Raw genomic sequence first — 55,382 nt, 5'->3', positions numbered from 1 at the left:
GACTGGCCCGGCTGCAAGCCTTCTTCGCCCCCAAGCCCGAAAACGGAACCGCCGCATGAACGCCCGCCTCCTCGCGCCGCTCGCGATCGCGGCTAGCCTCGCCGGGGCCGCAGTCGAGGCCCAGAGCCTGCCCAACCTCCGCATCGGCCTGCGCGAGGACCCCGACATCATGGACCCGACGCTGGCGCGCAGCTTCGTCGGCCGCATCGTCTTCGCCAGTCTCTGCGACAAGCTCTTCGATATCAACGACAAGCTGGAGATCGTTCCCCAGCTCGCCGCCGGATATCGCTGGGAGAACCCGAAGACCCTGCTGATCACGTTGCGCGACGGCGTGACCTTCCATGACGGGGAGAAAATGGACGCGGAAGCCGTCCGCTACTCCTTGATGCGCCACTTGACCATGCAGGGCAGCTTCCGCCGCGGCGAGATCACAGACCTCGATTCCGCGGAGGTGGTGGACCCATTGACGGTACGCCTGCGGCTGAAGCAGCCCTCCTCGCCCTTTCTCAGCCAGCTGACGGACCGTGCGGGAATGGTCGTCAGCCCCAAGGCGGCCGAGGCGGCGGGGCGCGATTTCGGCGCGAAGCCTGTCTGCGCCGGCCCCTTCCGCTTCGTGGAGCGGGTGGCGCAGGACCGCATCGTGCTAGAGCGCTTCGCGAACTACTGGAACGCGGCCAACATCCACTTCAGCCGCGTCACCTTCCAGCCCATCACGGACAGCACGGCGCGGCTCGCCAACCTGCAATCCGGCACGCTGGAACTGATCGAGGTCACCAGCCCGAGCGACGTTCCCTCCATCCGGCGCGACCGGCGCCTGGCTCTCTCCACCGTGGACGGGCTGGGCTACTGGAGCGTCATCTTCAACATCGGCAACGGCGTCCGCGCGCAGACCCCCATCGGGCAGGACCGGCGCGTGCGCGAGGCCTTCGATCTCTCGATCGACCGCGAGGCGCTGATCCAGGTGGCCTACGAGGGGCTTCACACCCCCTCCTCCCAACCCATCCCGCCCGCATCGCCGATGCATGTGCGCGACCTCCGGGTGACGGCGCGCAACCTGGACCGCGCCAAGGCCCTGCTGCGCGAGGCCGGGGTCCGCACGCCCGTGCCGGTTGACCTCATGGTCGCCAACTCCCCCGAGCTGCGCCAAGTGGCTGAAGTCATGCAGTCCATGGTGGCCGAGGCCGGGTTCGAGCTGCGGATCGTGGCCACGGAGTTCGCCTCCGCCCTCCAGGCCGGCGTGCGCGGCGACTTCCAGGCCTATCTCAGCGGTTGGTCCGGCCGCCCCGACCCGGACGGCAATGTCTGGACCTTCATGCACAGCCGCGGCGCACAGAACGACGGGAAGTATTCCAACCCCGAGGTGGACGGGCTGCTGGACGGGACGCGGGCGGAGAGTGGCCCCGCCGAGCGGACCGCCCTCTACGCCCAGGCCTTCCGCATCGCGCTCACACAGGACCGCGCGCGCGCGTTCCTGTGGCACCCGAAGATACTCGTCGCCCACACCACGCGCCTGCAGGGCTTCAGCCTGTTGCCAGACGGGCTGATCCGCCTTCAGGGCATGCGGCTGCGCTGATCGGATGTGGGGCTGGCTGTTGCGCAGGCTGGGGCAGATCATCCCTACCCTGCTGATCCTCTCCATCCTGATATTCGCCTTGCAGCAACTCATGCCAGGCGATCCCGCCATCATCATGGCCGGGGAGGAGCGGGGAGACCCGCAGGTGCTGGCGGAGATCCGGGCGGAGCTGATGCTCGACCGGCCGATCTGGGAGCAATACCTCGCTTGGCTCTGGCGCCTGCTGCACGGAGACCTCGGCTTCTCCTGGCGCATCCGCCAGCCCGTGGGATCGCTCATCCTGGAGAAGCTGCCTGTGACCCTCCAGCTCGGCCTCATGGCCTTCGCCATCGCGGTCGCGATCGGCGTGCCCGCGGGGATCGTCTCCGCTGCTTATCGCGATCGCCCAGCGGACTGGGCGGCGAACGCGATCGCGCTGGCCGGGATCTCCACCCCGAACTTCTGGATGGGGATCATGTTCATCCTGCTGTTCAGCGTTCAGCTCGGCTGGCTTCCGCCCTCCGGCTACGTGCCGCTGACGGAGGACTGGAGGCAGTCCCTCGCCACCACCATCATGCCGGCTTTCGTGCTGGGCGGTTCGATCGCCGGCGTCTTCATGCGGCACACCCGCGCCGCGATGATCGGGGCGCTGGAGCAGGACTATGTCCGCACCGCCCGCGCCAAGGGCCTGCCGGAGCGCGTCGTGGTGACCCGGCACGCTCTGCGCAACGCGCTCGTCCCCGTCGTCACCCTCGGTACCATCGAGCTGGGCCGGCTACTGGCGGGCGCGGTGCTGACGGAGCAGATCTTCTCCATCCCAGGCTTCGGCAAGCTTATCGTGGATGCCGTCTTCAACCGCGACTATCCCGTGGTACAGGGCGTGGTGGTGGTGACGGCGCTGATCTTCGTCACCCTCTCCCTTATCGGGGATATCCTCTACATGGCTATCAACCCGCGGCTGCGCGCGGCATGAGCGCGACCACGGCCTCCGCCGTCCCGCGCGCGGGCAGCCCGGGGCGGCGCGCGTTGCAGCGCTTCCTGAAGCACCGTTTGGCGGTTCTGGGACTGGCCGTCGTGCTGCTTTTTGTCCTGGCGGCCGTGCTGGCGCCGCTGATCGCGCCATATGACCCGATCGCCACCTCCTGGTCCCGCATTCGCCGCCCGCCCTCCGAACTCTACTGGTTCGGCACGGACGAGAATGGCCGGGATGTCTTCTCCCGCGTGATCTGGGGCGCACGGGCCTCGCTGATGGCTGGTGCCCTCTCCGTCACCGCCGCGCTCCTGCTTGGCGTGCCCTTCGGCCTGCTCGCAGGCCTCGCGGGCGGATGGGTGGACACGATCATCTCCCGCATCACGGACGCGATGCTCTCCGTGCCCTTTCTCATCCTTGCCATCGCCCTGGCCGCTTTCCTGGGGCCCGCGCTGGAGAACGCGATGCTCGCCATCGCCATCTCGGCCAGTCCGATCTTCGTGCGGCTCGCGCGCGGCATGGCGATGGAGGCGAAGACGACCGAATGGGTGGAGGCTGCGCGCTCCCTCGGCAACCCACCCTGGCGCATCGCCCTGCTGCACGTCTTGCCCAACATCGTCCCGCCATTGCTGGTGCAGGCCACGCTCTCCATTGCCGAGGCCATTATCGCTGAGGCTTCGCTCTCCTTTCTGGGCCTCGGCCAGCAGCCGCCTAATCCCTCCTGGGGCTCCATGCTGAACGCGGCGCAGCGCTTCCTCACTCAAGCGCCGTGGATGGCGATCTATCCCGGCCTCGCGATATTCCTCGTCGTCCTCGCCTTCAACCTGTTGGGCGATGGTCTGCGCGATGCGCTGGATCCCCGTGCGCGGGGGCGGTGAAAAGAAAGCTGAGCCGCTTTTTATCCCGCCACGAAAAAGGGCGAGGAGCGGTCCGAGCAGTGCCGTTTCACCAGCGCCAGGGCTTCTAGAGTTCTGCTTCGGCTTCTGCACCTCATGATGATCGGGGCCATTGTTCGGCATGGCGGGACGACGGTGACCTCGAACTCATGTTGCAGGACCGCGATGCCGCCGTGGACCACACGGCAGTCTCTCTGCGGATTGAGGCTTGCGCGCCGGAGATGTGGAGGCGGATCTGGCCGTACCTGCGCGCCAGCAACAGCTTGTCACGCGTGGACGAGACCTACATCCAGGCGGTCGGACGGCCAACCTCCCCATCCCTGTCCGACGTGACACGGCGGTCGGGCGGCGAGTTTCGCGTGATGTTGCGTCACGCGCACGCGGACGGCCCGCGCATGATCACTGTGGATAACGCCCTGCCCTGCCGCGCGCCGTGGCCGAGATGGAGAGAGGTGGCCAACCGTAGCTCTTCTCACGACTTCGGCAGGCGAGATACCCAAATCACATCGCGGAGCAGGACCATCGGCGCATGAGGTGGCTGGCCTGACCACGGACCGGCTTTGGGGAGATTCCGGACGGCACATCGAACACTGGCGGACTACGATGTGATGGCGACGATCAGGAAGGGGCAGGTCCGGAAGGTCGGCGGGCGTGTCATGCAGTTCCAGGCCGCCTTCGTCGCTGAGTCGCCCCAGGACGCTGCCTGAGGCGTGCCCCGCGCCTGTCCCTTCCTGACTACCGCGCCCGGCTCACACCGCTGCAACAGATCCAAGCCGCGCGTGCCGGACCTTGTCGTGGGAGGAGCCTTGTCCCCCGGATCGGGCCTGCCCGAGCAGGCTCCGGGGCGGTCAGTCGGCGAACGCGAATCCCATGGTCCGCGCGTGATAGTGCAGCCCGCCATCCTGCACGATAAGGAAGCGCGCCTGGGTGCTGCCGCCGTTATGGTGGGAGTGCACATCGCCCGGCGGGGTGACCAGGGTGGTCCCGAGCGCCCAGGGGCAGCGTCGGTTGCCCACCATGGAGTGACAGTTCTCCCCCTGCAGGAAGAGGGTGATGGCGGCGGAGTTGTGCCGGTGCGGCGGCTGCGCCATGCCGGGCGGAAGGGTGTTCAGGGACAGGGTGAGGACCGGGGTAATATTCCGAGCCGCTTCCAGCGCGTCCGACGAGAAGATCACGGCTAGGCCCGACGTATCCGGGTTGGTGGTAGCGCCAGCGATGATGGCGATCTGCCGCTCGATCTCGGCGGAGGGGTAATGGACCGCCTCGAGCGGTGCGGGGCCGGGGAGGGCGGCACCCAGGGCGAGGAGCGGCTCGTCGCTGACCATCCAGATGAGCGTGTCCTCCGTCGCGCGCAGCGGTGTGGGCTGGCCGCCGGGCAGGAGAAAGATGTCGCCAGGGCTCCAAGATAGGTCTGGTGCCTCTCCCCGGCCGCGCAGGGCGTGGATGATGAGGCCAGTGGCCGCCAGGTTCAGGGTCAACGTCTCCCCGGCGCGGAGGCGGATGTAGCGGGCCAGCATCAGCGGCGTGGTGGCGGGGAAGGGGCAGCCCAGGGCTTCCGACTGGTCGCAGACGTAGAGGCCGGTCGGCGAGTCCGGCGCCCCGGCCGCGGCCAGCACCTCCGCGAAATCCGCGGCCGGGACGGGCGGCAGCTTGATGTTGAAGGCATTGCCCGAGTTGAAGAAGCGCGCCCGCGCCGCGGCGGCGCTCCGCGGCGCCTCCGGCAATTCCACGGGCAGGTCGGCCATGTCGGTCATTCGGCGTGCTCCAGGACGAGCCCGGCGGCCACCTCCGCCAGCACGGCCGCGCCGGCGGCGACATGGGCGGGCTCGGCCCACTCATGCTCGGCGTGGCTCACGCCGTCGCGGCAGGGAATGAAGATCATGGCAGCGGGGCAGAGAGGGGCCATGTGGCGGGCGTCGTGGCCGGCCGCGGAAAGGATAGGGGTGGCAGCATGGCCCAGGGCTTCCGCGGCGACCGCGATGCGGGCCCGGAGATCAGCATCGAAGTCGTTGGAGGGGGCGTCCACCAACCGCTTCAGCCTCACCGTGCAGGGTGGGGCATGAGCTTGCGCCAGGGCCTCCAGCCGGTCGCCCGCAGCGTGCAGCACGGCATTGTTGGGGTGGCGCAGATCGATGCGGAAGGTCAGGCGCGCGGGCACGACGGAGGGAGCGTTCGGCTCCATCCGCACCATGCCGATGGTGAACTTGATCGCGGGATCGATGGTGCCGACCTCCCGGAACATCGCGTCCGCCATGCGGGCGAACGCCGCCAGAGCGTCGCGACGGTCCGCCATGTCCAGCGTTCCGGCATGGCCCTCCTCGCCCCCCACCACCATCTCCCAGGTCTTCTTGCCCTGGATGCCGGTGACGATGCCGATGGGCGTCCCGCGCTGCTCCAGGACCGGGCCCTGCTCGATATGCGGCTCGAGGTAGAAGGCGATCGGGAAGCCCAGCGGCCGGCGCGGCATGTCCGGGAAGGCGGCGTGCAGGGCGGCGAGGGCCTCGGCGACGCTGGTGCCTCCCGCGTCCCGCGCGCCGAGGATCTCGTCCAGCGATCGCACGCCGGCGAAGGCTTCCGAACCCATCATGCCCGGGGCGAAGCGACTGCCCTCCTCGTTCATCCAACCCACCACCGTCACGTCCCGCGCCGGCGTGGCGCCCAGGGATTGAGCGGCCTCCAGCCCGGCGAGCACGCCGAAGGCACCGTCGAACTTGCCGCCGGTGGGCTGGGTGTCGAGGTGGCTGCCCATGACGAGCGGCGGCAGGGTGCGATCCCGGCCGGGCAGGGTGAGGAAGAGGTTGCCGGCAGGATCGGTGGAGGGCTCCATCCCCGCTTCCGCGCCCCAGGCGATGACGAGGCGCCAGGCCTCGATCTCGGCGGGAGAAAGGGCTTGACGGTTCACGCCGCCGGCCAGCAGGGCGCCGATCTCCGCCAGCGCCATGAGGCGCCGCCAGAGACGGTCCGCATCGATCCGCGGCGTCACGCCGTCTTCATCACCTGGCCGGGCAGGGCGCGGGGATCGCGAACCTTCCAGGCGCCGTGCTCGACCTGGGCGAAGAACTCGGCGAGCAGCGCGTTGAAAGCTGCAGGCTCCTCCAGGTTGAGCGTGTGGCCGGTCTTGGGGATGATGGAGAGGCCGCAGGCCGGGATCGTTTTCTTGAGGAAGATGCCGGGCTGCAGGCAGTGGTCGTCCTCGTCGCCCACCACCACAAGGCTGGGCACCATCATCCTCCTGAGGTCGTCCTCCAGGTCCCAGAAGGAGGGGCGGCGGGCCTGCACGCCGCGCATCGTCATCGCGGCGCCGACGCGGTCATGCGTGGCGAGGCGCTCCACGAACTCCTTCCAGCCCAGAGGGTCCTTGTTCTGGAACTGCACGCGGGAGGCACCAGAGCCGTAGATCGGAGCGAAGGCCTCCGCGCCCATTGTCTCGAACCTGTCCGCCACTTCGCGCGAAACGCCGCGGAAATACTCCTCGAACTCCTTCTCGCAACCGTAGCCGGCGCCGGCGATGGTCAGGGACAGCGCGCGCTCCGGCGTGCGGAGGCCGAAATGGACGGTGCAGAAGCCGCCCATGGAGAGGCCGACGATGTGCGCCTTCTCGATGCCGAGGGCATCCAGCACGGCGACGGCATCATCCGCCGCGATGGCCTGACTATACTGGTCCAGGCTCGTGGGCACGTCGGAGGGCGGGTAGCCACGCGCGGCATAGGTGATGCAGCGGTAGCGGCGGGAGAAATAGCGGAGCTGCGGCTCCCAACTCTCATGGTTGCCGCCGAACTCGTGGATGAAGAGGATGGGCGTGCCCTCGCCCACCTCCTCGTAATGCAGGCCGATCCCGTCCCTTGTGGCGATGCGCGGCATGGTGCGGTCCCCCTTCAGAACTGCGGCGCGACGTCGTTGAGCGTGCGCGCCTCCGCCGCGATGGCGGGAAAGGCGTCGCGCAGGCGCTCCGCCCATTCGGTGGGCACGGAGGTGCTGACCTTGATGAAACGGTCGCCGAAGCGCTCGGTGTGATAGGTGCCCTGGCGGATCATGATGCCGCGCCGGCGGGCAGCCTCCACCAGCGCTTCCGGGCGCAGGCCGGCGGCGCCGGTCTCCAGCACCAGGAAGTTGCCATGGCTGGGCCAGACAGGGCAGATAAGGCCGATGGCGGCGGCCGTATCGCGGATCATCGCCTTATTGGCGGTGTCGATCCGGCGGACCTCCTCCATCCACTCCTTCTTGACGGAAAGGCCGGCAAGCGCCGCGCGCTGCGCGATGACGCTGGCGCCGAGCACGCTGGTGGCCTGGGCCGCGAACTCGCCGAACAGGGCCCGCGGCGTGACAAGGGCGCCGATGCGCATCCCGGCGAGGCCGAGCCACTTGGAGAAGGAGAGGGAGACGACGGAATGCTCCGGCGCGACCTTCAGGGCGGGGTGATGGCCCTCCGCGAAGTCCCGGTAGGTGCAGTCATGCACGAGCAGTGCGCCGCAATCCCTGGCGGTCCTCGCGAAGGCCGTGATCTCCTCGGCGGTGTAGCGGATGCCGAGCGGGTTGTTGGGGTCCACCAGGTAAATGACCGTGGTGGTCTCGTCCACGGCGGCGGCCAGCGCCTCCGGCGTCAGCTTGTAGTCCGTGCTGGCGTCGTAGATCGGGATCTCCACCACCTCGGCCCCGGCCTGGCGGGCGAACATCAGCGGCCACTTCCAGCTGGGGTCGGTGGTGACGAAGCGGGTGCCGGGCCTGCATCGGGCGCGGCAGACGAGGGAGAGGGCGTTCACCCCGCCCTCGGTCACCAGCGCCTCGGCGCCCTCGACGCCGAGATCGGCGACGATGGCGGCGCGCAGGGCCTCGAAGCCAAGAGGGGGCGCATAGGCGTTGAACTCGCCACCCTCGATCGCGGCCACCATCGCCGCCCGCACGGCGGGGTGGGCGGGGATGTGATTGGTGTTCTGGCCCATCCAGGCCAGGTCCGGGGTTGCCGTCAACTCGTCGAAGTAGCGGTTGCGGACCAGGGCCTTCTCGGTCGCGTCGAGCGGCATGGTCAGATCACCGAGCCGCGGGCGGCGATGCCGCCATCGATCGTGACGACCGTGCCGGTGATGTAGCCGGCGCGGGGAGAGGCCATGAAGGCGACGAGGTCGGCGCATTCGCGCGCCGTGGCGGGGCGCTTGCCCGGATACCTGTCGAACAGTTCCTCCCAGCGCTCGCCATCGCCCAGCATGTCGATGGCCTTGGTGCGCATGATCTTCAGCATGCGGTCTGTCGCGACGGGGCCGGGGTTGATGCCGATGATGCGGATGCCGTCATCGAGGCTGCGGCCGCCGATGGCCTTGGAGAAGGACATGAGGGCGGCGTTGCCGGTGGAGCCGGCGAAGTAGGAGGCATCCCAGTTCTCGCCGGAATTGCCGATGACGTTGATCACCACGCCGCCGCCCTGTGCCTTCATGCGCGGGTAGAAGAGGCGGGTGAGGGTGATGTAGCCGAAGACCTTCAGGTCGAAGCCGCGGCGGATCGCCTCGTCCGTGACGGAGGCGAGACCGCCGGAGGGGATGTCGCCAGCATTGTTCACGAGGATGTCCACCTTGCCCGCTGCCTCGGCCAGGGCTTCCATCGCGGGTGTGCTGCCGAGATCGGCGGCATGGACCGTGACATTCACGCCGTACTCGGCGCGCAGGCGGACGGCGGCCTCCTCCATGGCCGCGCCATTGCGGGCGGCGAGATGAAGGTGGCAGCCCTCCTCCGCCAGCACCTCGGCGCAGGCGAGGCCAATGCCCTTGGAGGCGCCGGTGATGAGGGCGGTCTTGCCGGTGAGATCGAGCTTCAAGGATTGGCTCCGCAGTTCGGTATGCAAAGCGCAGCAAGTTGCATACCAAGCCGTCACTCGAAGGCGGCGATGAAGTCCAGGAGATTGTCTCCGAGCAGGGCAAGATGGGCCCGCATGGCGGCATGGGCCCGCTCGGGCTCCCGTTTTCCGATGGCGTCCATGATCTCGGCATGCTCGCGGATCGTGTCCCCGATGCGTCCCGGCATGCGGGTGACGCGGCGACGATAGGCGGCCACGCGGTTCCGCAGCCGGCGCGTCTCCTCCGCCAGGAAGGCGTTGCAGGACGCCTCGTAGATGGCCTCGTGGAACTCCTGGTTCACGTCGTAGAAGCGGTCGGGACCGTCGCCCGCAGCGGCTTCCAGCCGGGCCTGAATCCCGGCGAGCCGCTCCAGCTGGCGTGGCGAGGCGCGACGGGCGGCGAGCCGGGCGCATAGGCCTTCCAGCTCGCCCATGACCTGAAACATCTCGATAAGCGCGTGGACGCCGATGCTGCGGACCATGGCGCCTTGCCGGCCGCGCAACTCCACCAGCCGGTCGGAGGCCAGGAGGCGGAAGGCCTCCCGGACGGGGGTGCGGGAAACGCCGAAGCGCTGGGCCACCTCCTGCTCGTCCAGCCGTGCGCCAGGGTCCAGCCGGCCGTCGGCGATCTCGGCCTCGAGATGGCGGTGCAGGGCGCTGGCGAGGGTCTCGCCCTCCGCCATGACCAGGACATCCTGCCTGCTTCCCGGGCGGTTTGCCTTCTGATCTGCCTCGGCTTCGCTCATATGTGTGCAAAATCCCCGCTCTTGTATGCGGAACAGCATATCCCATGCCGCTCAGCGTTCACCACCGGGCGATTGCTGGCCCAAATTGGCACGGGCATTGCTGAGCTGAGGGGCGGATCGGGCGAGCCTGCATGCGGTGTCTCTCGATCATTATACAAGGATCAGCAGCGCTTGCCCGAGCCCCTGCCCGAGCCCCTGCCCGAGCCATCGAGCCAGATCGGCCCCCTGCTGGAACTGAGCGGGATCGACAAGACCTTCGGACCGGTCCAAGCGGTCCGGGGATTGTCGCTCAGCGTGCCCGCGGGCGAGTTCGTCACGGTGGTCGGACCAAGCGGCTGCGGTAAGAGCACGCTGTTCAACATGGTGGCGGGGCTGGACGAGCCGGATCCGGGCGGCGTGCTGCGCTTCAAGGGGCGTGGGTGCCACGCGCAGGAACTGCTCGGCCGCGTCTCCTTCATGCCGCAGCGAGACCTTCTGCTGCCCTGGCGCAACGTGATCGACAACGCGATCCTGGCGAACGAGATCGAGGGGGCCGACCGCAAGGCGGCACGCGCCAAGGCGCTGCGCATGCTGCCGGAATTCGGCCTGGCCGGCTTCGAAGCGCAGTACCCTCACCAGCTCTCCGGCGGCATGCGCCAGCGCGTGGCGCTGATGCGCACCTTCCTGTTCGAGCGCGAGCTGATGCTGCTTGACGAGCCCTTCGGTGCGCTCGATGCCCTGACGCGAAGCATGATGCAGCGATGGCTGCTGGATGTGTGGGAGCGTCACAGGCGCACCGTGCTCTTCATCACCCATGACGTGGACGAGGCCATCTTCCTCGGTGACCGGGTGCTGGTGATGACCGCGCGCCCCGGCGCCGTGAAGCTGGCCCTGCCGGTGAATTTGCCCCGGCCGCGCTCCGCGGAGCTGGTGACCTCGCCCGAGTTCATCGCGATCAAGCGCGAGATCTTGGCAGCCATCGAGGAGGAGAGCATGAAGTCCTTCATGTCCTCGGGCCAAGCCGCGGGGAAGGCGGCGTGACCATGGATGCCGCCGAGCGCGAGGCCCGCACCTCGCTCGCCGCCTGCTACCGCCTGGTTGCGCGGCTGGGCCTGGACGACATGATCTACAACCATATCTCGCTGCGCGTGCCGGGGCAGGACGGCCAGTTCCTCATCAACCCCTATGGCATGCTCTTCGAGGAAATCACCGGCTCCGATCTTGTGAAGATCGACACGCAGGGCCGCAAGATCGACAGCTCCCCGCATGAGGTGAACGTCGCGGCCTTCGTCATCCATGCGGCCATCCACAAGTCCAGCCACGATGCGGCCTGCGTGCTGCACACGCATTCGGATGCCAGCCTCGCCGTCTCCGGTCAGGAGGAGGGACTGCTGCCGCTCAGCCAGTTCGCCATGCGCTTCTACCGCCGCCAGTCCTTCCACGACTACGAGGGCGTGGCGATCGACCTGGACGAGCAGGAGCGGCTGGTACGCGACCTCGGCGGCAACAAGGTGATGCTGATGCGCAACCACGGCATCCTCACCACCGGTCGCACACCGGGCGAGGCTTTCATGCTGCTCTACTACTTCGAGCGCGCCGCGCGGATCCAGCTGGACATGCAGGCCGCGGCGACCTCGGGCGCCAGGCTGGTAATCCCGCCGCATGAGGTGTGCGAGAGGGCGGCGCGCCAGTTCTGGGAGAGGCAGGGCGACATCCTGGTGCCCGGCGAGCGGGAATGGCCGGCGCTGCTGCGCCAGCTGGACCGCACCGATCCTTCCTTCCGCAACTGAACCAAGCCAAGGAGACCGTTCCCATGCAGAGGCGCACCCTTCTCGCCGCCGCCGCCGTGGCGCCCGCTATCCTTCCTGCCATCGCCCGCGCCCAGGGCACGCAGAAGGCGACGCTGCGCCTGAAGTGGCTGGCGCAGACCCAGTTCGCCGGCTTCTACCTTGCCAAGGCACGCGGCTACTACGAGGCCGAGGGGATCGACCTGACCATCAACCCCGGCGGGCCGAACCTGCTGACCGAGAACCTGGTCGCCACGGGGGCGGACACCTTCGGCCTTTCCGGCGGCACCGACAGCGTCTTCGCGGCACGGGAGAAGAACCTGCCGGTGGTCTGCATCGGCGTGTCACACCAGCAAACGCCCTTCTTCTTCGTCACCCGCGCCGACGGCCCGATCAGGACGCTCCAGGACTTCAGGGGCAAGACCATCACCACGTGGTACACCGGCGCGAACTACGTGCTGCTGGGCATGCTGGCCAAGGCCGGGCTGAAGCCGGGCGACTTCACCATGCAACCGCAGCAGGTCTCGGTAACGCCCTTCGTGGAAGGGCAGATCGATGTGGTGACGGCCACCAAGTACAACGAGTTCTACACGCTGATGACGCGCATGGGCCGCGATAAGCTGCGCACCTTCGTGGCCGAGGAGCAGGGCATCACCTTTCCGCGCGACACGCTGATCGTGAACGAGACCACGGCGCGGCAGAAGCCGGAGATGGTGCGCGGCTTCCTTCGCGCCTCCATCAAGGGTTGGCGGGATGCACTGCGCGACCAGAAGGCGGGCGTGGATGCCGTGATGGCCGCCGCCCCCTCCCTCAACCGCGACCACCAGGAGTTCATGCTCGTCGAGGCCGGCAAGCTGATGACGGCCGGCGCGGCCGCCCAGCAGGGTCTGTTCTGGATCGACGAGGCTGCCATCCGCTCCGCCCACGACTTCCTGCGCGAGCACGAGGTCATCAAGCAGCCGATCGACCTGGCCAAGACCTATGACGGGAGCTTCCTGGCCGCCATTCCCGCCGCGGACCGGATGGCTTGAGCGCCAGCCTCTCCGCGCCGGCCATGCGCGCCACGGGCGTGTGGCGCCACACGGCACCCGTCCTGCTCGGCCTCGGGCGGCTGGTGCTCGGTCTGGCGATCGCGGCCGCGGTCTGGGAAGGGGCGGTGCTGGCCTTCGGCATCCGCCCGGAATACCTGCCTCGGCTGAGCGCCATTCTCTCCACCATCGCCGCCACGCCCGAGGCCTATGCCGCCGGCTTCCTGCGGACCCTGTTGGAGACGCTGCTCGGCTTCGCGGCCGGCGTGCTGGTGGGGGTGCTGAACGGCGTCCTGTTCCTCCGCGCGCCGGTGCTGCGGGATATGCTCTTCCCCATCTTCGTCGTGTCCCAGACCATTCCCGTCATCGCCTTCGGCGCGCTGGTCGTGCTGTGGTTCGGAAACACGCTGCTCGCGAAGGCGGTGATCGCCTTCTATCTCACCTTCTTCCCGGTCACGGTGAACACGCTGCTCGGCCTGCAATCGGTGGATCCCCGGCAGGTCGCGCTGTTGCGCAGCTTCGGCGCCAACGGCCGGCAGATCCTTTTCCGCCTGCTCCTGCCCACCGCCCTGCCGCAAATCTTCGTCGCGCTGCGCCTGGGCTCCTCCCTCAGCCTGGTGGGCGCCATCGTCGGCGAGTGGTTCGGCGACACCACGGGCCTCGGCGTGATCCTGCTGCAGGCCATGTACACCGAACAGGTGACGGTGATGTGGGCCGCCATTCTCTGCGCCGCGCTGCTGGGCACGGGCTTCTACGCCTTGGTGAGCCTGGCCGAGCGCTGGCTCGTCTTTTGGGGAGCCGAGCAGTGAGCCGCGCAGCCATGCGCGGCGTGCTCGGCGGCGTTCTGCTCATCCTGCTGTGGGAAGGCATGGCCCGGGGCTTCGCGCTGCCCTCCTATACCTTGCCGGCCGTGAGTGAGATCCTGGGCAGCATCTGGATCCAGCGCGCCAGCCTGATCTCCGGCGGCGCGACTACCCTGTTGGAAGCGGTCGTCGGCTACGGCCTCGGCACCACCATCGGAATAGGACTGGCGGTGCTCATCACCGTGCTTCCCTGGTCCCGCACGGCGCTCCTGCCCGTGGTAATGGCCGTGAACTCCGTGCCGGTCGCCGCCTATTCGCCGCTGGTGCTGCTGTGGTTCGGCATCGGCGTCTCATCCAAGATCGTCATGGTGACGCTGGCGGTGGGCTTCACCGTCTTCCTCAGCGCGCTCGCCGGCTTCGACCGGGTGGACCGCCGCTCGGTGGACCTGCTGCGAAGCTTCGGGGCAGGGCAGGCGGCGGTTCTCTGGCGATTGCGGCTTCCCGCCGCCCTGCCGCTCATCGCGGCGGGGATGCGGGTGGCGACCGTGCGAAGCCTGATCGTCGCGATCGTGACGGAGATGCTGGGCGCGAACAGCGGCCTGGGCTGGATCATTTACCAAGCCGTGGTTCAGATCGACTTCGTGCAGGTCTGGTCTGCCATCTTCGTGGCTTCGGCCATCAGCCTCGCATTCTTCGGGCTGATCGGCTGGATAGAGCGCAGGGTGATCTTCTGGCGATGACACGACAAATGCACCTGGGCCTGTTCCTGCTGGGAACGGGCAGCCATGTGGCGGGCTGGCGCTACCCCGGGGCGGTGGACAGCTTCCAGGACATGGCGGCGCTGCGAAGGATCGCGGAAACGGCCGAGCGCGGTCGCTTCGACATGATCTTCATGGGCGACAATCTCTATGCCGACCCGGCAGCCCATCCCTCCTACACGCTGCGGCTAGAGCCGCTGACCATGCTCTCGGCGCTGGCCGCGAGCACGACCCATATCGGCCTGGGCGCGACGGTGGCCACCACCTACAGCGATCCTTTCACGGTCGCGCGGGCCTTTGCCTCGCTGGATCATATCAGCGGCGGGCGCGCGGCCTGGAACGCGGTGACCGGCGCCAGCCCCGCGGCGGCGCCGAATTTCGGCAAGCTGCACCCCAACCATGCCGAGCGCTATGCCATCGCGCGGGAGTTCCTGCAGGTGGTGAAGGGGCTGTGGGACTGCTGGGCGGATGATGCCGTGGTGGCGGACCGCGCGACCGGCCTGTACATCGACCCGGCCAGGGTCCGCGCGCTGGACCATGAAGGGCCCCATTTCAAGGTAAAAGGGCCGGTCAACATCGGCCGTTCGCCACAGGGCCAGCCGGTGGTACTGCAGGCCGGCGGGTCCGAGCCGGGGCATGCCCTGGCGGCGGCGACCGCCGATGTTGTCTTCTCCGTGGTGCAGGATTTCGACGAAGCCCGCGCCCAGTACTCCTCTCTCAAGGCGCGCCTCCCGGCGCTGGGGCGTCGGCCGGAGGATGTCACGGTTCTGCCTGGTGTGATGCCAGTGGTCGGGCGCACGGACAGGGAAGCCTATGAGAAGCTTGCGGTGCTGCAGGGCTTCGTGGACGGCGACAACGCACGCCAGCTACTGAGCGACCGCTTCGGTGTCGATATGAGCGGCTACGACCTGGACGGGCCGATCCCGGATATCCCGCTGCCCGACACCTATCACAGCTTCGCCAGCGTCATGCTGAACAAGGCGAAGCGGGAAGGGATGACGCTGCGCGACATCTACAATCTGACGGCCGCGGCGCGGGGGCACTGGGTGCTCTGCGGCTCGGCGGAGCGGGTGGCCGACACCCTGGAGCAGTGGTTCACGAACGGCGCGGCGGACGGATTTAATGTGATGCCACCTTGGTTCCACGAGGGCTTCGACGATTTTGTCGATCTTGTCGTGCCGCTATTGCAGAAGCGCGGGCTGTTTCGGCAGGAGTATGCGGGAACGACGCTGCGTGAGAACCTGGGATTGCCGCGGCCGCAACGCGGTTGAGCGAAACCTGCAGGAGTATTGTTCTCCTGTGGTGGGTTCAGAGGTCAAGCACTCTGTTGCTCACCGCGTGGCAGTGTGACGGCCGGGCTCTGCCGCCCATGAGGGGCACCTCGAGATAGCTGTGAAAGCTTTGCCCAGAAAGGGCCCAACGATCTAGCTGCCGGTGGACAGCCCGTCCTCATGTTACCCCGCGGCAAAGTGTTGGCGGGCAGGAGCGGCACCTTCACCAGGCCGGGCCAGAAGCGCAGCCTGGCGTAGTCTATGTCTGCCCGGTCCACGGTCACGCGGTGGCTGAAGGTTCCACGCATGCCGTGCGGTAGGGCGGGGCGCCAAAGGTTAGCAGCGAGCAGACGCCCCAGCCCGGTTCATGCCCGAAGACGCCACATGCATCGGCGAATGGGAGATGGAGCTGGACATGCCGCGGCCCACCTCCAACTCCGTCAACCTCGCAGCGACAGCCGAACCGCCGGAAGAGTCGCCGCAACTGCGATCTGCATCCCAGGGCTTCACCGTGCGGCCATGCAGCGCACTGTCGGCTTGCCAGTCTGTGAATTCGGCGGGCGGCTTTGTCTGGCCAATCGCCACGGCGTCTGCCTCGTGCAGCCATACCAACGCTGCAACATCCCGCGCGGCGATGCTGTCATGCAGCGACGGCGAGCCCCAGCGCGTCGGCAGCCCAGCGACGCGCTGCGTTTTCTTTGCCATGATGGGCAGACCGCCACAGCGAGCCCATAAGCGCCGCAGGCTTGTCGAGGCGCCGCACCTGCTCGCGTGCCCGGTCCAGGTCGCGCATGATCGCGGCGTCCGGGCAAGAAGCGGGTCGCCCCATGCGCGCGAACGGGTGGAGGAGTCCGCGCCAGCAGATGCGCCTCTCGCGAACGGCGTGTGCGAGTGTGGAGGTCAATCAGAGAGCGGTATCGCTGTCGGACATTCGGTTCTCCCCCATGGTCCGACTATCGGTCCGCACCACGCTGGCGGCACCTCGATCGTCCTGCTCTTACCCAATGGCCCGCGGCGTGCGTGCCATCGCGCCCGTCCATCCGGAGAATCACGATGACCGAGTTGTTCCGCGCCCGCCTGGCCAGGGGCGAGAGGCTGTTCGCGCTGGCCGCCTGTGTGCTGCGTACCCCCGAGGTGGTGCTGGTTGCGCGCAGCGCCGGCTTCGACCTGCTGCTGATAGATCTGGAGCACACGCCCATCACCATCGGGGAGGCGGGCAACCTGGCTGTTGCCGCGCGCACCGCCGGCTTTCCTGCCCTGATCCGCGTGGGCGGCCCGCACCACCCGGACCTGGCCCGCGCGCTGGATGTGGGCGCGGAGGGCGTGGTGGTGCCGCATGTGGACACGCCTGAGGAGGCGGCACGCATCGTGGATCTCTGCCGCTTCGCACCCGTCGGCCGCCGTTCCCTGCCTGCGCCGCTGCCGCAGTTCGGCTACCGCATGCCCCCCGCGCCACGCTTCATGGCGGAGGCTGAGGCCGCCACCGTGATTATCCCGATGATCGAGAGCTGTGCGGGGCTGGAGGCGGCGGAGGCAATCGCCGCCACGCCCGGGCTGGACGCGCTGATGGTGGGCGCCAACGACTTGGCCGCCGATCTCGGCCTGCCCGGGAGGCTGGACCACCCGGAGGTGCAGGCCGCCTTCGCCCGCGTGGCAGCCGCGGCGCGGGCGCATGGGCTGCGCTTCGCGGTGATCGGCGTGCCGGAGCCGCTTCTGGGCACGCTGGGCTTCGGCCTCGGCGCCAGCCTGGTCGTCGCGACGAACGACATCAACCTGCTGGTGGACGGCGGCACGGCCTTGGCCGAGCGATTGAAGGCCCTGGTGGCCTGAGCCCGGCGCTCCCGGGGGGCGCGCTGGGAGCATTGGCCCGCCCTATAGCCCGGCCCCGTTTTCGAATTGACCCGCCCCTTGGGCACCGTGCCTCTCCCGGCCATCCTGCGCCCTGTCTCGCCAGTCGGGTCTTCTCAGGGGTTTGGGCGTCGGATGGATCTTCTCGCCGGCATCAAGGTCGTCAGCTTCAACCACTTCCTGGCGGGGCCGCTGGGTGCGCAGATCCTGGCGGATCTGGGCGCCGACGTGATCGCGCTAGAGCCGCCCGAGGGAGCGTTCCACCGCAACTGGGCGGTGGCGAACCATTTCGTGGGCGGGCAGAGCGTCAATTTCCTCTCTACCGGTCGCAACAAGCGTAGCCTCTCCGTGGACTTGAAGAGCACCGCCGGGCGCGAGGTCGTCGCGCGGCTGCTGCGCGAGGCCGACGTGGTGATGGAGAACTTCCGCCCGGGCACGATGGGGAAGCTCGGCCTCGACTACGAGACCCTGCGCGAGACGAACCCGCGCCTGATCTACGCGGCGGCCTATGGCTACGGCTCCTCCGGGCCCTACACGGACCGTCCCGGGCAGGACCTGCTGCTCCAGGCGCTTTCCGGCCTCGCGGCGCGCACCGGCCGCGCCGATGGCCCGCCCACGCCGGTGGGCGCGGTGGTGGTCGATCAGCACGCGGCGATGATCTACGCCATGGCCATCCTGGCAGCCCTCTTCGCGCGGGAACGCACGGGCAAGGGGCGTCTGGTGGAGGTGAATCTCTTCCAGGCCGCGCTGGACCTGCAGACGGAGGCGCTGACGGCCTGGATGAACGGCGCCCGGGCCGCCTCCCCGCGCGGGCCGGGTGGCATCGCGTCCTGGTTCAGCGGTGGGCCTTACGGCATCTACGCCACGGCGGACGGGCACCTCGCGCTCTCCATGTCCCCGCCCGGAAGCATCGGGCAGGCGCTGGAGGTGCCGGAGCTGGCGGCGATGGGCGAGAGCGACGCCTTCGCCCGGCGCGAAGACATCGCGCGCCTCGTCACCGAGCGCCTGAAGCAGCGCCCGACGGCCGAGTGGCTGCCGGGGCTGGAGAGGCAAAAGATCTGGCACGCGCCGATGCAGGACTACGGGGACCTGCAGGCCGACCCGCAGCTCCAACACCTCGGCGCCTTCATCACCACGGATGGCGCGACCGGCCATCCTGTCACCCTTGTCTCCCACCCCGCCCGCTATGACGGTGAGGTGCCGCGCGTGCGCCTTGTCCCCCAGCCCCTCGGCGCGCAGAGCCGTGATATCCTCGCGGAGCTCGGCTTCACGCCCGATGAAATGGAGACGATGAAGCGCGGTGGCGCTGTGAACTGGCCGGAAGCCTCCGCATGATCGATTTCGCCATCCCCGAGGATACGCGCCTCCTCACCGAGACCGTGCGCCGCTTCGTTGCACAGGAAGTGCAGCCGCTGGAGGCGGAGGTGGAGGCGCTGGGCGAGGTCCCGGCCGAGAAGCTGCGTGCCCTCAAGGCCAAGGCGCGGGAACTCGGCCTGTTCGCCATGAACATGCCGGAGGATGTGGGCGGCGGCGGGCTCTCCGTGCTGGAGATGTGCCTGGTCGAGGAGGAGCTGGGCAAGACCAGCGACGCCCTGATCCGCCGCGTCTTCGGCCAGGTCTATCCCATGCTGCTGGCCTGCAAGGGCGATCAGCGCGACAAGTACCTTCTGCCCACCGTGGCCGGCCAGAAGATTGTCGCCATGGCCATCACCGAGCCCGGCGCGGGATCGGACGCCGCCTCGATCAGCACCACCGCCCGGCTGGACGGCGAGGAGTGGGTGATCGACGGCACGAAGCACTACATCAGCGACGGCGACATCGCCGACTACACCATCGTCATGGCCGTGACGGACCGGGAGAAGCGCGCCCGCGGGGGTATTACCCTGTTCCTGGTGGACAAGTACGCGCCCGGCTTCACCGTGGCCCGCAAGCAGCCGATGATGGGCCACCGCGGCTATGGCCACGCGGAACTCGCCTTCAACGAGTGCCGCATCCCCAGGGACGCGATCCTCGGAGAACTTGGCGGCGGCTTCAGGCTCATCATGAGCAGCGTCTCCGGCATCCGCCTCGGCCATATCGGCGCCCGCTGCGTCGGCATGGCGCAGCGGGTGCTGGAGATGATGCGGACCCACGCGACGGAGCGTCGCCAGTTCGGGCAGGCGATCGGCGATTTCCAGATGGTGCAGGCCATGATCGCGGACAGCGCGGCCGAGATCTTCGCCGCCCGCATGATGGTGCTGAACACAGCCTGGGAGATCGACCAGGGGCGTGACCCCCGCGACAAGGTCTCCATGGTGAAGTTCTATGCATCCGAGATGCTGGGGCGCGTGGCGGATCGCGGCATCCAGCTCTTCGGCGGCGCCGGCTACAGCAAGGAGCTGCCGCTGGAGCGCATCGCGCGCGACGCCCGCGTCACCCGCATCTATGACGGAACATCGGAGATCCATCGCATGCTCGTCGCCCGCGGCGTGATGAAGAACGGGCTGTCCCTGTGAACGAGGTCGCGATCGGCACGCGGGTCGCCTTCCGCAAGACCCTCACCACGGCGGAGCAGGCGCTCTTCACCGGTATTTCCGGCAATCTCGGCGCCCTCTACGTGGACGCCAACCGCGCCAAGGCGGAGGGTGCGCCGGGGATGATCGCCTTCGAACTGGTGCTCGGAGGCCTCGCCACCACCTGCCTCTCCCGCATCGGCGGCCCGTCCCGCCGCATCGGCCGCATGGACCTGCGCTTCCTGGCTCCCGTGCCCGTGGGGAGCAGCGTGGAGGCGGTCGCCGAGGTGACGGCCGCTGAGAAGGGCGCCCTGACGCTGCGCCTCACCGGCACGCTGGACGGCTTCGGCGCGGTGATGGATGGCGAGGCCGAGCTTCTGCCCTTCCGCGCGGCGGCCTGACGCCATGTACGACCTGAAGCCCTTCGACAGCCTGAAGGTCGGCGATCGCGCGGTGATGACGAAGACCGTCACCGAGGCGGACGGCGCCCTCTACATCGCGGCCACCGGCGATTTCGGCCCGGTGCACGTGGATGACGGCTACGCGGCCGGCACCCGCTTCGGCAGGCGCCTGGCGCCCGGCATCATGGTGGCGGGCCTCTGCACCAGCGTGCTGACAGCGGAGTTGGCCGGCACCATCGGCGTCTCCATCGAGGACCGCTTCTGGTTCACCGGCCCCGTCTTTTATGGCGACACCCTGACGGTGGAGGTCTGGATCGCCGAGAGCCATCCGGACACCCGCACCATCGTGTGGGAGGGCAGCTGCAGCAACGAGGAGGGGCTGGAGGTGCTGAAGGCCCGCGCCACGCTGAAATATCCCCGCCCCAAGCCCGCACCGATGGCCGCATGAACGCCGAACCTTTTCATGGCATCTACGCCTCTATCATACTGCCCATGCAGGCCGACGGGGCGATCGACGAAGCCGGGCTGAAGGCGCATGTCCGCGCCGTGATGGCCTGCGACGGCATGCACGGCCTGCTCATCAACGGCCATGCCGGCGAGAACGCCTTCCTGACGCGCGACGAGCTGCGCCGCGTGGTGCGCCTCTGCCGCGAGGCGTCCGGCAAGGCGCCGATCGTGGCCGGCGTGATGGCGGAATCCAGCGCCATCGCTACCGCCCAGGCGCAGGAGGCGGCGGCCGAGGGCGCCGACGCCGTGATGGTCTTCGCCCCCTATTCCTGGGGCCTGGGCGTCGATCCCCGCGTGGTGCTGCGCCACCACCAGGCCATCCATGACGCCACCGACCTGCCCCTCTTCCTCTTCCAGGGCCATGTCCGCTCCGGCGGGCTGCACTTCCCGCCCACGCTGCTGAAGGAGCTGCTGGGCCTGCCGAAGCTGGTGGGCATCAAGGAGGGCAGCTGGGACTCCGCCGCCTACGACGAGACCCGCCGCCTGGTGGCGGCGATCCGGCCCGAGGTCGCCGTCATGGCCTCGGGCGACGAGCACCTCTTCGCCTGCTTCCTGGCGGGCTCCGCCGGCAGCCTCGTCAGCCTCGCCGCCGTCGTGCCGGAACTGGTCGTGGCGCTGGACAGGGCGGTGAGAGCAGAGGACCTGCCCGCCGCCCGCGCCCTGCACGAGCGCCTGGCGCCGCTTGCCAAGGCCATCTACGGCACCGCTCCGCCGGGCCTGGCCACGCCGCGCCTGAAAGCCTGCCTCCACATCCTCGGCCGCCTGCCCGTGCCGGTCTGCCGCGCGCCCCTGCCTGCGCTGGAAGCGACGGAGATGGACGCGCTGCGCGCCGCCCTGGCCCATGCGGGGGTGACACGGTGAGCGAGGCGCCCTGGCTGCACATCGTCCGGGTGGACGTGGATCCCGGGATCGAGGAGGAGTTCAACCGCTGGTACGTGGAGAACCACATCCCGGACTTGCTGGCCTGCCCTGGCTGGCTCTCCGCCCGCCGCTACACCGTGGATGACGGCGGTCCGCGCTACGCTGCGGTGTATGAGATCGCCGGCCCCTGGGTCTACGACACGCCGGAGTTCCACGCGGTGAAAGGTTTCATGCACCTCACCCCACACATCCGGAACTTCCAACGCCAAGTGCTCGCCCCACTCGGCAGCTGATCCGGCCCGTTTTCTGCTAACATCCCCCGGAACACCCCGGGGGATGCGGCATGCTGAATCTCCGCCAGCTCGAGATCCTGCGCGCCGTCATGCGGCTTCGCACGACCGTGGGCGCGGCGCGAGAGATCGGCATGTCGCAGCCCTCCGTCTCCAACGCGATCAAAAACATGGAATCCCACCTGGGTTTCCGCCTGTTCCACCGCGTGAACAACCGCCTGATCCCGACCGAGGAGGCCACCAGCCTCTTCCTCGATTCCGAGCCCCTTTTCCTCATGTTCCAGGGCATCCGGCAGAAGGCGGCGGATCTCCGCACCAGCCGCATCGGCCGCGTCCGCCTCACCACCACGGCCGAGCTGTCGGGATCCCTCGTTCCAGCCATCGTGCGGCGCTTCCTCCCGCACCACCCGCAGGTGGCCCTCTCCATCGAGACGCGGCCCATGATCGAGATGCTGGACGCGCTGGAGGCGGGCATCACCCATCTCGGCCTGGTGATGGAGCCCGACCCGCGCCCGGGCATCGAGACCCGCCCGCTCCGCCAGTTCGACATGGCCTGCGTCTTTCCCAGGGATAGCCCGCTGGCGGCGCTGCCCTCCATCACGCCCCAGGACCTGCAGGACACCGCCCTCATCGCCGCTCCCGCCGGCAGCCGCGTCCACAACCTCGTCGCGGACGCCTTCCGCCGCGCCAAGCAGCCCTTCGCGCCCTCCATCGAGGTGCGCTTCATGAACACCGGCGTCGGTCTGGTCGAGCAGGGCATCGGCGCCACGGTGGTGGACCCGCTGACCGCCGCCGCCGGCGCCGCGGAGCGCATCGCCATCCGCCCTTTCCGGCCTTCCATCCCCATCACTGTCCACGCGGTCCTGGCGAGGGACAAGCCGCCGTCGCGCCTCGTTCAGTCCTTTCTGCGCCATGCGGGGGAGGTGGTGCGGGAGGCATTCCCGGAAGTGCCGGCTTAGGGCAGGTCGGGCCAGGTTGGGGGCGTGCTGCTCGACCCCCTATTCGTCCGGCGCTTAGTCGCACCCCGTGTTCTGATAACGCGTCGCCTTCGGAGCGCGCCCGCATGGGCCCAGACTTGCATCGGCCCAAAGCGGCGTGACGCATCCCCTGTCACGGCGCGACGAACCGGAGACCCGACGATGCGATACCGCACGCGACTGAAGCTCGCGCTCGCCCTCCTCGCAGCCCCCTTGCTGCCCTTCGCCGCCGGCGAGGCGCGAGCCCAGTCCTGCACCCCGGTGGCGCCGGTTCAGCCGGGCCAGCTCGTCACGCCGGGCAAGCTGCAGCTGGCCATCAACCCCACCCTGCCGCCGCAGCAGTTCGTGGACAGCCGCGGCGAGCTGCAGGGCATCAACATCGAACTGGGGAAGGAGATTGCCAAGCGCCTCTGCCTGGAGCTGCAGTTCGTCCGCATGGACTTCCCGCCGATGATCCCGGCCCTGCAGGCCGGCCGCTTCGACGGTATCCACACCGCGATGTTCTGGACCGAGGAGCGTTCCAAGGTCGCCTTCATGGTGCCCTACGCGCAGCAGGCGATCAGCGTCGGCTTGCCGCCCAACAGCAGCCTGCAGGTCAGCACCCCGGACGATCTCTCCGGCAAGGCCGTGGTGATCGAGGTGAACACCTATCAGGAGCGCTGGCTCCGCTCGGTCAGCGATGACCTGTTGCGTCGCGGCAAGGCGCCTATCACCATCCGTGGCTTCGCCACCGCGACGGAGGCGATGACGGCGCTGCGCGCCGGCCAGGGCGATGCGGCCGCGCTGCTGGACTACATGGCCGTGGACATGACGAAGCGGAACATGATCCGCACCGTGCTGTTCCGGCTGGGCGGCGCCCCCAGCGCCATGGCCTTCCGCCAGCGCCCGGTAGCGGAAGCCGTGGCCGTCGCGCTTGAAGCCATGCGAAAGGATGGCACCTACGGCGCCCTGTTCGACCGCTACGGCCTGACGCCGCAGCCGGCGGACCAGCCCTTCGCCATCCGTGGCCCCGGCCCGGGTTGAGGCTGACCGGCCGGGCGGGCGACCGCCCGGCCGCTTCTCGTCAGGCGGCTTGGCGGAAGGCCAAGTCCAGCGCGCGCACGATGTCCCGCGCCATGGCATCCCGCTCGGCGGGCAGCGGCAGGCGTGGCGGGCGCGGGTTGCCGACGGGGGACCCCATGTGCCGCAGCAGCGCCTTGCTGCCGGCCACGTAGTACTGGCCGCCAACGAACTCGATCAGCGGCAGGTAGCGCAGGTAGAGGTCGCGCGCCTCGCGGATTTCCTCCTTGTCGGCCACCAGCTCGAAGAGGCGGGCGAGGGGGGCGGGCGCGATGTTGGACGCTACGGCCACCCAGCCCTGCGCGCCCTCGACGAAGGATTCGAAGCCGAGGATGCCGCCGAACACCGTCATCTTGTCGCCGCAGAGCCGGACGATGTCGCGCACCCGCGTCACCTCCAGCGTGGACTCCTTGATGTACAGGCAGTTCGGGATCTCGGCGATCCGCGCGACGAGCTGCGGCTTCAGGTCCACATTCGCCGTGGCCGGGTTGTTGTAGACCATGATCGGGATGCCGATGGCATCGCCGATCGTCTTGTAGTGGTGGACCAGCTCGTCATCCGTCGGCGTGGAATAGAAGGGTGGGATGATCATCACGCCATCCGCGCCCAGAGCTTCCGCGCGGCGGCTGAGGCGCACGGACTCGCGCGTGTCCTCCGCGCCCGTGCCGATGAGGACCGGCACGCGGCCGGCCGCTTGGCGGATCACCGTCTCCGCCAACGCCACGTGCTCATCGTCGGAGAGTGACAGGAACTCGCCGGTGGAACCCAGCGGGATCAGGCCGTGGATGCCCTGCTCGATCTGCCAGTCCACGAAGCGGCGCAGCGCCGGCAGGTCCAGCTCGCCCGTCTCGTCGAAAGGCGTGATCATCACCGTGTAGGTGCCGCGGAAGGTCTTCATCGTCATCGTCCTCAGGCCGCCATCTCGTTGGCGGGAAGCAGGCCGGCGGCGACCAGGGCGCGGCGGATTTCCTCCCGCTCCCCGGCCTCAATCGGCAGCAGCGGCGCGCGCGGCGCCGGGTTGGGCATCAGCCCCATCAGGTTCAGGGCGGTCTTCATGCGGTTGTGCATGTCCAGCGCCGGGCGGCGATAGAACACGCGCACGAGCGGGCGCAGGCGATCATTCGCGCGCCGGGCCGCCGCGAGGTCGCCGCGCGCCACCGCCTCGTGCATTTCGGTCAGGATGTCGGAGGCCACGCTGCCTATGCCGGAGAGGATGCCGTCCCCGCCCAGGGACAGGGAGGCGAGAAGCCAGGAGTTGTTGCTCGTCAGCATGCTGACCTTGCGGCCGCAGGCCTTCAGCACCTCCAGATTGTCCTCGTAGGAGGCGACGAGATCGCTGCCCTCCTTCACGGCGATGATGGATGGCACCTCGCGCAGCAGCCGCGCCAGCAACTCCGGCGTGTAGCCGAGGCCGGAGGGGCGGGAGAGCTGGAACAACACGATGGGTAGCGCTGCCGCCTCGGCGACGGCGTGGAACAAGCGCAGCATCATCTCCGGACGCGCCTCCGCGCCGCCGGCGAAGAGCAGGGGTGGGAAGAGCAGGATCGCGTCCGCCCCGGCTTCCTTCGCGTCGCGCGCCAAGTCACAGGCGGCGCGCGGGTCCTCCGCCACGATGCCGGCCACCACGCCCGTCGCATCCCCCGCCACCTCGCGCGCGACCTGCACCACCCCCTTGCGCTCCGTGCGGTCCAGCGAACTCGTCTCCCCGGCATGGCCGTTCACGACCAAGGCGCGCACGCCCCGCGTGGCGGCGAGATGCCGCAGATGGGCGCGCAGCGCCGCCTCGTCGATGGCGCCGTCCCGGTCGAAGGGGGTGAGGGAGGCAGGCCAGATGCCGCCGATGCCGGTCAGGTCCACGGGGTAGTCCCTTCGAAACTGCTGCAAACGTTTGCTGGTGCACTAAAACGGATCATGTGGCCCATCGTCAAAGGTAGTTTTCAGTTGTTTGCCGAAAAAATAGCCTTGCAGCCGCAAACGTTTGCGGAGCATGGTTCATGCATGCAAACGACGGTGACGCTTCGGGACGTCGCACGGGCCGCCAAGGTGTCGGTCAGCACGGCCTCGCGCGCCCTGGCCGGCGGCGGGCTGACCAGCCGCGCGACCGAAAACCGGCTGCAGCGCATCGCGGCCGAGCTGGGCTACCGCCCCAATACTCTCGCCCGCGGGCTCAAGACGCGCTCCACGCGCCTTGTCGGGCTGGTGGTGCACAACCTCACCAACGCCTCCTTCCGCGTGCTGGCGGAGGTGGTGCAGCGCCGCCTGCGGGCAGAGGGATACCAGGCGCTGCTCTGCATCACCGCCGATGATCCCGAGCAGGAGGCCGCGACGATCGAGACACTGGCCGACCAGCGCGTCGATGGCCTGATCATCTGCCCCACCGGCCGCAACGGCGCGCTCCTTGCCGCGCTGGAGGCGAGCGGCACGCCTGTGACATGCGTGGTGCGCCGCGATGAATCGGTGGAGCTGGAAACCGTGCTGGCCGCTGACCCGGAGGGCGCCTATGCCGGCACGCGCCATCTGCTCGACCTCGGTCACCGCCGCATCGGGCTGGTCGTCGGCCGGCAGGAGACGACCTCGGGCCGCGAGCGCCTTTCCGGCTATCGCCGCGCGCTGGAGGAGGCGGGGATCGCCTTCGACCCTTCCCTCGTCCATGCCGGGCGCTATGAGCCGGAAACGGGGCTGTCCGGCTGCCGCCAACTGCTGGACCGGGATAACCGGCCCACCGCCCTCTTCGTCGCCAACCACGAGTCCTCCCTCGGCGTCCTGCGTGGCTTGGCGGAGCGCGACATCGCCGTGCCCGACGACATCTCCCTCCTTTGCTACGAGGACGTGCCGGGCTTCGCCTGGCAGCGCCCCGCCATCAGCGTGGTGGACAGCGGCGCGAACGCCATGGCCGAGCTGGCCGCCGACCGCCTGCTGCAACGCCTTCGGCCCAATGCCGCCCCGCACGTCGCGACCGCCCGCGAGTACCGCATCGGGGCGCGGCTGATCCAACGCCAATCCTGCCGTCCGGTGGCCCACTGATGCCCTATGTTGAGATTCTCGCCCCACCGCTTCCGGCCGAGCGCCGCCAGAAGGTGGCCACCGCCGTTACAGACGGCCTCTGCGGTGCCTTCTCCGTCGGTCCGGAGACGGTGACGATCTACTTCCTGGATATCGCGCCCGGCGCCTATGCCCATGCCGGCGCAATGGGCGCGCTGCCGGAGGAGCAGCGCGTCCTCGTCAAGGTGCACGCCTATCGCCGCGGCGTCCCCGAGCGCCGCAGGGCCGCCGCCATCACGGGACCGCTGGCCGAGATCTACGGCATCACCGCCAAGGCTCTCGCCGTCTACTTCCTCGACCGCGCCAGGGACGAGGTGGCCCATGCCGGTCTCCTCTCCTCCGACGCCGAACCCGCCTGAGAATCCGATGCACCGCTTCTTCACCGAGGACCAGGCCGCCCTTCGCGAGACGGCCCGCCGCTTCGCCGAACGCGAGGTCCTGCCCCGCGCCGCCGTCATTGACCGCGAGGACCGCTTCGACCGCACCCTCTACAAGGGCATGGCGGAATTGGGCCTCTTCGGCGTGGCTCTGCGCGAGGAGGCCGGTGGCGCCGGCATGGGCGCGATCGGCGCCTGCATCGTGATGGAGGAGATCGCCCGCTGCTCAGGCGCGGTCGGCAACGCCTTCGCCATCCCGGTGGAGGCCGCGCTCTTCCTCGACCATCACGGCAACGAGCGGCACAAGGCGATGATCCCCGGCATTCTCGCCGGCGACATCATCCCCGCCACCGCCGTGACGGAGCCCGACCACGGCTCCGACGTCGCGGGCCTTCGCACCACGGCGAAGCGGGACGCGGAGGGATGGGTGCTGAACGGCACCAAGGCCTGGGTCACCTTTGGCAACGTCGTCGATGCCCTGATGGTCTTCGCCCGCAGTGGCGACCAGGGCGGGCACAAGGCCATCTCCTGCTTCCTGCTGGATGGGCATGCTCCCGGCATCCTCCGCGGGAAGAACGAGGAGCTGCTGGGGATGCACGGGCTGGAGGACTGCATGATCACGCTGGACGGCGTGCGGGCGCCCGCCGACGCCGTGGTCGGACCGGAGAACGGCGCCTTCAAGATGGCCATGGGCAACTTCAACTTCAGCCGGCTGATGATGTCTTCCATGGCGCTCGGCATGGCCCAAGCCGCGTTCGAGGACGCGATGGCTTATGCCAGGACGCGCAAGCAGTTCGGCACGGCCATCATCAACCACCAGGCGATCCAATTCATGATCGCTGACATGTCCACGGACATCGCGGCTGCCCGCATGCTGATCCACCACGCCGCCCGCCTGTATGACGCGGGCATGCCGATCGCGAAGGAAGCCGCGCAGGCCAAGCTCTTCACGACGGACATGGCGGTGAAGCACGTCTCCAACGCGCTCCAGATCCATGGCGGCAACGGCTACTCCCGCGAGTACCGGGTGGAGCGCCTGTTCCGCGACGTGCGGCTGGCCCAGATCTACGAGGGCACGAACCAGATCCAGCGCATGATCATCGCCCGCCAGGTCGAGAAGGAGACGGCCTGATGGGCGCGAACGCCCCGCGCCATATCTCGGCCGACGAGGCGGCCGCGCTGGTAAAGGACGGCGACTTTGTCATCGTCGGCGGCAATGGCGGCACCGGCACGCCGGAGGCGCTGATCGAGGCGGTGGAGCGCCGCTTCCTGGCCGGGCAGGGGCCGCACGACCTCACGTTGTTCCACGTGACGGGCATCGGCGCCATCCACGAGCACGGCCTGTGTCACTTCGGGCATAAGGGCCTCGTGCGCCGCGTCATCGGCGGCCATTACGGCCTCCAGGTGCCCTTCATGGCCCTGATCGACGGCAATCATATAGAGGCCTACAACTTTCCCCAGGGCGTGATGACCGGGCTATGCCGTGCCATGGCCTCGGGCCAGCCCGGCATCCTCACCCATGTCGGTATCGAGACCTACATGGACCCGCGCCAGGGTACGCCCGAGAGCGGCGGGCGCATGAACGCGCGCACGACCGAGCAGCTGGTGGAACATGTCTGCCTGCTGGACCGCGACTGGCTCTTCTACCGCGTCCCCGGCGCCCCGCGCGTCGCACTCATCCGCGGCACCACGGCGGACGAGGACGGCTACATTACGATGGAGCACGAGGCGACGACCCGGGAGGACCTCTCCATCGCGCAGGCCGTGCACAACACCGGCGGCACGGTGATCTGCCAAGTAAAACGCCTGGCGCGGCGAGGCAGCCTCAACCCGCACATGGTGAAGATCCCCGGCTTCCTCGTCGACTACATCGTGGTCGAGCCGGAGCAGATGCAGACCTTCGGCACGGCCTACGATCCCAGCCGAAGCGGCGAGACGCGCGTTCCCACCTCTTCCATCCTGCCGGACCCGATGAGCGAGCGGCGCGTGATGGCCCGCCGCGCCGCGCTGGAACTGCGCCCGGGCGACGTGGTGAATCTCGGCGTTGGCGTCTCCGCCATGATCCCGAACGTGGCGGCGGAGGAGGGGATCGAGGACCTGATCACGCTGACTGTGGAAGCCGGCGTGATCGGCGGCGTGCCCGGCCATGCCCGGGAATTCGGCACGGCGGTAAATCCGCGGGCGATCATCGACCAGGGCTACCAATTCGACTTCTATGACGGCGGCGGCCTCTCCGCGGCCTTCCTCTCCTTCGCAGAGGTGGACCCACAGGGCAACGTGAACGTCACGAAGTTCGGCAACCGCTTTGCCGGATCGGGCGGGTTCATCGACATCACCCAGAACACGCGCCGCCTTGTCTTCAGCGGCACGATGACGGGCGGTGGGCTGAAGATCGGCCTGGGCGATGGCGGCATCGCCATCGGTCAGGAAGGCCAGATGAAGAAGTTCGTGTCCGCCGTGGAGCAGATCAGCTTCAGCGGCCACCTGGCACGGGAGAAGGGCCAGGAGGTCACCTTCGTAACCGAGCGCGCCGTCTTTCAGCTGGAGAGGGAGGGGGTGGTCCTGACTGAGATCGCCCCCGGGGTCCGACTGCAGGAGGACGTGCTGGATCAGATGGAATTCCGGCCGCTGATCGCTCCGGCCGTGAAGCCCATGGATGCCCGCCTGTTCCGCCCCGGTCCCATGGCCCTGCGGGATGAGTTCCTGATGAAGGCCGCGCGGCCGAGGCATGCCGCATGACCGCCTCCGTTCCCGCCCCCACGAGCCTTTTCCTTGAGGACATCACCCTCGGCCAGGAGTGGCGAACCGGCACGCACATCGTGACCGCGGCGCAGATCGCCGCTTTCGCTGAGCTGACGCGAGACCATCACCCGCTGCACACGGACGAGGCGTACTGCCGGAGCCGCGGCTTTCCGACCGTGATCGCGCACGGACTGTTCGGCCTTTCTCTCATGGAAGGGCTGAAGACCGAGCTGCGGCTCTACGAGAGCACTTCCATCGCCTCCCTTGGCTGGGACAAGGTGCGCTTCCGCGCACCGGTCCTCGCCGGCGACGAGCTACACCTGCGCATGCATTTCATCGCGAAGCGTCCGTCCCGCAATCACGACCGTGGCGTGGTCACCGAGTTCCTGGAACTGGTGAACGCGCGTGGCGAGGTGGTGATCGACGCTGAGCACGTCTCGCTCATCCTCGCCCGGAGCGCCGCTGCCTGAGCGGAATGTGGGTCGAGGCATGGTTATTGCCACACGTCCTGATGCATCAAGGTGACCACCTCTCTCACCGGTCGAACAGGCACACTCAGCAACGGGAACCGTAAGATGACCATGCGACGTCTCCTCCTCGGCCTCGCCAGCGCCGCCCTACTCGGCGGGACGGCAGCCGCCCAGACCTGCACGCCCCGCGTGCCCGCCAGTAGCTTCGTCGAGGGCGGCAAATGGACCATGTCCATCAATCCCACCCTGCCGCCGCAGCAATTCGTGGACAGCAAAGGCGAGCTGCAGGGCTTGAACGTCGAGCTCGCCCGTGCCGCGGCGGCCAAGATGTGCGTGGAACCCGTGCTGATGCGTATGGACTTTCCGCCGATGATCCCGGGCCTGCGCGCTGGGCGCTTCGACACGATCAACACCGGCATGTTCTGGACCGAGGAGCGGTCCAACATGTTCTATCTCGTGCCTTACGCGCAGCAGGCCATCAGCATCTACACCCTGCCGAACAGTACGTTGGTCTTCGCGAAGTTCGACGATCTCTCAGGCCGCACCGTTGGCGTGGAGACCGGCACCTATAACGAGCGGAAGGCGCGCGAGGCGAATGCGGAAATGGTGGCGCGGGGCCTCAAGCCCGTGAACTTTCGCACTTTCTCGACAGCCAGCGAGACGGTGGCCGCCCTGCGTGCCGGCCAGCTCGAGGCCGCGATCAATATCGACGAGACGGCGAACGAGATGGTGAGCCGCGGCATCGCGAAAATTCATGTTCGCAGCCTGTTCGGCACCGATATCACCTTCGCCTTTCGCGACAAGCCATTGGCTGAGGCCTTCGCCGCCGCCCTGAACGAGCTGAAGGCCAACGGCACTTATGACCGCCTCTTCGACAAGTTCGGCATGACACGCCTGGCGAGCACCAGCTTCGCCATCCGTGGTAACGGCCCGAACTGAGCACCCGCTTTCAGCCAGGAGGATCAGGCCGATGTTCGACGTGAAGGCCTTCCTGTCCTACCTAACCAACGCCTACCTACTGGAAGGCGTGGCGGTGACGATCGGTCTGACGATCGTCACGATGATCGTCGGCCTGATCTTCGGCACCATGCTCGCGCTGATGCGTATGTCAAAGAACGCCGCGCTCTCGGGCGTGGCGGGCTTTTATGTGTGGGTCTTCCGTGGCACGCCGCTGCTGGTGCAGCTCGTCCTCATCTACACCGGCCTGCCGCAGATCGGCGTCAAACTGGGTGTGCTGGCCTCGGCCCTCCTCGCGCTCAGCCTGAACGAGGCCGCCTACCTCTCGGAGACCATCCGGGCTGGCTTCAACGGTATCCCCAAGGGGCAGACGGAGGCCGCCAAGGCCCTCGGCCTGTCCCGCTGGAAGACACTGCGGCTCGTCCTCATGCCTCAGGTTGCGCGCCTTATCATCCCGCCGCTGGGCAACTCGCTGAACGGCCTGCTCAAGGCTACCTCACTCGCCTCCGTTATCTCGCTGGATGAGTTGATGCGTCGTAGCCAGGTGCTGATGCAGGAGAAGTTCGAGGTGCTGGAACTCTACTGCGTGGCCGCTGTCTACTACCTCGTGCTCACAACGTTGTGGAATCTCGTCCAGGTCCGGCTGGAGCGCCATTACGGCCGCGGCTACGCCGAGGTCAGCCGCGCCGCGATGCCGGTCCAGCCCAGGGCCGTCGAGGCAGTATGATATGCATCGTTGCTTAAATGAAAAAATTCCGCTTGCGACTCGAGAATCATAAGGGTGTGTGAGAGGACAAGCAGGATGAACTTGCGCCATTGGGGGCACTGGCAAGTTGCTCGACGCGAACACACGTTCGGTCGCATCGCGTGGGGTGGGGCAGGATCAAGCAGCCGCTTTGGCAAAGGTTTTCTGCTCCAGATCAGCAAGGCCTTGGTCCGAGCGCGCTGGTGCTTGGGTCGTGCCCCTGGGGGTGGTCTAGGAGTAGGCCGCTTCAGGAGGAGCAGTCACCGCGGTGATCTTCGGTAGGGCCTGGGTTGTCGAGACCTACAACCCTAACCTCGGACTGCCACGATGACCGATGACGAGCTTGCCCTTCGCGAGCTACTGGAGAGCAGCGGCCGGTCGCTGATGCAGTCGCCCCGAACCTCCCCAATCGCCAGTTCGCCACGTCCGAGCCGAACAGGGTCCGGCTGGCCGACGTCCCCCACATACCCACCGGCATACCCATCAACATCACCACCGGCGAGGGCTGGCCGCACCTCGCCGTCGTGCTCGACCTTCTCTCGCGCAAGGCCGTCGGCTGGGCCATGCTCGAAACCATGGCCCAGGCGCTGACGCTCGCAGCCCGTCGGATGGCGATCACCAACCGCAAACCAGGGCCTGGACTGCTGCACCATGCGGGCCGCGGCAGCCACTACGTACCCTTCCGCCGAGTGCCGCCTTTTGTGAGTGGTGATGTTCGCTGACCTTAGTGACGCTCGTAAGGGCGACGCTAAGGACGGGGGCGGGATGGAGATCATCACCGGGGTGGAGCGGCGTCGTCGCTGGCGTGCCGAGGACAAGTTGCGCGTGCTGGCTGAGGCGGCACAGCCCGGAGCGCGGACGTCGGAGGTGGCCCGGAGGCACGACATCAGCCGTGGGCTTCTGTGGTATTGGCGGCGGCAGCTGCGGCAAGGGCGGCTGACGGCACCTCACGCGCCCGAGCCGCTGTTTCTGCCGGTGCAGGTGAGCGATGCGGCGGCGTCCGCGCCCGTGGCGCCCACGGCGGCGACGGACCCGCGGATCGAGATCGCGCTGCCGGACGGCACCCTCGTGCGGGTAGGGGCTGACGTGGACGCGGCGGCGCTGCGACGCGTGCTGTCGGTGCTGCGGCGGTGATCCCGGTTCCCGCTGGTGTGCGGGTCTGGCTGGCGGTGGGCCACACGGACATGCGACGCGGCATGAACGGCTTGGCACTGCAGGTGCAGGAGGCGCTCGGGCGCGACCCGCATGCCGGTGACCTCTACGTGTTCCGCGGCAAGCGCGGCGACCTGGTCAAGATCCTCTGGCACGACGGGCTCGGCATGTCCCTCTACGCCAAGCGGCTGGAGCGGGGACGCTTCCTGTGGCCCGCGCCCGTGGATGGCGCCGTGGCCATCTCCTCCTCTCAGCTGGCCTACATGTTGGACGGGATCGACTGGCGGAACCCGCAGCACACCTACCGACCGCAGGCTGCTGGCTGATCCTGTCAGGACAGGGGTGATTGGACTGGCGGTGGGTTCCGCCGTCTGATTCACTCCCCCCATGACGCCCGCGCCGGACCCTGCCGACGACGTCGAGGCGCTCCGGGCGGCTCTGGCCGCGGAGCGCGAGGCGCGCATCGCCGCCGAGGCGCGCGCGATGGGGGCGGAGACCCGTGCCACGGGTGCCGAGGCGATGATCGCGCACCTCAAGCTGGTCATCGCCCAGCTGCGCCACGACAAGTTCGGCGCCTCCTCCGAGCGCGGCCGCGAGCTCATCGACCAGCTGGAACTGGAACTCGGCGACCTCGTCGCGACCGTCGCCGAGGAGGCGACCCGGGCCGAGGGCCAGGGTGGGGAACGGCCCGGGGCGCCACCGCCCCGCAAGCCGGTCCGGGGTCCTCTGCCCGCCCACCTGCCACGCGAGCGGGTGGTGATCCCGTCGCCCACCGCCTGTCCCTGCTGCGGGGGAGCGCTCTCCAAGCTGGGCGAGGACGTCACCGAGACGCTGGAGGTGGTGCCCCGGTCGTGGAAGGTGGTCCAGACCGTGCGGGAGCGGTTCAGCTGCCGCTCCTGCGAGACCATCACCCAGCCGCCCGCGCCGTTCCATCCCATCGCCCGTGGGCGCGCGGGGCCCAACCTCCTGGCCATGGTCCTGGAAGCCAAGTTTGGCCAGCATCTGCCGCTCAACCGCCAGAGCGAGACCTACGCCCGCGAGGGGGTGGAGCTGAGTGTCTCCACCCTCGCCGACTGGGTCGGCACCGCGGCCGCGGTCCTCTCGCCCCTCCACGCCCTCATCGCGGCCCATGTCCTGGCCGCCGAGCGCCTGCACGGGGACGACACCACTGTCCCGCTGCTCGCCCGCGGCAAGACGGTCACGGCCCGCCTCTGGACCTATGTCCGGGACGACCGGCCCTTTGCCGGACCGGCCCCGCCGGCCGCCCTGTTCCACTTCTCCCGCGACCGCACGGCCGAGCACCCCAGGCGGCACATGGCCACCTACACAGCCATCCTGCAGGCGGACGCCTATGCCGGGTTCGGCGAGCTCTACCGCCCCGACCGCAAGCCAGGGCCGATTACCGAGGCCGCGTGCTGGTCACACTTTCGCAGGAAAGCCTTCGAGCTGGCCGAGGTCGCCCGCGCACCTCTCGCGGCCGAGGCGGTGCGGCGCATCGACCGCGTGTTCGACGCCGAGCGCGAGGTGAATGGCCGCCCCGCCGCGGAGCGCCTAGCCCACCGCACCGCCGTCGTGGCCCCGCTGATCGCCGACCTCCACGCCTGGATGCTCGAGACCAGGGCCAGGCTGTCCCGCCACAACGCCCTAGCCAAGGCGCTGGACTACGCCCTCAAGCGCTGGGAGGCATTCACCGGGTTCCTCGACGACGGCCGGATCTGCCTGACCAACAACGCCGCCGAACGCGCCCTCCGCGGCGTCGCCCTCGGCCGCAAGGCCTGGCTGTTCGCAGGCAGTAACCGCGGCGGCGAGCGGGCTGCCGCCATGTACTCACTCATCACCACCGCCAAGCTGAACGGCATCGACCCCAGGGCCTGGCTCGCCGACGTCCTCGCCCGCATCGCCGACCACCCCGCCTCCAAGCTCGATCAGCTCCTGCCGTGGAACTGGGCGCCAAAGGCCATGCCAATCTCAGCCGCCGCCTGATCGTCAACCGCGGTACTCGCCGGATGGGTACGTCACTACACGGCTCGCGACCACCGCCGCCTGCTCGCCAGGAACGGCATGCTCCGCTCCATGGGCCGGAACGGCGATTGCTGGGACAATGTCCCCACGGAAAGCTTCTTCGGCAACTCGAACGGAGGAAGATCAGACTGCCTCGCTCAGCGTAGCTGAACCTTGGACGGCTGAGGGGATTTTCTAGGATGACCGGGCGACAGCGCCGATCAGCGGAAATGGCCTGGGCTGTGACAAAACCGATGGGCTCTGGCTCCGAGTTGTTGCAGCGGCAGCATGCGGACCCGTAGCAGGCGATGCGCACGCCATCTGGAGCGGGCGTGATTGTGCCACGCCGTCCCGCCGACGTTGCGGTGGCAGATCAGCCCCACTGCTTCAGGATTGGCGCTGCAGCCTCCTGAACTCTTTCCAGGAACTGCGTTGCGGTGCGCGACATGCGCCGCCCCGGCGGCGAGAGGATGTGCACCGGGAATTCTACCGTGGGCCTGAGGCGCCGCAGCACCAGCCGGCGGCCGAAATCCGCGGCGGTAACGGGATTGGCGATCGTGAAGCCCAAACCCTGCGCCACCATCTCGCAGGCCGCCGCGCCGTTCTGCGTCTCCGCGACATGGATGGGTGCGATGCCGTGCCGCTCGAACAGGTCGTCCACGATGTCGCGCAGCCGGTACTGGCGCCCGAGCGACACACAAGGCTCGCGTTCCAGGTCCCGCAGGTCCACCACCGTCTTGCGCGCCAACCGATGCCGCGGCGGTAGGGCGAGCACCCCCGGAAAGCGAATCGGCGGTGCCGCGTTCAGCGCGCCCGCCGCGCCCAGCGGCAAGGCGAACCCAATATCCGCCTGCCCGGACTGCACGAGGTCATGCACCTCGAGCGAGCTGGCGACGGTGAGCGAGACGCGCGGTCCTTTTTCCGCAGCGGCGAAACGCGCGAGCAGGGCAGGGACGAAGCCGATCCCGAAGGAGGGAAGGGCGGCCACGCGCAACTCGCCCGTCCCCGCGAAGCGCATGTCGTTGGCCAGCCGGTCCACGCGCTTGGCCGCGGCGAAGAGACGCGAGACCTCTGCCTCGAAGAGGTGTGCCTCATGCGTCGCGGTGAGCCGTCGCCGGCTGCGGTCGAAGAGGATGAGGCCGGTCTCCTCCTCAAGCGCGCGAATCAGCTTCGTGACCGCGGGCTGCGACAGGGCGAGGATTTCGGCCGCCCGTGTGACGGAGCCGCCATGCATCACGGCGCGGAAAGCTTCGAGCTGATGGAGGCGGCGCGGGGTCACTTCGCTACTCCTGGGAATTAAAAGGGGAGATTTATGAATTTGCGCGGTCAGACGGAAGAGTGCCAGCGTTCATGCGGACGCAACGTCCAGCGCCGGACAGGCACCGGCGACTCCTGAATGGCGTGAGGAGCGACGATGGTGCGCAGACTTCTGCTGGCTGCCGTGGCGGCAATGGGAATCACCGGGGGCATGGCCGCCCCGGTTATGGCGCAGCAGCGCCTTGTGGTCGCGGCTTATGGAGGCTCTTACGAGAGCATCATGCGCCAGTCGGTCATCCCGGCTTTCGAGCGCGCCAACAACGCCCGCGTGGACTATCTCGCCGGCAACTCTTCCGACAGCCTCGCGCGACTTCAGGCTCAGCGGGGCCGCCAGGAGGTGGGCGTGGCCGTGTTGGATGACGGGCCAATGACCCAGGCCATTTCGCTCGGCTTTTGCCAGAAGGCGACGGACGAGGCGGCGGTATCCAGTCTCTACCCCGTCGCCGTGATGGGCGAGGGCCGCGCCCTCGGAACCGGTTTCGGCTACACTGGCATCGCCTACAACACACGAATCTTCCGCGAGCGGAATTTGCCCGTGCCGACCACCTGGATGGATCTGGCGCGTCCCGAGTTCCGCCGCCGCCTCGCCATTCCCGGCATCGACAATACCTACGGCCTGCACATTCTCTCCATGATGGCCCGCGTGAACGGCGGCAGCGAGACGAGCATCGATCCGGGCTTCCGCGCCATGCGCGAGAGGATCAACCCGAACGTGCTGGCTTATGAGAGCAGCCCGGGCAAGATGAGCGAGATGTTCCAGTCCGGCGAGATCTGGCTGGCCGTCTGGGGCTCCTCCCGCGCCGCCGCCATGGTCGAGGCCGGCTTCCCCATGGGCTTCGTTCGGCCGAAGGAGGGCGGGGTGGTGCTGATGACCGCCGCCTGCGCGGTGGAGGGCTCGCCGAACCCGGACCTCGCCCAGAAGTTCCTCGCGCATCTCGTCTCGCCGGAGGTGCAGGCCACCCTCTCCCGCCAGTACGGCTCTGGTCCGACCAACCGCAACACGCAGCTGCCCGCCGAGGTCGCCGCCAAGGTGATCTACGGCGAGGAGCAGGTTCGCGAGCTCATCGCCCTGGATTGGAACACGATCAACGCCAACCGCACGGAGTGGACGCGTCGCTGGCAGCGCGAAGTGGAGCGCTGAGCCGCATGCGCCCCGGCTACCTCGTTCTCGATGGCGTCGCCAAGCGGTACGGCCCCGTCACCGCCGTGCAGGGCGTGTCCATCGAGGTGGCGCGGGGCGAGTTCCTCGGCCTCCTCGGTCCCTCCGGCTGCGGCAAGACCACCACGCTGCAGATGATCGCGGGTTTCGAGACGCCAACGGAGGGCCGCATCGTCCTCGACGGCCAGGACCTCGCCAGCACGCCGCCCGCGAAGCGCGGCATCGGCCTCGTCTTCCAGTCTTACGCGCTGTTCCCGCACATGACGGCGGCGGAGAACGTCGCCTTCGGGCTGGAAATGCGCCGCGTGCCGAAGGCCGAGCGTGCGCGGCGCGTGGCGGAGGCGCTGGACCTCGTCCACCTTTCCCACCTCGCGGACCGCTTCCCGCGCAACATGTCCGGCGGCCAGCAGCAGCGGGTGGCCCTCGCCCGCGCGCTGGTGATCGAGCCGCAGCTCCTCCTGCTCGACGAGCCCCTCTCCAACCTCGACGCCAAGCTTCGCGAGGAGATGCAGGTGGAGTTGCGCGAGCTGCAGCGCCGCGTCGGCGTCACCACCATCCTCGTCACCCATGACCAGCAGGAGGCCATGGCGCTGTGCGACCGCGTGGCGGTGATGCAGGCCGGCCGCGTGGTGCAGGTGGACGAGCCCTGGCGCGCCTATGAGGTGCCGGCGGACGGCTTCGTCGCCGACTTCCTCGGGCGCAGCAACCGTCTTCCCGCCCGCGCCGCGGATGGCATGGCGGAGGCTGCCGGCCAGCGCTTCGCCCTGCCGCCGGATCTGGCCGGGGCGCGCGGCGAGGTGATGCTGACGATCCGCCCGGAGCGCCTCCGCATCGGGCTCGAGGGCGCGGGCACCCTGCCGGGCCGCGTGCATTCCCGAATCTTTCTCGGTGCCTCCTGGCTCTACCGCGTGGATACCCCGCTGGGCCCGATGATGGTCACGGCCCAGAACACCGGCGCCCCACCAGTGGAGGAAGGCGCGCCCGTCTCTCTCGGCTGGGATCCCCACAGCCTCCGTCAGCTGGAGACCGCATGAGCGCGGGCCGCACCTCCCCGGCGCTGCTGGCCGCGCCCTCGGGCGTCGTCTACCTCGTGGCGCTCGTCATCCCGCTGGTGAGCGTGCTCGTGCTCAGCCTTCAGGGCTTCGAATTCTCCCGCGGCATCCTGCCCCGCTACGACCTCGCCAACTATGCCGACCTCTTCACCGATCCGCTGTTCGAGGAGGCGCTCACCCGCACCTTCCGCATCGCCCTCATCACCACCGCCATCTGCGTGGCGATCGGCGTGCCGGAAGCCTGGATCATCCGCCGGATGTCGCCGCGCTGGCGCGGGCTGATGCTGCTGCTGGTGGTGGGACCGCTGCTCGTCTCCGTGGTGGTGCGCACCTTCGGCTGGATGGTGCTGCTGGGCACCAACGGCCTCATCAACGGGGCGCTGCTCGCCATCGGCGTGCCGGACGCGCCCTTCCGCATGATGTTCACCGAATTCGCGGTCATCCTCGGCCTCGTGCACGTCATGGTGCCGCTGGTGGTGCTGGCTGTCTGGGCAAGCCTCGGCCGGCTGGACCCCGCCCTCTCGCGCGCCGCGGAGAGCCTCGGCGCCGGGCGGTTCACCATCTTCCGCCGCATCATCCTGCCCAACATCATGCCGGGCGTGCTCGGCGGGGCGCTGATGGTGTTCTGTCTGTCCGCCTCGGCCTTCGCCACCCCCGCCATGCTCGGCGGCAGGCGGCTGAAGGTGGTGGCCAGCATGGCCTATAACGAGTTCCTGAACACGCTGAACTGGCCGCTCGGCGCGGCCATCGCGACCCTCCTCCTGGCCACCATCCTGGCCGCCACCCTGCTCTGGACGCGCCTCGTGGAAAGGCGCGCCCTGCGCCGGCTGGGAGGCGCCTGATGGCTGCCGACCGCCGGGACCGCAACGGTCCCTTCGCCCTTCTTTTCCACCTGGTCTTCACGCTCTTCATCGTGGCGCCGCTGGTGGTGGTGATCCTCGTCTCCTTCACGGACAAGGGATACCTCGCCATGCCCTTCGACGGCGCCTCGCTGCGCTGGTGGTCCGCCATCGCCGACAACCCGCAATTCATCGAGAGCCTCTGGGTCAGCCTCGGCCTCGGCCTCACCTCCGCCACCCTCTCCGCCGCCATCGCCGTGCCGGCCGCGCTCGCCATCGCCCGGCACAGCTTCCCCGGGCGGGACGTGCTGGCGGCGATACTCGTCTCGCCGCTGATGATCCCGCATGTCGTGCTCGGCGTCGCGCTGCTGCGCTTCTTCTCCGGCTTCGGTCTCGCCGGCTCCTTTCCCGGCCTGATCGCGGCGCATCTGGTGGTGATCACGCCCTATATGCTCCGCCTCGTCTCCGCCGGCCTCACGGGGCTCGACCCCCGGGTGGAGCGAGCGGCCGAGAGCCTCGGGGCGGACCGCTTCACCGTGTTCCGCCGCATCACCCTGCCGCTGATCATGCCCGGCCTCGCCGGCGGATGGATACTCGCCTTCATCACCTCCTTCGACGAGCTGACGGTGAGTCTCTTCCTCGCCTCTCCTTCCTACACGCCGATCCCGGTGCGGCTCTTCACCCATATCGACCAGATGACGGATCCGCTGGTGGCCTCCGTCTCCGCGGCCCTCATCGCGGTCACGGCGGTGCTCCTGCTGGTGCTGGACCGCTTCTATCCCATCGACCGACTTCTCACGGGGGAACGTCGCGCGTGAGCGCGCCGGGGAAAACACGGATGAGCGTGACACACGACGTCATCGTCGTCGGGGGCGGCCTTGTCGGCACCGCTATCGCCTACGGGCTGCAGAAGCGTGGCCTCTCCACCGTGCTGCTGGACGAGGGCGACGTCGCCCACCGCGCCAGCCGCGGCAACTTCGGTCTTGTCTGGGTGCAGTCGAAGGGCCTCGGCGCCCCGCACTACCAGCGCTGGACCCGCGGCTCGGCCGAGGCCTGGCCGAGCCTGGCGACGGAGCTCGCCGAGCGCACCGGGCTCGACACCGCCCTGCACCAGCCCGGCGGCATCCATATCTGCCTCTCCGAGGAGGAGTTCGAGCAGCGCGCCGTCTACATGGCGCAGCTGCAGCGCGAGGCCGGGAATCTCGGCATGGAATACCGCATGCTGAACCACGCCGAGACGGCCGAGATGCTGCCCGGCATCGGCCGCGCCGTGGTGGGCTCTAGCTGGACGCCGTACGACGGCCATGCCAGCCCCCTGTACCTCCTGCGCGCCCTGCACACCGCCTTCCGCGATGCCGGCGGCACCTACCGCCCCAATGCCGGCGTTTCTGAAGGCACGGCCGCTCCACGTGACTTCTCGGTGCAGGCGGGGGGCGAAACACATCGGGCTCCGCGCATCGTCCTCGCCGCCGGCCTCGGCAATGCGGCGCTCGCCCCGCGCTTCGGCCTGGAGGCGCCTGTGCGCCCGCAGCGCGGCCAGGTGCTGGTGACGGAGCGCACGCGCCAGCTTCTCCCCATGCCCACCACGAGCATCCGTCAGACCGACGAGGGCTCGGTGATGATCGGGGACAGCAAGGAGGAGGCTGGCTATGACAGCCTCACCCAGACGCCCGAGCTCATGCGCGGCATGGCGCAGCGCGCGGTCCTCACCTTTCCCTGGATCGCCGAGCTGAACATCGTGCGCGCCTGGTCCGCGCTCCGCGTGATGGCGCCCGACGGCCTGCCCATCTACGACGAATCCGGGCGCTTCCCCGGCGCCTTCACGGCGAACTGCCATTCCGGCGTCACCCTGGCGGGCGCCCATGCCGATATCCTCGCCCCCATGATCGCCGCCGGCGAGCTGCCGCCGGAGATGGCCCCCTTCAGCGCAAGGCGTTTCCACGATGTTCGCTCCGCGGCCTGACATCCGCCCCGCCACGGTGGAGGTCTTCGTCGAAGGCCGCCCCGTCCTGGTGCCGGAAGGCGCCTCCGCCGCCGCCGCCGTGCTGCTGGCCGGCCTCCCCGCCATCCGCGAGACCCCGGTGGGGGGCGCGCCGCGCCTGCCCTACTGCATGATGGGCATCTGTTTCGACTGCCTCGCCGAGATCGACGGCGTGGCCAACCGCCAGGCCTGCATGGTCACGGTGGAGCCCGGCATGCGCATTGCCGCCCAGCGCGGCGCCCGGCAGGCCCGCCCCGGCACGGCCCCGGAGGTCGCGGCATGAAGACCTACGACCTCGCCATTACCGGTGCCGGCCCCGCGGGCATGGCCGCGGCTGTCGAGGCGGCCTCGCTCGGCCTCTCGGTGCTGGTCATCGACGAGCAGCCCGCCCCCGGCGGCCAGGTCTTCCGCGCCGTCGAGGCCGCGGGCGCCGACCCGGCCCTCGCTGGCGAGTTCCTCGATGCCGGTGGCGCCCTGGCCCGTGGCTTCCGCGCGGCGAGGGGGATCGACTACAGCCCGCGCAGCACCCTCTGGCACATGGACCTCGTCACCGGGGTGATCTCCGTGCTCCGGGACGGCGCCTCTGAGGAAATCCAGGTCTCCCGCCTTCTTCTCGCGACGGGCGCCCAGGAACGCCCTGTTCCCATCCCGGGCTGGACCTTGCCGGGCGTGATGGGGGCCGGTGCCGCTCAGATCCTGCTGAAGACGGCCGGCGCCGTGCCCCAGGGCCCGCTCGTCCTCGCCGGCCAGGGACCGCTGACCTGGCTCCTCGCTGTCCAGCTCCTCCGCGCCGGCGCCGGGCCAATGACGCTGCTGGAGACCGGCGGCAAAGGCGCCCTGTGGGATGCCTTCCGCGCCGGCGGTCTCTGGACCGGCCGCCGCCTGCTCACCAAGGGTGTCTCCCTGGTGCGCGAGGCGAAGCGGCGCGGGCTGAGGATCGTGCGCGGCGTGCGGGACCTCCGCGCCGAGGGCGAGGGCCGCGTCCAGCGCGTGCGCTGGGCCGGTGGCGAGATCGCCTGCGACACGCTGCTGCTGCATGAGGGCGTCATCCCCTCCACCCATGTCAGCCGCGCCCTCGGGCTGGAGCACCACTGGGACGAGGCGCAGCGCTGCTGGCGCCCCGCGCTCGACGAGTGGGGCGCGACCAGCCACGACCTCGTCGCGGTGGCGGGCGATGGCGGCGGCATCGGCGGCTGGGAGGCGGCCACGGCCACCGGCCGCATCGCCGCCCTGGACGCTGCCCGCCGCCTCGGCCGCCTCTCCGCCGAGGAGGCCGCGCGCCGCGCCGCGCCGCATCGCGCGCAGCTCGCCGCCGCCCTGGCACTGCGCCCCTTCCTCGACCGCCTCTACGCCCCCGCGCCTGAGGTGCTCGTCCCGAAGGACGACGCCACCATCGTCTGCCGCTGCGAGGAGATCACCGCCGGACAGGTGCGCCAGGCCGCCCGGCTCGGCGCCACCGGGCCGAACCAGGCGAAGGCCTATCTCCGCACGGGGATGGGGCCCTGCCAGGGGCGGATGTGCGGCAACACCGTCGCCGCCATCATCGCCGCCGAGCGCGGCATTTCCGTCGAGGAGGCCGGCGCCCTCCGCCCCCGTGCGCCCTTCAAGCCGCTGACCGTGGGCGAACTCGCCGCCCTACCGCCGGAAGAGGTGGGCTAGCCGTTCCGTCACGCCCGCCCGGCGACCGGGCCGGGCCTTCCGAGGAGAAAAGCATGCTGCGGTCTCTCGCCCTGCTGGGCGCGCTCACCTTCGGCCTCGGCGCCGCCTCCGCCCAAGCGGCGGACCCGCTGCCCCGCGCGCGGCCGGAAGAGGTTGGCATGTCCTCCGAGCGGCTGGGCCGGATCGACGCGGCGATGCGGGCCGAGGTGGATGCGGGGCGCATGCCCGGCGCGGTGGTCGCGATCGCGCGCCGCGGGCGGCTCGTCCATTACGAGGCCTATGGTTATCTCGACCGCGCCGCGGGCACCCCGATGCCGCTGGACGCGATCTTCGCCATGGCCTCCATGACCAAGCCCGTCACCGGCGTCGCCATCATGACGCTGCTCGAAGAGGGGCGGCTCGCCCTCGGCGATCCGGCCGCCACCTACCTTCCGCCGCTGGCGGCGATGCAGGTCGCGGCGCCGGACCAGGGCGCGGACGGGACGGGAACCGTGCCGGCGGCGCAGCCGGTCACGGTGCAGGACCTGATGCGCCACACCTCCGGCATCCCCTACGGCAACGCCCGCTCGGCGGCCTATCGCAGCTTCCCGCCTTCCTCCATTGGCTCCGGCACCGGCTACAGCGGCGCCGACTTCATCCGCAAGATCGGAGAGGCCACGTTGGTGAGCCAGCCCGGCACCACCTGGGAGTACGGCTTGTCGATCGACGTGCTGGGGCGGCTGGTCGAGGAGGTATCGGGCCAGGGCCTCGGCGCCTTCATGGAGGATCGGATCTTCCGCCCGCTCGGCATGGCGGACACCGGCTTCACCGTGCCCGCGGAGAAGGCCGCGCGCCTCGCCCGCCCGCTGCCGCAGGACCCGGCGACGGGCAGGCCGCAGAGCGTGCCGGACCTGTCGAAGCCGCTCGGCTTCGAGTGCGGCGGCGGCTGCGGCCGCACCACCGCCGCCGACTACATCCGCTTTGCCCAGATGCTGCTGAATCGCGGCACGCTGGAAGGGCGGCAGGTCCTGTCGCCGCGCTCGGTCGAGGCGATGGTGTCCGATCGCCTGCCCGCCGACACGCGCGGCAGCGTCGGCACCACCGACCCGACCAAGGCGGGCTACGGCTTCGGCCTGACCGTCGCCGTCCGACGGGACGCGCGCGGCACCAACCTTCTCGGCAACCCCGGCGACTACTCCTGGAGCGGCTCCTACGGCACGCATTTCTGGGTGGACCCGAAAGAGGAGCTGGCCGTGGTGCTGATGACCCTTGCCCCGGGCGAGATGCGGCTGCGCTACCGGCGCATGCTCAACGCGCTGACCTACCAGGCCATCGCGGAATGAGTCCCCTCGTTCTCGGCGGTGGGCCCGCCGCCCTGGAGGCGTCGCGGCACCTGCCGGGTGCCGTGATCGTGCCGCAGGCCTGGCACGCCGAGCCGGGGCGCCTCTGGGTGGAGGACAGGGGCGGATTGCGCGCCCTGCTCTTCGACCGCCTGCTGGTGCTGGACGACGTGCCGCTGATCCTGGCCGCCCTCGGCTGCACCTTCGACGGCGGCGCGCCGGTGGTGGACGGGTACGGCGAGACCTCGCAGCCCGGCATCTTCGCCGCGGGCCCCGCCCTCGGCGTCACGGGCCCGGAAGCGCCCGTCCAGGCACGGATCGCGGCCCTGGCACTGGCCGGGCAACCTGCCGGGCCCGGCATAGCGGCCCGGCCCCGCCCGTTGCCCGCGCAAGAGCGCCTGGATCCCGTCGCCTTGGCCGGGTTGCTGGAGGGACCGCCCGGTCCCGCGCGGGATGACGCCGTGCTGGCGCAGTGCGCCCTGATCGGCCCTGTCGCCTTCGCCCTTCCGGTGGGCCTCGCGGCCCTGGCCGCCATGGCCGGCGAGATGCCCGATCCCCTTCCTGTGCAATCCGATGCCGGAGGTCTGGCGTGAGCGGGCCGGAGGTCCTCATCGTCGGCGGTGGGCTGCACGGCCTCTCCGCCGCCTTGCACCTCGCCAGGCGCGGCCGCCGCGTGCGCGTGCTGGAGGCCGGGCACCTGGCCCGCCATGCCTCCGGCTTCTCCGCCGGCGGTGTCCGCACCCTCGGCCGCCACCCCGCCGAAATCCCGCTTGCGCTGGAAGCCCTCGACCTCTGGCACCGTATAGAGAAACTCGTCGGTGACGACTGCGGGTTCCGCGTTTCCGGCCAGGTGAAGGTGGCCGAGAGCAGCGCCGACCTCGCCGTGCTGGAGGAGCGCGCGGCTTCCCTGCGCTCCAGCGGCTTCACGCATGAGGAGGTGGTGGACGCCGCCGAGCTGCGCCGCCTCCTCCCCGCCGTCGCGCCACACGCCGTCGGCGGCATGGTCACGCGGCGGGATGGCTTCGCCTCTCCCTACCGCACCAGCCTCGCCTTCGGTCGCGCGGCTCGCGCCCTCGGCGCCGAGATCCTGGAAGGCGCGCGCGTCACCGCCGCCGAGCGCCGCGGCGGACTCTGGCACCTGCGCACCGCCGATGGTGCGGCGCACGCCGCCCCCGTCCTGGTGAACGCCGCCGGTGCATGGGGCGCCCGCCTCGCGCGCGCGGTGGGGGAGAGGCTTCCGCTCGGCTTTAACGCGTTCATGATGATGCTGACGGCCCGCATGCCCGCCTTCGTCATTCCCGTGGTCGGTGCGACCTCGCGCCCCATCTCCTTCAAGCAGGCCGAGAGCGGGCAGGTGATGATCGGCGGCGGCCACAAGGGCGTCGCTAGTCTCGACACCGGGGCCACGACGCTCGACGTGAAGCGCCTGGCCTATTCCGCCCGCACGGCGCTCGAACTCTTCCCCATCCTGGCGGAAACCCGGATCGTCCATGCCTGGGCCGGCATCGAGGGCGTGACGCCGGACGACATCCCCGTCATCGGGCCCTCCGCCCTGGCCGAGGGCGTGATCCACGCTTTCGGCTTCTGCGGCCACGGCTTCGAGCTGGGGCCGCTGGTCGGCGACATCGTCGCCCAGCTCGCCACCCAGGGCTCCACGAACCGCCCCATCGCCGCCTTCGCCCCCGCCCGCTTCGGCGGCGCGGCGGCGGCGTGCGGGGCCGCGTTGCCGCAGCCGGCCGGCTGAGGCCCGGCATCAACACGAGAGGACAACACATGATCCGACGCCATGCCCGCACGCCCATCATGCACCGCGTGGTCGAGTACAACGGGGTGCTCTACTTCGGCGGCATCGTGGCCGACGACCGCTCCAAGGACATGAAGGGGCAGACCGCGGAGATCCTGGAGAAGATCGGCAAGCTCCTCGCCGAGAACGGCAGCGACAAGACAAAGCTTCTCGCCGCCACGCTCTACGTCACCGACATGGGCCAGAAGGACGCGATGAACGAGGCATGGACGGCCTGGTTCGGCCCGGAGGATCTGCCCACACGCGCGACCCTGGGCGTTTCCGAGCTCGGCCCGAACACGCTGATCGAGGTGGTCGTGACTGCCGCGCGTTAGGCACCCCGCGCCGCGCGGACGCTTCCACGCGGCGCTCGTCCTGGATGGCAGGTTGGGATCAGGCATGCTTCGGATCGGCTTCGACGTCGGCGGCACCTTCACCGATTTCACGGTGCACGACACGCGCGATGGCGGGCTCCGCCACTTCAAGGTCCCCTCCACCCCGGCGGACCCTTCGGAGGCGATCGGGACCGGGCTGCGCGCCCTGATCGGGGAGTTCGGCCTGCCCGCCGGGGAGATCGGCTTCGTCGGCCACGGCACTACGGTGGCCACCAACATGGTGATCGAGCGGCGCGGCGTCCGCACCGGCTTGATCACCACCAGGGGCTTCCGCGACGTGCTGGAGATCGGCCGCCAGACCCGCCCGCATCTCTACGACTATGCCGTCGCCAAGCCGCCGCCGCTCATCCCCCGCGCCCTGCGCTTCGAGGTGGGCGGCCGGCTGGACGCCGATGGGCGGGAGCTGGAGCCGCTGGACGAGGCGGCCGTGGAGGACGCCGCGCGCCGCCTCGGCGAGGCCGGGGTGGAGGCAGTCGCCATCGGCTTCCTGCACAGCTACCTATGCGACGCGCATGAGCGCCGCGCCGCGGAGATCCTGCGCGCGATCCTGCCCGGCGCCTATGTCTCCACCTCATCTGGGGTGTTGCCGGAGTTCCGGGAGTACGAGCGCTTCTCCACCACCGCCATCAACACCTATGTCGGCCCGCGCATGGAACGGTACCTCGACCGTTTCCTCGAGCGCCTGGCGGCCATCGGTGTGGAGGCAAAGCCGCACACCATCCATTCCAACGGTGGCCTCATGTCGGTGGAGACGGTGCGCGCTTTTCCCGTCCGCACCTGTCTCTCCGGCCCAGCGGCCGGCGTGGTGGGCGCGGCGGAGGTGGCGCGGGCGGCGGGGTTCCCGGACGTCGTCACCTACGATGTCGGCGGCACGAGCACGGACGTATCCCTCATCGCCAACGGCGTCCCCGCCTTCGCCACCAGCCGGCTCGTCGCGGACTATCCGGTCCGCACACCGATGGTGGACGTGCACGTCATCGGCGCCGGCGGCGGCTCCGTCGCCTGGATCGACGACGCCGGCGCGCTGAAGGTCGGCCCGCACAGCGCGGGTGCCGATCCCGGCCCCGTCGCCTACGGGCGCGGCGGCCGCGAACCGACGCTGACGGACGCCAACATCGTGCTGCACCGGCTGGACCCCGTCACGCTGCTGGGCGGCCGGATGAGGGTGGACGAGGACGCCGCCCGCCGCGCGATCGAGGAGCGGATCGCGCGGCCGCTGGGGCTGAGCGTGGAGGCGGCGGCGCTGGGCATCATCCGCATCGCAGTGGCCAATATGAGCCGCGCCATCCGTTCCGTCTCGACGGAGAAGGGGCACGACCTCGGCCGCTTCGCCCTCTTTCCCTTCGGCGGCGCGGGGCCGCTGCATGCGGGGGCGGTGGCTCGGGAATGCGGCATCCGCCGCGTCCTCGTCCCGCAGGAGCCGGGCACGATGTGCGCCCGCGGCATACTCATGTCCGACATCAGCCTCGACTTCGTCCGCAGTGAGATCGCCGAGGCCACGCCGGAGAACTGGCCGGGCATCATGGCCCGCTTCGAGATGATGGCAGGGCAGGGCGAGGATTGGCTGGAGGCTGGCCGCGTGGAGCCGGCGCGCCGCACCGTCCATCGCGTGATCGAGGCCCGCTACAAGGGCCAGAACCACGAGGTGCAGGTTCGCCTGCCCGACGAGGGCGGCTTCGCCCTGGAGAGCTTCCACGAGAGCTTCGCCGACGCCCATCGCCGCGAGTACGGCTACGACGTGCCCGGACGCGCCGTGGAGGTGGTGAACGCCCGCCTCAAGGCTGTGGGCGGCGTGGACCGTCCTGCCGCGCGCTTCGAGGGCGGCACCTCCGGCGCGCCCGAGCCCCGCGCCCGCCGCCAGGTCCATTTCGACGCGGGCTGGGTGGAGACGCCCGTCTTCGACCGCGCCTGCCTCGGCGCCGGGACGGCGATCCCCGGCCCCGCCATCATCGACGAGATGAGCTCCACCACCGTCGTCGAGCCCGGGCAGCGGGTCACGGTGGATCCCTCCGGCAACCTGATCGTGGAGACTGCCCCTTGAGCGACGGCGTGAACACGGGGGCGCCCGCCCTCTCCGACCCGATCGCGATGGAGGTGTTCAGCAACCGCCTCCTCTCCATCACGGAGGACATGGGGAACGCGCTGATCCGCTCCTCCTTCTCCACCAACATCAAGGAGCGGAAGGACTGCTCCGTCGGCCTGTTCGACGCGGCGGGCCGGCTTATCGCGCAGGCATCGCACATCCCGCTGCATCTCGGCTCCCTCATGGGCAGCGTGCGCGCCGTGCTGGAGGCCTGCCCGATCGAGCGCATGCGGGAGGGCGACGCCTTCATCTGCAACGACCCCTACCTCGCGGGTGGCACGCACACGCCGGACATCGCGGTGGTGACGCCGGTCTTCGTGGAGGGCAGGCCGCGCTTCCTCGCCGCCAATGTCGGCCACCACTCCGATGTGGGCGGGCCGACGCCCGGCTCCATCTCGGGTAGCGCCCGCTCCATCTTCGAGGAAGGGCTCCGCATCCCCGTCATCCGCCTCGTGCGCGGGGGGAAGCTGGATGAGGCGCTGCTGAATCTTGTCGCCCACAACTCGCGGGAGCCGGAGGAGCGCGCGCTGGACCTGAAGGTGCAGGTCGCCTCCAACCTCCGCGGCGTGCGGTTGATGGAGGAGTTGTGCGCCGGCATGGGCCTCGCCGCCGCGACGGCCGCGATCGACGACCTGCTGGCCTATACCGCACGCCGCCTCGGCAACCGCATCCGGGCCATGGCGGCGGGCAGCGCCATCGGCCGCGCCTGGATGGACGACGACGGGCTGGGTGGCGACCCCGTGGAGATCGTGGTGGGCGTGACCGCGGAGGGGGACCGGCTGATCGTGGATTTCCAGGGCACGGCCCCGCAGGCGCGCGGCGCGATGAACGTGCCGGAGAGCGCGCTCCGCGCCACCGTCTACTACGCCGTGAAGACGCTGCTGGACCCGGAGCTGCTGCCGAACCAGGGCCTCGCCGCCTGCGTCGAGATCCGCGCGCCCGAGGGGAGCCTCGTCAACCCGCGTTTTCCCGCAGCTACCGGGGCGCGCAGCATCACCTGCAACAAGGTGGCCCGCGCCCTCTTCGCCGCCTTCGCGGAGCTGCTTCCACCGGAGCGCGCGATGGCCGCGAGCCTCGACAGCGTGCCCGCCATCATCTTCTCCGGCGAGCGGCGGCGCGGCGACGGCACCTTCGTTTACCTAGAGACCATGGGCGGCGGCGTCGGCGCGCGTGGCGCGGCCGACGGGATGGACGGGGTGCATGTCCATGTCACCAACACCTCCAACCTGCCGGCCGAGGCGCTCGAGAACGAGTATGCCCTGCTAGTCGAGGAATACGCGCTGGTGGAGGGCTCCGGCGGCGCCGGCCGGCACCGCGGCGGACAGGGCATCGCCCGGCAGATCCGCGCCACGCGGGACGGCATCGTCTTCTCCGCCCGCTCCGACGGGCACAAGGCGGGCGCTCCCGGCCTCTTCGGCGGCCTGGCCGGCGGAACGGCGCGGCTGCTACGCAATCCCGGCACGCACGGGGAGGAGGAGCTCTCCTCCAAGGCCGCGAACCTCGTGCTGGCGGCGGGCGAGAGCGTGCGGCTGGAGACGCCCGGCGGCGGCGGGTTCGGCGCGCCAGGGGAACGGCCGGAAGCGGCCCTGGCGGCGGACCTCGCCGATGGCCGCCTGACGCGCGGGCAGGCCGAACTCGACTACGGCGCGGCGCTGGTCGCTGCCGCCTTGCGGAACTGATGCGAGGCGCGGCCCGAAAGAGGCCGTGCCCGGGAGATGCCGTCACGCCTCTGATTGAAGGATGCAGGACCATGCTCGCACGACGTGAATGGCTGGCCGCCCTGGCCGCAGCCCCCGCAGCGGCCGCCCTGGCGCGCCCGGCGCTCGCCCAGGCCTGGCCGTCCCGCCCCGTCCGGATCGTGGTGCCCTTCGCGGCGGGGGGCGGCACCGACGTGCTCGCCCGCATCCTCGCCAACGGGCTTTCCGAGCGCCTCGGGGGGAATGTGGTGGTGGAGAACCGCACTGGCGCCGGCGGCAACCTGGCGCTGGAAAACGTCATCCGCGCCTCGGCCGATGGTTACTCGCTCCTCATGGGCACGAACGGGGCGGTGGCGGTGAACCGGCACCTCTACCACAATCTTGGCTTCGACCCGCTAAAGGACCTCGTGCCGATCAGCCTCGCCTTCCGGATCGAGCATCTCCTCGCCGTGTCCACCGCGCTGCCCGCGCATTCCGTCGCCGAGTTGATCGGGCTGGCCAAGGCACAGCCGGGGAGGCTCACCTTCGGCTCCGCCGGAACGGGATCGATGATACATCTGGCCGGGGAGCTGTTCCGCCTGAAAGCCGGTATCGACATCACCCACGTCCCCTATCGCGGCGGCGGCCCGGCGATGAACGACCTCGTCGCCGGGACGATCGACATGATGTTCGACAGCCTGCCGTCGGCCGAGCCGCAGGTGCGCGGGGGCCGCGTCCGGGCTCTGGCCCTTTGCGGCACGGGGCGCCATCCACTGCTGCCGGAACTGCCGACGATGGTGGAGGCCGGTCTGCCCGGCTACGCAGCGGCCTCCACGGGTGGCCTCTTCGCGCCGCAGGGCACGCCGTCGACGGTGGTGGATCGCGTGGCGAGGGCAGTCGCGGATCTGGTGGCCAGCTCCGTCTTCCGCGAGCAGATGGCCCGCTCGGGCGGGGATGCCGTGGCAGCCGGGCCGGCGGAACTGGCCGCGATGATGGCGCGAGAGAGCGAGCAGTGGGGCACCGTGGTGCGGGAGGCGAAGATTTCCGCCTGAAGGGGCCTGTCAGTCCTCGCGCCAGCGATGCCGTCTCACGCCGCGGCGGTGAGCCTATGATCGACCCTGTTGCATCGATCGGAGCGTTGGACGCATCTTTCCCAGGAGCCCTGACGATTAGGCGATGCGGACGTATTCTGGGCGACCCAGGTCCAACATGCGGTTCAGCACCTCGGCGGCGATGGCCACCTCGGTCGCTTGGCGTCCGTCCGTTTGCGAGCGCAGGCCGTCACCGATAACGCGCTTCCAGCGCGACACATCGGCCTCAACCAAGGCACGCCAGTTGTAGCCAGACGCTCTCTGCCAGCCCATGCGGCCGCGCTCGGCGATGATCTGCAGATGGCGGTCGCGCGCGGTCGGCGTAGCCCTGGCCGACGCGCTTGGGACGGCGCTTGATCGGGGCGGCACGATGATCTCCGCCTCAGGGTGACGGGCCATAATCTCGGCATGGACGTCGTCGCGGTCGTAAGCTCCATCAGCGGTGAGGGACGCGACAGGTCCGTCCACTCTCTCGAGCAGCGGGCCGACTTGCCCACCATCATCGGCATCGTGGCCTGTCAGCACCGACGCGACGATCCGCCCCGTGTCGGCGTCAGTGGCGAGATGCAGTTTGCGCCACGACCGGCGTCGTCGTGTTCCGTGCTTCTCCGTCAACCATTCGCCGGGGCCGCAGAACTTCAACCCCGTGCTGTCCACCAGCAAGTGCACGGGCGCTTGCCCGCCGCAGGGCCGCGGCACCTCGAGCGTCTCCGCACGCCGGCTCAAGGTCGTGTGGTCGGGCACGGCAAGATCGATGCCCAGCAACTGCAGGATCGAGGCAATCAAGCCCTCTGTCTGGCGCAACGCCAGATGGAACACGGCACGCAAGGTCAGCGCAGTCGCGATCGCCAGGTCCGAATAGGATGGCTGCCCGCCGCGGGTGGTCCGAGGCGCTGCCCGCCAGCCCTCAATGGCGTCCTCGGTGAACCACACCGTCAGGCTGCCACGAGAGCGAAGGCCCGCCTCATAGGCGGGCCAGTTCGTGACCCGATGCCGCTGCCGCGGGATCTTATGGCGCCGGTCCTTGTTTACTTTGAAGGGCAAGCGCGGTGTCCCTGTCGGTCATCGGGGCGCTCCAGCCCCATCCCACCCTACCTCGGCCTCAGATCCGATCCATGCACCACAGTTTCGTGCGACATGATCGCGTGATCCAACCGGCAGAAAGTGTCGAGGTCCAGCGACCGTTCGGCCGGATGTCCGGCGCGCAACACGCTGACATAGCGCTCGTCGAACAGCTTGCGCGCGCGCAGCGCGTCCGGCGCCACCTCCGGCGTGATCAGCGCCATGTCGAGGCTCCCTCGCTCCAGTTGCGCGGGAAGCTGCGCCATGTCCACGGGCTGCACGGATACGCGAACCCCCGGCGCCTCCCGGCGCATGCGGGTCAGGAAGGGCAAGATGATCACGCGCTGCGCGTAGTCCGTCGCGGCGATGCTGACGGTAAGGTCGGCCTGCGCGGGATCGAAGGCCTCGGGTTGCAGCGGCACCGTCAACTTGCCGGCCCCAAGGCGAGGAAGCTGACGGAGCGGCACTGGGATTAAGGGCGATCAAGCCCGCGCGGCGGCCCCGCTGATGTCGGACCACACCTCGAACGCGCGCGCCCTTGCGGCACGGTACTCACAGGCAGTGAGGTGGTCGCGGCAAAGATGAAAGAGGTTGTTGATCCCGTCGTGGGCAGAAAGGAAGCGCTGCGCCTGACCTGATGATTTGAACCGCCTCATCTGCCGCTCTCGTCTTCGCGTCGGCTGATGCGAGTTCTCCGCCCTGTTGTTCAGCCCCTTGTGCTGGCGGTGCTCCACTGAAGGCATCACCTCCTTCTTCGCCGCGCCGTAGCTTGCCAGCTTGTCGGTGATCATGACCTGCGGTGGCCGCATCTGCCGCTTCAGCAGCTTCCTGAGGAGCCGCTTGGCCGCTTGCTTGTCCCGTCTGCTCTGCACCAGCACGTCGAGCACCATCCCGCCCTGATCGACGGCGCGCCAAAGCCAGTGCGTCACACCGTTGATCTTGAGGACGACCTCATCCAGGTGCCACTTGTCACCGGCCCGTGGCAGCCGACGGCGGATCCCATTGGCAAACGCCTGGCCGAACTTGCGGCCCCACTGTCGCAGTGTTTCGTGGCTGACCACGATGCCGCGGAAGGCCAGCATCTCCTCCACCATCCGCAAGCTGAGCGGAAAGCGGAAGAGGAGCCACACCGCTTGGCTGATGACCTCGGCCGGGAAGCGATACCCGGCGAAGCTGGGGCAGGCGGCGGGGGCAGTCATCCCACCCGACTACCTGGTGGTGGGCCGCTCGGGCAAGCTGGCGGCCGGCCAAGTTGACGGTGCCAGACGAACACCTGCAGGCCAGAAGCCTATTCCCGCAAGGACGCCCAAAATTCTCGCGTCCCACGCCCAGAGGAAGGTGGTGCTGCGTCAGGAAATGCCGATTGCACCACTTCGACGAGGCGCTTGAGGTCGTCGAAGAAACCGGCGATCTCGTCATCAACCTCGGATTGTACCTCGGTGTGGCTATTCGTCGCGCCAATCTCTCCTTTGAGTTCTTCCAGAAAGCGCGTTTCCCGCAATCTGCGGAGCACCGCCCACCCCTGCCCATTGTCCCTATATTTGCCCAGGATATCACTTCCAGCCCCGCTCAAGGGCGCGCCAGAGGCGGCCAAGGGCTGCCCCGCTTCTGGACCCTCTTCGAATCTGACGGACGAAGCGTTGGCAGCAACAGCTTCCACCAGCAAGGGAAGGGAGGGCGTCTCCTGCGTGCCGTCCCACAGAGCCAGAAGCTGGCCCAGTAACTCCCTTCTGAGTGCCCGCCGGACGCTGAAGAAGGTCTCCTTACTTCCAGTGTTGCTTGCTCTGGTCAGCAAGGCTGGATCGTAAACGGCCGGGTGCCACGCTTCATGGAAAGCAGCGGCGCGGCCAAAATACCGCATTGCAACACGAACCTGCTCTATCAGTGGGTCAGCATCGCTGCAGTCGCCCATCCGCGCAGCCTTCCCTGTTCAGCACGATCATCAAGGATTGGTAATGGAAACACAACGTCCCACGATCCGCTCCTATCTAAAGTAGGCTCGACCATCCATGCCAGCCTCTGTGACCTTGCCCCTGAAATGCCCTCGTTCTGAAGTTAGTGTCCGTCAACAGGAGACGGACGATGAAGCGGTCGAGGTTCACGCAAGAGCAGATTATTGGCGTGCTGAAGGAGCACCAGGCAGGTGCGACCGCGGCCGATCTGTGCCGCAAGCACGGGATCAGCGACGCGACGTTCTATACGTGGCGGTCCAAGTATGGCGGCATGGATGTGTCGGATGCCCGCAAGCTGAAGGGACTGGAGGAGGAGAACGCCAAGCTGAAGCGGCTGCTGGCGGAGCAGATGCTGGATGTGGCGACGCTAAAGGAGATGCTGGCAAAACGTATGGCCCGCCCCGTCCGCAAGGGCTTTCACGACCTGGTCTGATCAGTCTACGCCAACGTATCCGGTCACAAGGCACATCGGCCCTGGC

General features: G+C 69.2%; 59 protein-coding genes and 1 pseudogene (1 of these 60 running past the window's edge). 46 read left to right on the top strand and 14 right to left on the bottom strand.

From position 1 onward, the window contains the following. The 4 genes in view from FHS87_RS17445 to FHS87_RS17430 are tightly spaced (at most 4 nt apart) and all read left to right on the top strand, a layout consistent with a single transcriptional unit that may run on beyond the window. On the top strand, positions 1-59 hold the end of the coding sequence (locus tag FHS87_RS17445; protein ID WP_184520670.1) for an ABC transporter ATP-binding protein. 1,009 nt of this gene lie to the left of the window's left edge; 59 of the gene's 1,068 nt are visible here — the last part of the coding sequence; its start codon lies off the left edge, out of view; the stop codon is at positions 57-59. Then, positions 56-1,573 carry an ABC transporter substrate-binding protein gene (locus tag FHS87_RS17440; RefSeq protein ID WP_184520669.1) on the top strand — a complete coding sequence of 506 codons (1,518 nt, stop codon included), beginning with the start codon at positions 56-58 and terminating at the stop codon, positions 1,571-1,573. The genes FHS87_RS17445 and FHS87_RS17440 overlap by 4 nt, the downstream gene beginning before the upstream one ends. A gap of 4 nt (positions 1,574-1,577) precedes the next feature. Continuing rightward, positions 1,578-2,525 (top strand): ABC transporter permease, encoded by a 948-nt coding sequence (locus tag FHS87_RS17435; protein WP_184520668.1) that lies wholly within the window; start codon positions 1,578-1,580, stop codon positions 2,523-2,525. Then, on the top strand, positions 2,522-3,400 hold the full coding sequence (locus FHS87_RS17430) for an ABC transporter permease (protein ID WP_184520667.1): 879 nt from the start codon (positions 2,522-2,524) through the stop codon (positions 3,398-3,400). The genes FHS87_RS17435 and FHS87_RS17430 overlap by 4 nt, the downstream gene beginning before the upstream one ends. A gap of 866 nt (positions 3,401-4,266) precedes the next feature. Here the strand turns inward: FHS87_RS17430 and FHS87_RS17425 are convergent. Genes FHS87_RS17425 through FHS87_RS17400 form a run of 6 tightly spaced genes read right to left on the bottom strand, consistent with a single transcriptional unit; the run spans position 4,267 to position 9,925 of the window. Beyond that, a complete protein-coding gene (locus FHS87_RS17425) occupies positions 4,267-5,172 on the bottom strand; it encodes a cupin domain-containing protein (RefSeq protein ID WP_184520666.1) in 906 nt (301 codons plus the stop codon). Beyond that, positions 5,169-6,401, bottom strand: coding sequence for a Zn-dependent hydrolase (locus FHS87_RS17420; protein WP_184520665.1), 1,233 nt, complete (start codon positions 6,399-6,401; stop codon positions 5,169-5,171). Before FHS87_RS17420 ends, FHS87_RS17425 begins: the two co-directional genes overlap by 4 nt. Further along, positions 6,398-7,279: an alpha/beta fold hydrolase gene (locus tag FHS87_RS17415; protein WP_184520664.1), complete on the bottom strand. Its 882-nt coding sequence runs from the start codon at positions 7,277-7,279 to the stop codon at positions 6,398-6,400. The genes FHS87_RS17420 and FHS87_RS17415 overlap by 4 nt, the downstream gene beginning before the upstream one ends. Positions 7,280-7,293: 14 nt before the next feature. Next, a complete protein-coding gene (locus FHS87_RS17410; RefSeq protein WP_184520663.1) occupies positions 7,294-8,439 on the bottom strand; it encodes a pyridoxal phosphate-dependent aminotransferase in 1,146 nt (381 codons plus the stop codon). 2 nt (positions 8,440-8,441) lie between these two features. Continuing rightward, positions 8,442-9,224: an SDR family oxidoreductase gene (locus tag FHS87_RS17405; RefSeq protein ID WP_184520662.1), complete on the bottom strand. Its 783-nt coding sequence runs from the start codon at positions 9,222-9,224 to the stop codon at positions 8,442-8,444. A gap of 53 nt (positions 9,225-9,277) precedes the next feature. Further along, on the bottom strand, positions 9,278-9,925 hold the full coding sequence (locus FHS87_RS17400) for a GntR family transcriptional regulator (protein ID WP_184520661.1): 648 nt from the start codon (positions 9,923-9,925) through the stop codon (positions 9,278-9,280). Between the two features lie 234 nt (positions 9,926-10,159). Here FHS87_RS17400 and FHS87_RS17395 point away from each other — a divergent pair, with 234 nt between their 5' ends. Genes FHS87_RS17395 through FHS87_RS17370 form a run of 6 tightly spaced genes read left to right on the top strand, consistent with a single transcriptional unit; the run spans position 10,160 to position 15,614 of the window. Beyond that, complete coding sequence (locus tag FHS87_RS17395; RefSeq protein ID WP_246418499.1) at positions 10,160-11,008, top strand: ABC transporter ATP-binding protein; 849 nt, start codon at positions 10,160-10,162, stop codon at positions 11,006-11,008. A 2-nt stretch (positions 11,009-11,010) separates the two neighbouring features. Continuing rightward, complete coding sequence (locus FHS87_RS17390) at positions 11,011-11,757, top strand: class II aldolase/adducin family protein (RefSeq protein ID WP_184520701.1); 747 nt, start codon at positions 11,011-11,013, stop codon at positions 11,755-11,757. Positions 11,758-11,780: 23 nt separating this feature from the next. Then, positions 11,781-12,785, top strand: coding sequence for an ABC transporter substrate-binding protein (locus tag FHS87_RS17385; RefSeq protein WP_184520660.1), 1,005 nt, complete (start codon positions 11,781-11,783; stop codon positions 12,783-12,785). Then, positions 12,782-13,591, top strand: coding sequence for an ABC transporter permease (locus FHS87_RS17380; RefSeq protein ID WP_221300052.1), 810 nt, complete (start codon positions 12,782-12,784; stop codon positions 13,589-13,591). The genes FHS87_RS17385 and FHS87_RS17380 overlap by 4 nt, the downstream gene beginning before the upstream one ends. Then, the gene (locus FHS87_RS17375) at positions 13,588-14,325 is read left to right on the top strand and encodes an ABC transporter permease (protein WP_221300050.1); all 738 of its coding nucleotides are present in this window, start codon (positions 13,588-13,590) and stop codon (positions 14,323-14,325) included. The genes FHS87_RS17380 and FHS87_RS17375 overlap by 4 nt, the downstream gene beginning before the upstream one ends. A gap of 8 nt (positions 14,326-14,333) precedes the next feature. Next, entirely contained in the window at positions 14,334-15,614 is a 1,281-nt protein-coding gene (locus tag FHS87_RS17370; RefSeq protein ID WP_246418498.1) for an LLM class flavin-dependent oxidoreductase, read from the top strand. A gap of 336 nt (positions 15,615-15,950) precedes the next feature. On the opposite strand, the gene FHS87_RS24630 is transcribed toward FHS87_RS17370, so the two are convergent. Both FHS87_RS24630 and FHS87_RS17360 read right to left on the bottom strand, forming a co-directional pair. After that, on the bottom strand, positions 15,951-16,319 hold the full coding sequence (locus FHS87_RS24630; RefSeq protein WP_184520658.1) for an amidase family protein: 369 nt from the start codon (positions 16,317-16,319) through the stop codon (positions 15,951-15,953). Next, a complete protein-coding gene (locus FHS87_RS17360) occupies positions 16,255-16,407 on the bottom strand; it encodes a hypothetical protein (protein ID WP_184520703.1) in 153 nt (50 codons plus the stop codon). Before FHS87_RS17360 ends, FHS87_RS24630 begins: the two co-directional genes overlap by 65 nt. Before the next feature lie 260 nt (positions 16,408-16,667). On the opposite strand from FHS87_RS17360, the gene FHS87_RS17355 reads away from it, so the two are divergent. The 9 genes from FHS87_RS17355 (at position 16,668) to FHS87_RS17315 (ending at position 24,013) form a co-directional block, all read left to right on the top strand. Continuing rightward, positions 16,668-17,444, top strand: coding sequence for an HpcH/HpaI aldolase family protein (locus FHS87_RS17355; protein WP_221300048.1), 777 nt, complete (start codon positions 16,668-16,670; stop codon positions 17,442-17,444). Between the two features lie 153 nt (positions 17,445-17,597). Further along, positions 17,598-18,797: a CaiB/BaiF CoA transferase family protein gene (locus FHS87_RS17350; protein WP_184520657.1), complete on the top strand. Its 1,200-nt coding sequence runs from the start codon at positions 17,598-17,600 to the stop codon at positions 18,795-18,797. Further along, on the top strand, positions 18,794-19,957 hold the full coding sequence (locus FHS87_RS17345; RefSeq protein WP_184520656.1) for an acyl-CoA dehydrogenase family protein: 1,164 nt from the start codon (positions 18,794-18,796) through the stop codon (positions 19,955-19,957). The genes FHS87_RS17350 and FHS87_RS17345 overlap by 4 nt, the downstream gene beginning before the upstream one ends. Further along, positions 19,954-20,355 carry a MaoC family dehydratase gene (locus FHS87_RS17340; protein ID WP_184520655.1) on the top strand — a complete coding sequence of 134 codons (402 nt, stop codon included), beginning with the start codon at positions 19,954-19,956 and terminating at the stop codon, positions 20,353-20,355. The genes FHS87_RS17345 and FHS87_RS17340 overlap by 4 nt, the downstream gene beginning before the upstream one ends. A 4-nt stretch (positions 20,356-20,359) precedes the next feature. Next, a complete protein-coding gene (locus FHS87_RS17335; protein WP_184520654.1) occupies positions 20,360-20,803 on the top strand; it encodes a MaoC family dehydratase in 444 nt (147 codons plus the stop codon). Then, positions 20,800-21,723, top strand: coding sequence for a dihydrodipicolinate synthase family protein (locus tag FHS87_RS17330; protein ID WP_184520653.1), 924 nt, complete (start codon positions 20,800-20,802; stop codon positions 21,721-21,723). Before FHS87_RS17335 ends, FHS87_RS17330 begins: the two co-directional genes overlap by 4 nt. Next, positions 21,720-22,016, top strand: coding sequence for a DUF4286 family protein (locus tag FHS87_RS17325; RefSeq protein WP_184520652.1), 297 nt, complete (start codon positions 21,720-21,722; stop codon positions 22,014-22,016). The genes FHS87_RS17330 and FHS87_RS17325 overlap by 4 nt, the downstream gene beginning before the upstream one ends. Before the next feature lie 50 nt (positions 22,017-22,066). Then, positions 22,067-22,972 (top strand): LysR family transcriptional regulator, encoded by a 906-nt coding sequence (locus tag FHS87_RS17320; RefSeq protein WP_184520651.1) that lies wholly within the window; start codon positions 22,067-22,069, stop codon positions 22,970-22,972. Between the two features lie 180 nt (positions 22,973-23,152). Next, positions 23,153-24,013 carry a transporter substrate-binding domain-containing protein gene (locus tag FHS87_RS17315; protein ID WP_184520650.1) on the top strand — a complete coding sequence of 287 codons (861 nt, stop codon included), beginning with the start codon at positions 23,153-23,155 and terminating at the stop codon, positions 24,011-24,013. Between the two features lie 40 nt (positions 24,014-24,053). On the opposite strand, the gene FHS87_RS17310 is transcribed toward FHS87_RS17315, so the two are convergent. Next, positions 24,054-24,947: a dihydrodipicolinate synthase family protein gene (locus FHS87_RS17310; protein ID WP_221300046.1), complete on the bottom strand. Its 894-nt coding sequence runs from the start codon at positions 24,945-24,947 to the stop codon at positions 24,054-24,056. 11 nt (positions 24,948-24,958) lie between these two features. Continuing rightward, positions 24,959-25,906, bottom strand: a complete 948-nt coding sequence (locus FHS87_RS17305; RefSeq protein ID WP_184520648.1) for a dihydrodipicolinate synthase family protein — start codon at positions 25,904-25,906, stop codon at positions 24,959-24,961. A gap of 141 nt (positions 25,907-26,047) precedes the next feature. Here FHS87_RS17305 and FHS87_RS17300 point away from each other — a divergent pair, with 141 nt between their 5' ends. The 11 genes from FHS87_RS17300 to tnpC all read left to right on the top strand — a co-directional run bounded on the left by FHS87_RS17300 (position 26,048) and on the right by tnpC (position 35,517). Then, a complete protein-coding gene (locus tag FHS87_RS17300; RefSeq protein WP_184520647.1) occupies positions 26,048-27,073 on the top strand; it encodes a LacI family DNA-binding transcriptional regulator in 1,026 nt (341 codons plus the stop codon). Then, the gene (locus tag FHS87_RS17295; RefSeq protein WP_184520646.1) at positions 27,073-27,450 is read left to right on the top strand and encodes a tautomerase family protein; all 378 of its coding nucleotides are present in this window, start codon (positions 27,073-27,075) and stop codon (positions 27,448-27,450) included. Before FHS87_RS17300 ends, FHS87_RS17295 begins: the two co-directional genes overlap by 1 nt. A gap of 7 nt (positions 27,451-27,457) precedes the next feature. After that, the gene (locus tag FHS87_RS17290) at positions 27,458-28,600 is read left to right on the top strand and encodes an acyl-CoA dehydrogenase family protein (protein ID WP_184520645.1); all 1,143 of its coding nucleotides are present in this window, start codon (positions 27,458-27,460) and stop codon (positions 28,598-28,600) included. Beyond that, positions 28,600-30,207, top strand: coding sequence for an acyl CoA:acetate/3-ketoacid CoA transferase (locus FHS87_RS17285; protein ID WP_184520644.1), 1,608 nt, complete (start codon positions 28,600-28,602; stop codon positions 30,205-30,207). The genes FHS87_RS17290 and FHS87_RS17285 overlap by 1 nt, the downstream gene beginning before the upstream one ends. Continuing rightward, on the top strand, positions 30,204-30,680 hold the full coding sequence (locus tag FHS87_RS17280) for a MaoC family dehydratase (protein WP_184520643.1): 477 nt from the start codon (positions 30,204-30,206) through the stop codon (positions 30,678-30,680). Before FHS87_RS17285 ends, FHS87_RS17280 begins: the two co-directional genes overlap by 4 nt. 105 nt (positions 30,681-30,785) lie before the next feature. Then, positions 30,786-31,619 carry an ABC transporter substrate-binding protein gene (locus FHS87_RS17275; RefSeq protein WP_184520642.1) on the top strand — a complete coding sequence of 278 codons (834 nt, stop codon included), beginning with the start codon at positions 30,786-30,788 and terminating at the stop codon, positions 31,617-31,619. Between the two features lie 31 nt (positions 31,620-31,650). Beyond that, a complete protein-coding gene (locus FHS87_RS17270; RefSeq protein ID WP_184520641.1) occupies positions 31,651-32,364 on the top strand; it encodes an amino acid ABC transporter permease in 714 nt (237 codons plus the stop codon). 464 nt (positions 32,365-32,828) lie between these two features. Then, positions 32,829-33,104, top strand: a complete 276-nt coding sequence (locus FHS87_RS17265; RefSeq protein ID WP_376766442.1) for a DDE-type integrase/transposase/recombinase — start codon at positions 32,829-32,831, stop codon at positions 33,102-33,104. A gap of 43 nt (positions 33,105-33,147) precedes the next feature. Next, entirely contained in the window at positions 33,148-33,516 is a 369-nt protein-coding gene (tnpA, locus tag FHS87_RS17260) for an IS66-like element accessory protein TnpA (RefSeq protein WP_184520639.1), read from the top strand. Next, positions 33,513-33,860, top strand: a complete 348-nt coding sequence (tnpB, locus tag FHS87_RS17255) for an IS66 family insertion sequence element accessory protein TnpB (protein WP_184520638.1) — start codon at positions 33,513-33,515, stop codon at positions 33,858-33,860. Before tnpA ends, tnpB begins: the two co-directional genes overlap by 4 nt. Before the next feature lie 61 nt (positions 33,861-33,921). Next, positions 33,922-35,517, top strand: a complete 1,596-nt coding sequence (tnpC, locus tag FHS87_RS17250; RefSeq protein WP_184520637.1) for an IS66 family transposase — start codon at positions 33,922-33,924, stop codon at positions 35,515-35,517. Positions 35,518-35,908: 391 nt separating this feature from the next. Here the strand turns inward: tnpC and FHS87_RS17245 are convergent, their stop codons facing one another. Continuing rightward, the gene (locus tag FHS87_RS17245) at positions 35,909-36,814 is read right to left on the bottom strand and encodes a LysR family transcriptional regulator (RefSeq protein WP_184520636.1); all 906 of its coding nucleotides are present in this window, start codon (positions 36,812-36,814) and stop codon (positions 35,909-35,911) included. Positions 36,815-36,949: 135 nt separating this feature from the next. On the opposite strand from FHS87_RS17245, the gene FHS87_RS17240 reads away from it, so the two are divergent. The 14 genes from FHS87_RS17240 to FHS87_RS17175 all read left to right on the top strand — a co-directional run bounded on the left by FHS87_RS17240 (position 36,950) and on the right by FHS87_RS17175 (position 51,850). After that, positions 36,950-37,993 (top strand): ABC transporter substrate-binding protein, encoded by a 1,044-nt coding sequence (locus FHS87_RS17240; protein WP_184520635.1) that lies wholly within the window; start codon positions 36,950-36,952, stop codon positions 37,991-37,993. Between the two features lie 5 nt (positions 37,994-37,998). Continuing rightward, the gene (locus FHS87_RS17235) at positions 37,999-39,045 is read left to right on the top strand and encodes an ABC transporter ATP-binding protein (protein WP_184520634.1); all 1,047 of its coding nucleotides are present in this window, start codon (positions 37,999-38,001) and stop codon (positions 39,043-39,045) included. After that, entirely contained in the window at positions 39,042-39,905 is an 864-nt protein-coding gene (locus FHS87_RS17230; protein WP_184520633.1) for an ABC transporter permease, read from the top strand. Before FHS87_RS17235 ends, FHS87_RS17230 begins: the two co-directional genes overlap by 4 nt. Continuing rightward, positions 39,905-40,720 (top strand): ABC transporter permease, encoded by an 816-nt coding sequence (locus FHS87_RS17225; protein ID WP_184520632.1) that lies wholly within the window; start codon positions 39,905-39,907, stop codon positions 40,718-40,720. Before FHS87_RS17230 ends, FHS87_RS17225 begins: the two co-directional genes overlap by 1 nt. 20 nt (positions 40,721-40,740) lie before the next feature. Beyond that, a complete protein-coding gene (locus tag FHS87_RS17220) occupies positions 40,741-41,865 on the top strand; it encodes an NAD(P)/FAD-dependent oxidoreductase (protein ID WP_184520631.1) in 1,125 nt (374 codons plus the stop codon). Next, positions 41,846-42,166: a (2Fe-2S)-binding protein gene (locus FHS87_RS17215; protein ID WP_184520630.1), complete on the top strand. Its 321-nt coding sequence runs from the start codon at positions 41,846-41,848 to the stop codon at positions 42,164-42,166. The genes FHS87_RS17220 and FHS87_RS17215 overlap by 20 nt, the downstream gene beginning before the upstream one ends. Further along, on the top strand, positions 42,163-43,542 hold the full coding sequence (locus FHS87_RS17210; RefSeq protein WP_184520629.1) for an FAD/NAD(P)-dependent oxidoreductase: 1,380 nt from the start codon (positions 42,163-42,165) through the stop codon (positions 43,540-43,542). Before FHS87_RS17215 ends, FHS87_RS17210 begins: the two co-directional genes overlap by 4 nt. A gap of 53 nt (positions 43,543-43,595) precedes the next feature. Further along, the gene (locus tag FHS87_RS17205; protein WP_184520628.1) at positions 43,596-44,864 is read left to right on the top strand and encodes a serine hydrolase domain-containing protein; all 1,269 of its coding nucleotides are present in this window, start codon (positions 43,596-43,598) and stop codon (positions 44,862-44,864) included. Next, the gene (locus FHS87_RS17200) at positions 44,861-45,454 is read left to right on the top strand and encodes a hypothetical protein (protein ID WP_184520627.1); all 594 of its coding nucleotides are present in this window, start codon (positions 44,861-44,863) and stop codon (positions 45,452-45,454) included. The genes FHS87_RS17205 and FHS87_RS17200 overlap by 4 nt, the downstream gene beginning before the upstream one ends. Beyond that, a complete protein-coding gene (locus FHS87_RS17195; protein ID WP_184520626.1) occupies positions 45,451-46,605 on the top strand; it encodes an NAD(P)/FAD-dependent oxidoreductase in 1,155 nt (384 codons plus the stop codon). The genes FHS87_RS17200 and FHS87_RS17195 overlap by 4 nt, the downstream gene beginning before the upstream one ends. Positions 46,606-46,634: 29 nt before the next feature. Beyond that, positions 46,635-46,979: a RidA family protein gene (locus tag FHS87_RS17190; RefSeq protein WP_184520625.1), complete on the top strand. Its 345-nt coding sequence runs from the start codon at positions 46,635-46,637 to the stop codon at positions 46,977-46,979. A 64-nt stretch (positions 46,980-47,043) separates the two neighbouring features. Further along, complete coding sequence (locus FHS87_RS17185) at positions 47,044-49,080, top strand: hydantoinase/oxoprolinase family protein (protein WP_184520624.1); 2,037 nt, start codon at positions 47,044-47,046, stop codon at positions 49,078-49,080. After that, a complete protein-coding gene (locus FHS87_RS17180) occupies positions 49,077-50,801 on the top strand; it encodes a hydantoinase B/oxoprolinase family protein (protein WP_221300044.1) in 1,725 nt (574 codons plus the stop codon). The genes FHS87_RS17185 and FHS87_RS17180 overlap by 4 nt, the downstream gene beginning before the upstream one ends. Before the next feature lie 71 nt (positions 50,802-50,872). Then, a complete protein-coding gene (locus tag FHS87_RS17175; RefSeq protein ID WP_184520623.1) occupies positions 50,873-51,850 on the top strand; it encodes a Bug family tripartite tricarboxylate transporter substrate binding protein in 978 nt (325 codons plus the stop codon). 117 nt (positions 51,851-51,967) lie between these two features. On the opposite strand, the gene FHS87_RS17170 is transcribed toward FHS87_RS17175, so the two are convergent. Genes FHS87_RS17170 through FHS87_RS17160 form a run of 3 tightly spaced genes read right to left on the bottom strand, consistent with a single transcriptional unit; the run spans position 51,968 to position 54,150 of the window. Continuing rightward, a complete protein-coding gene (locus tag FHS87_RS17170) occupies positions 51,968-52,933 on the bottom strand; it encodes an IS5 family transposase (protein WP_184520622.1) in 966 nt (321 codons plus the stop codon). 47 nt (positions 52,934-52,980) lie between these two features. Continuing rightward, on the bottom strand, positions 52,981-53,373 hold the full coding sequence (locus FHS87_RS17165; RefSeq protein ID WP_312862035.1) for a LysR substrate-binding domain-containing protein: 393 nt from the start codon (positions 53,371-53,373) through the stop codon (positions 52,981-52,983). A 60-nt stretch (positions 53,374-53,433) separates the two neighbouring features. Next, entirely contained in the window at positions 53,434-54,150 is a 717-nt protein-coding gene (locus tag FHS87_RS17160; protein ID WP_184520621.1) for an IS6 family transposase, read from the bottom strand. A gap of 164 nt (positions 54,151-54,314) precedes the next feature. On the opposite strand from FHS87_RS17160, the gene FHS87_RS17155 reads away from it, so the two are divergent. Both FHS87_RS17155 and FHS87_RS17150 read left to right on the top strand, forming a co-directional pair. Next, entirely contained in the window at positions 54,315-54,674 is a 360-nt protein-coding gene (locus FHS87_RS17155; protein WP_184520620.1) for a hypothetical protein, read from the top strand. Between the two features lie 359 nt (positions 54,675-55,033). Continuing rightward, positions 55,034-55,306: pseudogene (locus FHS87_RS17150) on the top strand (transposase); the annotation flags it as partial. Positions 55,307-55,382: the final 76 nt, after the last annotated feature.

Origin of the sequence: Muricoccus pecuniae, assembly GCF_014199205.1 — a bacterium.
Taxonomy (GTDB): domain Bacteria; phylum Pseudomonadota; class Alphaproteobacteria; order Acetobacterales; family Acetobacteraceae; genus Roseomonas; species Roseomonas pecuniae.
This window is presented reverse-complemented; position numbering and strand designations above follow the sequence as displayed.

Coding starts and splice junctions, on each gene's coding strand:
- FHS87_RS17440 (WP_184520669.1), top strand. CDS start 56: ATGAACGCCCGCCTCCTCGCGCCGCTCGCGATCGCGGCTAGCCTCGCC.
- FHS87_RS17435 (WP_184520668.1), top strand. CDS start 1,578: ATGTGGGGCTGGCTGTTGCGCAGGCTGGGGCAGATCATCCCTACCCTG.
- FHS87_RS17430 (WP_184520667.1), top strand. CDS start 2,522: ATGAGCGCGACCACGGCCTCCGCCGTCCCGCGCGCGGGCAGCCCGGGG.
- FHS87_RS17425 (WP_184520666.1), bottom strand. CDS start 5,172: ATGACCGACATGGCCGACCTGCCCGTGGAATTGCCGGAGGCGCCGCGG.
- FHS87_RS17415 (WP_184520664.1), bottom strand. CDS start 7,279: ATGCCGCGCATCGCCACAAGGGACGGGATCGGCCTGCATTACGAGGAG.
- FHS87_RS17410 (WP_184520663.1), bottom strand. CDS start 8,439: ATGCCGCTCGACGCGACCGAGAAGGCCCTGGTCCGCAACCGCTACTTC.
- FHS87_RS17400 (WP_184520661.1), bottom strand. CDS start 9,925: ATGGCGGAGGGCGAGACCCTCGCCAGCGCCCTGCACCGCCATCTCGAG.
- FHS87_RS17390 (WP_184520701.1), top strand. CDS start 11,011: ATGGATGCCGCCGAGCGCGAGGCCCGCACCTCGCTCGCCGCCTGCTAC.
- FHS87_RS17385 (WP_184520660.1), top strand. CDS start 11,781: ATGCAGAGGCGCACCCTTCTCGCCGCCGCCGCCGTGGCGCCCGCTATC.
- FHS87_RS17370 (WP_246418498.1), top strand. CDS start 14,334: ATGCACCTGGGCCTGTTCCTGCTGGGAACGGGCAGCCATGTGGCGGGC.
- FHS87_RS24630 (WP_184520658.1), bottom strand. CDS start 16,319: ATGGCAAAGAAAACGCAGCGCGTCGCTGGGCTGCCGACGCGCTGGGGC.
- FHS87_RS17360 (WP_184520703.1), bottom strand. CDS start 16,407: ATGCGCGACCTGGACCGGGCACGCGAGCAGGTGCGGCGCCTCGACAAG.
- FHS87_RS17355 (WP_221300048.1), top strand. CDS start 16,668: ATGACCGAGTTGTTCCGCGCCCGCCTGGCCAGGGGCGAGAGGCTGTTC.
- FHS87_RS17350 (WP_184520657.1), top strand. CDS start 17,598: ATGGATCTTCTCGCCGGCATCAAGGTCGTCAGCTTCAACCACTTCCTG.
- FHS87_RS17345 (WP_184520656.1), top strand. CDS start 18,794: ATGATCGATTTCGCCATCCCCGAGGATACGCGCCTCCTCACCGAGACC.
- FHS87_RS17335 (WP_184520654.1), top strand. CDS start 20,360: ATGTACGACCTGAAGCCCTTCGACAGCCTGAAGGTCGGCGATCGCGCG.
- FHS87_RS17330 (WP_184520653.1), top strand. CDS start 20,800: ATGAACGCCGAACCTTTTCATGGCATCTACGCCTCTATCATACTGCCC.
- FHS87_RS17320 (WP_184520651.1), top strand. CDS start 22,067: ATGCTGAATCTCCGCCAGCTCGAGATCCTGCGCGCCGTCATGCGGCTT.
- FHS87_RS17315 (WP_184520650.1), top strand. CDS start 23,153: ATGCGATACCGCACGCGACTGAAGCTCGCGCTCGCCCTCCTCGCAGCC.
- FHS87_RS17310 (WP_221300046.1), bottom strand. CDS start 24,947: ATGAAGACCTTCCGCGGCACCTACACGGTGATGATCACGCCTTTCGAC.
- FHS87_RS17300 (WP_184520647.1), top strand. CDS start 26,048: ATGCAAACGACGGTGACGCTTCGGGACGTCGCACGGGCCGCCAAGGTG.
- FHS87_RS17295 (WP_184520646.1), top strand. CDS start 27,073: ATGCCCTATGTTGAGATTCTCGCCCCACCGCTTCCGGCCGAGCGCCGC.
- FHS87_RS17290 (WP_184520645.1), top strand. CDS start 27,458: ATGCACCGCTTCTTCACCGAGGACCAGGCCGCCCTTCGCGAGACGGCC.
- FHS87_RS17285 (WP_184520644.1), top strand. CDS start 28,600: ATGGGCGCGAACGCCCCGCGCCATATCTCGGCCGACGAGGCGGCCGCG.
- FHS87_RS17280 (WP_184520643.1), top strand. CDS start 30,204: ATGACCGCCTCCGTTCCCGCCCCCACGAGCCTTTTCCTTGAGGACATC.
- FHS87_RS17275 (WP_184520642.1), top strand. CDS start 30,786: ATGACCATGCGACGTCTCCTCCTCGGCCTCGCCAGCGCCGCCCTACTC.
- FHS87_RS17270 (WP_184520641.1), top strand. CDS start 31,651: ATGTTCGACGTGAAGGCCTTCCTGTCCTACCTAACCAACGCCTACCTA.
- tnpA (WP_184520639.1), top strand. CDS start 33,148: ATGGAGATCATCACCGGGGTGGAGCGGCGTCGTCGCTGGCGTGCCGAG.
- tnpC (WP_184520637.1), top strand. CDS start 33,922: ATGACGCCCGCGCCGGACCCTGCCGACGACGTCGAGGCGCTCCGGGCG.
- FHS87_RS17240 (WP_184520635.1), top strand. CDS start 36,950: ATGGTGCGCAGACTTCTGCTGGCTGCCGTGGCGGCAATGGGAATCACC.
- FHS87_RS17235 (WP_184520634.1), top strand. CDS start 37,999: ATGCGCCCCGGCTACCTCGTTCTCGATGGCGTCGCCAAGCGGTACGGC.
- FHS87_RS17230 (WP_184520633.1), top strand. CDS start 39,042: ATGAGCGCGGGCCGCACCTCCCCGGCGCTGCTGGCCGCGCCCTCGGGC.
- FHS87_RS17225 (WP_184520632.1), top strand. CDS start 39,905: ATGGCTGCCGACCGCCGGGACCGCAACGGTCCCTTCGCCCTTCTTTTC.
- FHS87_RS17220 (WP_184520631.1), top strand. CDS start 40,741: ATGAGCGTGACACACGACGTCATCGTCGTCGGGGGCGGCCTTGTCGGC.
- FHS87_RS17215 (WP_184520630.1), top strand. CDS start 41,846: ATGTTCGCTCCGCGGCCTGACATCCGCCCCGCCACGGTGGAGGTCTTC.
- FHS87_RS17210 (WP_184520629.1), top strand. CDS start 42,163: ATGAAGACCTACGACCTCGCCATTACCGGTGCCGGCCCCGCGGGCATG.
- FHS87_RS17205 (WP_184520628.1), top strand. CDS start 43,596: ATGCTGCGGTCTCTCGCCCTGCTGGGCGCGCTCACCTTCGGCCTCGGC.
- FHS87_RS17200 (WP_184520627.1), top strand. CDS start 44,861: ATGAGTCCCCTCGTTCTCGGCGGTGGGCCCGCCGCCCTGGAGGCGTCG.
- FHS87_RS17190 (WP_184520625.1), top strand. CDS start 46,635: ATGATCCGACGCCATGCCCGCACGCCCATCATGCACCGCGTGGTCGAG.
- FHS87_RS17185 (WP_184520624.1), top strand. CDS start 47,044: ATGCTTCGGATCGGCTTCGACGTCGGCGGCACCTTCACCGATTTCACG.
- FHS87_RS17175 (WP_184520623.1), top strand. CDS start 50,873: ATGCTCGCACGACGTGAATGGCTGGCCGCCCTGGCCGCAGCCCCCGCA.
- FHS87_RS17160 (WP_184520621.1), bottom strand. CDS start 54,150: ATGACTGCCCCCGCCGCCTGCCCCAGCTTCGCCGGGTATCGCTTCCCG.